The following is a 57,327-nucleotide window of genomic DNA, read 5'->3' as shown; positions in this document are numbered from 1 at the left end:
ACCTGAACTCGGCAAGTACGGTGTCTGGCGACTGCACTCGGCGTTCACCCCCGAACTCTCTCGTGCCATCGAGTCGTTCGGCTACGGGACGATCTGGCTCGGCGGCTCTCCGCCTGCAGATCTGACCACGACCGAAGAGATCCTCGATGCCACCGAGACGGTCGTCGTCGCCACCGGCATCGTCAACATCTGGTCCGACGCAGCCGCCGACGTGGCCGCGTCGTACCACCGGTTGGAGAAGAAGCATCCGGGACGGTTCCTCCTCGGAATCGGTGCCGGACACCCGGAAGCGACGCAGGAGTACACCAAGCCGTACGACGCTCTGGTGAGCTACCTCGACGGCCTCGACGAGGCCGGGGTACCGATCGAACGTCGTGTCCTCGCCGCGCTCGGCCCCAAGGTGCTCGCGCTGGCTGCGAGCCGTACCGCAGGCGCGCACCCCTACCTGACCACTCCCGAGCACACCCGTGAAGCACGAGAAGCATTGGGCGCGAACAAGATTCTGGCCCCCGAACACAAGGTGGTGCTCGAGACCGATCCGGAGAAGGCCCGCGCGATCGGCCGGCCCCCGGTCAACAACCCATACCTGCATCTGCGCAACTACACCAACAATCTGAATCGGCTCGGCTACTCGAACGAGGAAATCGGCGACGGCGGCAGCGACCGCCTGATCGACGCGCTCGTCGCGCACGGTGATGCGGACGCCATCGCAGCGCGGCTCGACGAGCACCTCGCGGCGGGCGCGTCGCACGTCACGCTGCACTCGCTGCCCGACGACGCCGACCCGCTCGTGACCTACCGGGAGATCGCCGCGGCGCTGCATCGCTGAAACCGGGTCCGCCCGCCTGTCGGGTACACCCCGTAACCTCGTGTTCCGGTTGCCGCCACGCAACCGGTACACGAGGTAGAGCGACGGCCAGGGGGACACCGCACAGATGACCAGCTACTCCGCTCCGGCGCTGGAAGCGCAGGCTCTGACGAAACAGTTCGGTACCGTGCGGGCGGTCTCGGAGCTGAGCTTCGTCGTGCCACGCGGAACCGTCACCGGCTTCCTCGGACCGAACGGCTCCGGCAAGTCCACGACACTGCGCATGCTGCTCGGCCTCGTCGCCCCTACCTCCGGCGTCGGCCTCGTCAACGGCGTTCCGTTCCGCTCGGCGACCCACCCGGCCCGTACCGTCGGTGCCGTTCTCGACTCGTTGAGCCTGCACCCCAAGCGCAGCGCCGAGCACCACCTGAAGATCTACACCTCGGCAATCGGGGTACCCGACAGCCGCGCCCTCGACGTCCTGAACCTTGTCGGCCTCGGCGACGCCGCACGTCGAGCAGCAGGCGGCTTCTCTCTGGGCATGCGCCAACGACTGACGTTGGCCACCGCCCTGCTCGGGGACCCCGAGATTCTCGTGCTCGACGAACCGGCGAACGGGCTCGATCCCGAAGGAATCGCCTGGCTACGCGACTTCCTGAAAGCATTCGCAGCCTCGGGTCGGACCGTTCTGGTGTCGAGTCACATTCTCCGAGAGATCGAGCAGACCGTCGACAACTTGGTCATCGTCAGCGCCGGCACGTTGATGTACCAGGGGTCGATTGCTCAGCTGCGGTCGACTCGCCCCAGCCGCGTGCTCGTCGCCGCGTCGGATCCGGCGAAACTCGCGCTGGCCTTGGCGTCGAACGGATTCACCGACACCCAATTACTGCCCGACGGCCGAATCGGCGTCGCCGGCACCGACGAGACCACGATCTCCCGCATCGCCTCCGACGCCGGCGTCACGGTGTTCGGCACCACCGCAGAACACGTCGACCTCGAGCAGGTGTTCCTGTCGATGACGGCCGGGCAGTACACCGCAGCCCCGCTGGGTCAGAACCAGTACGGGCCTCCGCCCGGGTTCCCGCAGGGCAATCAGCAGGGCTATGCGCCACCGCAGAACTACGGACCGCCGCCGGGGTACGCGCCGAATCCGGGGTATGGGCCGCCGCCGCCTGGGTACGGTCCGCCGCAGAACTGGAACGGGGGTTCGCGATGAACGCGCTGCTGACCTCGGAGATCCGGAAGGTCACCACACTGAAGTTCTGGTGGGCTCTGGCGATTGCACCGCTCGTCGTCGGGATCTTCGCATCCGTCATCACCTCGGTTATCTCGAACCAGCTCGGTGAGTTCGAGGAAGACCTCGATATCTCGGGTGGTGTCGCCTCCATCGGCCTCTACGTCGCCGCCGGAGCTGCAATCCTGTTCGCCGGCATCTTCGGTGCAGTCAACGCCGGTACCGAATTTCGACACAAGACCATCACCACCAGCTTCTTGACGGCGCGCGGCCGCGACGGAGTGATCGCCGCCAAACTCATCGTCACCGCACTGTTCGGACTCGGATACGGCCTGGTGGTACTGCTGGCCAGCCTAATCTGCCTGCTGATCTTCAACGACCGGACCGTGACCCTCGACGGCCCGTTCATCGGTGTGGTCGTGTCGTGTCTGCTGGCAATCGTGCTGTGGTCGATGATCGGGGCAGGGCTCGGTCTGCTCCTGAAATCTCCGACGTGGGCGGCCATCGTGCTCGTCGCCTGGCTGCCGTTCGGCGAAGGGGTGATCTCGCTGATCCTGTCGGGCGTGGGCCTGGGACCGGTCGCCACCGTGCTGCCGTCGAACCTGACCCTGCCGACGATGGCGGCCGCGCAATTGGACGGTGTCGGCACTCTGGCGTCGTGGCCGTGGGCACCGCTCGGACTCGCATTGTGGGCAGCGATCCTTGCCGGCGGTGGCTGGTTTCTGGCCCGCACCCGCGACATCGACTGAGGTCGGAACCGGTACTCCCGATCGTCGACGCATGCTGTCGGTACTCGGGTCTACCTTGGTGAACCGATGGCACACAGTAATTCGGTGACGAACCGCAGCGCGACAATGGATCGCGACGCGGCGAACGACGGCACCCTCGCCGAGCCCGTCGAGCCGAGTGACGGAGCCGCTCCGCGAGGCTGGATCCGTCGTTTGACAGCGCAGTGCCTGCTGCACCGTCGCACCGCGCTCGGTGCCCTGGGTGTGACCATGATCGCCGCGGTCATCGACATCTCGTTCCCGCTGCTCACCAGAGTGGCGATCGACGACGCGACCGCTGGCAGAGGCGACGTGATCCTCACGGTCGCGATCGCCATCGCACTGTTGGGTCTGGTGCGATTCGCCTGCCAGTTCGGCAGGCGCATGCTCGCCGGCCGGCTCTCGATCGACGTCCAGCACGATCTACGCCTGGATCTGCTCGCCTCGCTGCAGCGGCTGGACGGTCGCAAACAGGACGAGATCCGTACCGGCCAGGTGGTGTCGAGATCGATCACCGACCTACAACTGGTCCAGGGCCTACTGGCAATGGTGCCGCTCTCGGCCGGAGCGATCCTTCAGTTCGTCCTCGCTCTGCTCGTGATGGCGTATCTCTCGCCGCTGCTCACCGTCGTCGCGGTTCTGATCGTGCCCGCGGTGAGCATCGTCGTCTACCGAATGCGGCCGACCCTCTTCGCCGCCACCTGGTCTGCTCAACAGCGTGCGGCCGATCTGGCGCAGCACGTCGAGGAGACCGTCACCGGAGTTCGAGTGGTCAAGGGCTTCGGGCAAGAAGCTCGAGCGGTCGATCGCATCGAAGACCTCGGCCGGACGTTGTTCGCCGAACGCATGCGCTCGGCGAAGATCAACTCCAGGTTCGCGCCGACGATGGCCACCATCCCGCAACTCGGTCTCGTCGGAGTCATCGCCCTCGGTGGCTACCTCGCACTGCAGGGCCACATCACCATCGGCACTTTCCTCGCGTTCGCGACCTACGTCGCCACACTGTCCGCCGTCACCCGCACCGTCTCGTCCGTGGTCATCATGGCCCAGCTTTCCCGCGCGGCCGTCGAACGCGTCTACGAGGTCGTCGACTCCGAACCGACCGCTGCAGAACCGGCGCACCCCGTTCCCCTGCCGGACGGCCCCCTGGGGATTCGAATCTCCGACGTCACCTTCGGCTTCGAAACCGAGCGGGACGTCCTCACCGATCTGAACCTGACCATCGCCCCCGGGGAGACCGTCGCCGTCGTCGGACACGCCGGGTCGGGCAAGACCGCGCTCGCCCTACTGCTTCCTCGGTTCTACCGCCCGTCGCAGGGACGGATCTCGTTGACGTCGAGCGGGACGTCCATCGACATCGCCGACCTCGACAGCGCGGCGCTGCGCGAGGCCGTATCGCTGGTGTTCGACGAACCGTTCCTGTTCTCGGACACCATCGCCGCCAACATCGCACTCGGCAGACCCGACGCCGGTATCGACGAGATCGAGAACGCAGCACGCCTGGCGCAGGCCGCCCCCTTCATCGAGGCGCTCCCCGAGGGCTACGACAGCATGGTCGGCGAACGCGGGCTCACCCTCTCCGGAGGCCAACGTCAACGCATCGCTCTGGCGCGTGCCCTGCTCGTCGAACCGCGGATTCTCATTCTCGACGACGCCACCTCCGCCGTCGACGCCGAGACCGAGGCCGCGATATTCGACGCATTGCGCGGCGTCCGAACGCGCGCGACCCTCGTCCTCGCTCACCGCCGCTCGACCCTGACGCTGGCCGACCGCGTCGCCGTACTCGACAACGGCCGCATCATCGACACCGGAACCGTCGACGAACTCGACCGACGGTGTCCGTTGTTCCGCGCACTGCTGGCCGACGGTGACGACGAGACCCCCACCGAGACGGCCGGTGGCGCAAGCACACGTGCCGATTCGAATCCGGTGGTGAACCCCTCGTCCGAGACGCTGTGGCCCGAGACCGCACCGCACTCGTCGGCGGAGTCCGGCACCGCCGTACCGTCCACAGCCGGAGGAGGCGGTCACGGAACCGCGATGGCGGGGGCATTCGGCTCGCTCGCGCCCACGCCCGCCATTTCCGCGGCCGTTGCGGCTTTGCCTCCGGCAACCGAGGACCCGGGGGCGTCGGGAGCCGAGCTCCGTCGACCCGATCCGGGTTTCCGGTTGTCGAGGTTGCTCGGGCCGGTCCGGATGTTGCTCGCCGCGGTGGTCGTGCTGTTGGCACTCGACTCCATGGCCTCCATCGCCTTTCCGTCACTCGTGCGCTACGCAGTGGACAGCGGGGTCGCGCGCGGAGACTCGAACACCCTCTGGACAGCCACGTCCATCGGCGTCGCCTTGGCGGCCGCGAGCTGGTTCGTCGTCTGCTGGACGACGATCATCACCGCGAGGGCGGGCGAGCGGGTGCTGTTCGGACTTCGCGTTCGCAGCTACGCGCACATCCAGCGACTGGGCCTGGACTACTACGAACGGGAGCTGTCGGGTCGCATCATGACCCGGATGACCACCGACGTCGACGCGCTCTCGTCGTTCATCCAGACCGGCGCATCGACTGCAGTGGTGAGCATGCTGACCGTCGTCGGCATCGCGGCCGCGCTGCTCGTCACCGACGCTGCCCTCGGCCTGGTGGCTCTGGCCGTCGTCCCACCTCTCGCGGTGGCCACGGTGATCTTTCGCCGGATTTCCTCGGCGGCGTACTCGACCTCCCGCGAGCGGATCTCGATCGTCAACGCCGACTTCCAGGAGAACGTCACCGGTCTGCGCGCGGCCCAGGCCTACCGGCGTGAGGAGTACGCCGCGTCCCGGTTCGCCGAACGCTCCAACAGATACCGTGCGAGCCGAATGCGATCGCAGACGGCGATCTCGGTGTTCTTTCCGCTCATCACGTTGCTGTCCGACATCTCCCTGGCCGTCGTCGTGTTCGTCGGTGCCCATCAGATCGCAACGGGAACCACCACCGCCGGCACCCTGGTGGCCTTCGTGCTCTACCTCGGGCTGCTGTTCGGGCCGATTCAACAGCTCTCACAGGTGTTCGACGGTTACCAGCAGGCGCGCGTCGGCGTCGGGCGCATCGGCGATCTGCTGCGCACCACCAGCTCGATCGAAACCGCCACCACCGCGCACCCGACAACGCTTCCCGGCGGACGTCTACGCGCCGATATCGATCTCGTCGACGTCGGTTTTCGTTATGCGGGGGCTCACTCCGACGCGCTCAGTGAGGTATCTCTCACCATCCCCGCCGGCACCACCGTCGCGTTGGTCGGGCGCACCGGAGCGGGCAAATCCACGGTCGTGAAACTGCTGGCCAGGTTCTACGACCCGACCTCCGGATCGGTGCGCGTCGGCGGCAACGATCTGCGCGACTACCGACTGTCGGACTATCGGCAGCGGCTCGGCGTCGTACCGCAGGAAGCGCACCTGTTCACCGGAACCGTGGCGTCGAACATCGCGTACGGCAGACCCGACGCCAGCCGCCTCGACATCGAGAACGCGGCTCGCTCGGTGGGTGCGCTGAGCACCATCGCTGCACTTCGCGGCGGTATGAACCAGCCCGTCGGCGAGCGCGGCCAAGGACTCTCGGCAGGCCAACGGCAACTGATCGCTCTGGCGCGGGCCGAATTGGTCGACCCCGATCTACTTCTTCTCGACGAGGCCACCGCCACACTCGATCCGGCAACCGAACGCACCGTGCTCGCAGCCAGCGATGCCGTCGTCCGCACCCGCACGGCAGTGGTCGTCGCGCACCGGTTGGCGACCGCCGCGCGAGCAGATCTGATCGTCGTGGTGGACGGCGGACGTATCGTGGAAACCGGACGACATTCGGAACTTCGCGCCCAGGGTGGTTTCTACGCTCGGTTGTGGACTGCGGCCGAAACGAACCGGGGGAATAATTCGATAGTCCACGGAGTCATCGACAACGAGGCCGATGGTTACCGGTGAGTACATATCACAGCTACGTCCCGGACGCACGCGAGCTCGACCAAAGGTCTAGCCTGGACATGTACGCGCGCTGAACGGGAACGAAGACAGAAACGAGGCGAACTACTGCCGTGAGCAGCAGCTCTACTACCCAATTCGGACAAAATCAATGGCTGGTCGACGAGATGTACCAGCGATTCAAGCAAGACCCTTCCTCCGTCGACGCGAGCTGGCACGAGTTCCTCACCGGTTACGACCCCGATGCAGTGACCGACGAAGCCACCAGCAGCTCGAACGGTGCGTCCGGTAACGGCAACGGCGCAGCCTCGAACGGTAGTTCGGCCAAGTCCGCTCCCCCCGCAGCACCCGCGCCTCCCGCCAAGCCCGCCTCGGCTCCGCAGAAGGACACGGCTCCCAAGGACACTGCTCCCAAGGCCGCTGCCCCGAAAGCCGACGCTCCCAAAGCCGACGCTCCCAAGGCCGCCCCCTCGAAGCCTGCAGCCGCCAAGCCGGCCGAGAAGAAGGCCGCTCCGGCGAAGTCCGCCCCCGCTGCCGCGGAGTTCGGCGAGGAGTCGAGCAAGATCCTGCGCGGCGCAGCAGCAGCGGTCGCGAAGAACATGTCCGCCTCGTTGCAGATTCCGACCGCAACCAGTGTTCGTGCGATTCCGGCGAAGTTGATGGTGGACAACCGTCTCGTCATCAACAACCACCTCGCTCGCACGCGCGGCGGCAAGATCTCGTTCACGCACCTGCTCGGGTACGCCATCGTGCAGGCCGTCAAGGCGTTTCCCAACATGAACCGCCACTTCGCCGAGGTCGACGGCAAGCCGAACGCCGTCACTCCGGCCGCGATCAACCTCGGTCTGGCAATCGATCTGCCCGGCAAGGACGGCAACCGCTCGCTCGTCGTCGCTGCCATCAAGAACACGCAGGACTTCACCTTCACGCAGTTCTACAACGCATACGAGGACATCGTTCGTCGCGCGCGTGACGGCAAGCTCACCGGCGAGGACTTCCAGGGCGTCACCATCTCGCTGACCAACCCCGGCGGAATCGGAACCGTGCACTCGGTGCCGCGTCTGATGAACGGCCAGGGTGCCATCATCGGTGCCGGCGCTATGGAGTACCCGGCGGAATTCCAGGGTGCCAGCGACGAGCGTCTCGCCGAGTTCGGCGTCGGCAAGCTCATGACGCTGACCTCGACATACGACCACCGCATCATCCAGGGTGCCGAGTCGGGTGACTTCCTCAAGACGATCCACAACCTGCTGATCAGCGACGAGTTCTACGACGAGCTGTTCCATTCGCTCAAGATCCCGTACGAGCCCATCCGCTGGCGCAAGGATCTGCCCGAGGGCACGGTCGACAAGAACACCCGCGTGCTCGAGCTCATCGCGGCTTACCGCAACCGCGGTCACCTGATGGCCGACACGGACCCGTTGCAGTTCACCAAGGACAAGTTCCGGATGCATCCGGACCTCGACGTGATCAGCCACGACCTGACGCTGTGGGACCTCGACCGAGAATTCAAGGTCGGCGGATTCCACGGCAAGGACAAGATGAAGCTGCGCGACGTGCTCAGCGTCCTGCGCGACTCGTACTGCCGCCACGTCGGCGTCGAGTACACCCACATCCTCGAGACCGAGCAGGTCTCGTGGCTGCAGGAGCGCGTCGAGGCCAAGCACGTCAAACCGACTGTGGCGCAACAGAAGTACATCCTCAGCAAGCTCAACGCCGCCGAGGCCTTCGAGACGTTCCTGCAGACCAAGTACGTCGGCCAGAAGCGCTTCTCGCTCGAAGGTGCCGAGTCGGTCATCCCGATGATGGATTCAGTCATCGACCAGAGCGCCGAGTACGCCCTCGACGAGGTCGTCATCGGTATGCCGCACCGCGGTCGCCTGAACGTGCTGGCCAACATCGTCGGCAAGCCCTACTCGAAGATCTTCACCGAGTTCGAGGGCAACATGAACCCGGCCGCCGCACACGGCTCCGGTGACGTGAAGTACCACCTCGGTGCCGAGGGCACGTACATCCAGATGTTCGGCGACAACGACATCAAGGTCTCGCTCACTGCGAACCCGTCGCACCTCGAAGCCGTCGACCCTGTTCTGGAAGGCCTCGTCCGGGCCAAGCAGGACCTGCTGGACAAGGGCACCGGCCAGGGCGGCTACTCCGTTCTGCCGCTGATGCTCCACGGTGACGCGGCCTTCGCCGGCCAGGGTGTCGTCGCGGAAACGCTGAACCTGTCCGATCTGCGCGGCTACCGCACCGGCGGCACCGTCCACATCGTCGTCAACAACCAGGTCGGCTTCACCACGTCGCCCGAGTTCTCGCGTTCGTCCGAGTACTGCACCGATGTGGCCAAGATGATCGCTGCGCCGATCTTCCACGTCAACGGCGACGACCCCGAGGCCTGCGCCTGGGTCGCTCAGTTGGCGGTGGACTTCCGTCAAAAGTTCCACAAGGACGTCGTCATCGACATGATCTGCTACCGCCGTCGCGGTCACAACGAGGGCGACGACCCGTCGATGACCCAGCCGGCCATGTACGACGTGATCGACACCAAGCGCAGCGTCCGCAAGAGCTACACCGAATCGCTCATCGGCCGCGGCGACATCTCGCTCAAGGAAGCCGAGGACGCTCTCCGCGACTACCAGGGACAGCTCGAACGCGTCTTCAACGAGGTGCGCGAACTCGAGAAGTACACCCCGGAGCCCAGCGAGTCGGTCGAGCTCGACCAGCAGTTGCCGGCCAAGCTCACCACGGCCGTCGACAAGGCCGTTCTGCACCGCATCGGCGATGCGCACCTCGACGTTCCCGACGGCTTCAACGTGCACCCACGCGTCAAGCCGGTGCTCGAGAAGCGTCGCGAGATGGCGCACGAGGGCAAGGTCGACTGGGCCTTCGGCGAGCTGTTGGCCTTGGGATCGTTGGTGGACGAGGGACGCAACATCCGTTTCTCCGGCCAGGACACGCGCCGCGGCACGTTCACCCAGCGACACTCGGTGATCATCGACCGCAAGACCGGTGCCGAGTACACCCCGCTGCAGAACATCGGCAGCGACAACCCCGGCAAGTTCATGGTCTACGACTCCGCACTGAGCGAGTTCGCGGCCGTCGGCTTCGAGTACGGCTACTCCGTGGGCAACCCGGAGGCGCTGGTGATGTGGGAAGCGCAGTTCGGCGACTTCGTCAACGGCGCTCAGTCCATCATCGACGAGTTCATCTCCTCCGGTGAAGCCAAGTGGGGCCAGCTCTCCGACGTCGTGCTGCTGCTGCCGCACGGCCACGAGGGTCAGGGACCCGACCACACGTCCGGACGCATCGAACGCTTCCTGACGCTGTGCGCCGAGGGCTCGATGACCGTCGCGCTCCCCTCGACTCCTGCCAACTACTTCCACCTGCTGCGTCGGCATGCGCGTGACGGAATCCGTCGCCCGCTGATCGTCTTCACCCCGAAGTCGATGCTGCGCAACAAGGCTGCAGTGAGCAACATCGAGGACTTCACCGACGGCAAGTTCCACTCGGTGTTCGACGAGCCCACCTACGACACCGGCACCGGCGACCGCAGCAAGGTCAAGCGCGTGCTGATGGTCAGCGGCAAGCTCTACTACGAGCTCCTCGCTCGCAAGCAGAAGGACAACCGCGACGACGTCGCGATCGTCCGCGTCGAGCAGCTGTACCCCGTGCCGGTCCGCCGGATCCGGGAAGCACTCGAGAGCTACCCGAACGCAACGGAATTCCGTTGGGTTCAGGAAGAGCCTGCGAACCAGGGTGCATGGCCGTTCTTCGGACTCGCACTGCCCGAGCTCATGCCCGAGAAGCTGGTCGGCATCAAGCGCATCTCCCGTCGCGCCATGTCCGCCCCGTCCTCGGGATCGAGCAAGGTGCACGCCGTCGAGCAGCTCGAAATCATCGACGAGGCCTTCAACAAGGTCGGCGAAGACTAGTCACGTTCGGTAACAACAGCGGCCCACTTCTTCGGAGGTTGGGCCGCTGTTGTCCTTGCTGGGTCCCCGGGTTGGGCTCCCCCGGAGTGTGGATCAATGTGGGATTCAGTCGCTCAGAGTGCAACAGAGTCGCATTCATTCGACCGGGGCCACGGCGGCACATCGGATGAATGCAAGATTCAGTCGGTCAGACTGCAACAAAGGCGCATTGATCCCAACCAGGGCAGGCGGGCGCGGACGAGCGGACGAACTCAGGCGTCCGCGTCACCGCCCAGGAGTGCGGAGATCATGCCCGGAGCCAGTGCGACGGCAGGTAGGGCGTTGACATTGAGGTCGATGAGTTCGTCGCGGCTGATGTGTGGGTCCCGGAGCCAGGTGATGGTCGCTTCCTCCACGAAGGCGATCCAACCGCGCACGGCGAGGTCGATGGTGGGGGTCACGTCCATGTCGAGGCCGGCGAGTTGGACGAGGGTGCGCTCGGCCATCGTGGTGCGGGTCTGCTCGAACACCTCGCGCATCGAGGGGTCTCCGCTCGCGGTTCCGCGAAGCAGGGAGATGAAAGTGTCGCGTTTCTCGGTGACGTAGTCGACGTAGTTGGCGATGGAGTCGCGGAGGATTTCGAAGGGTTCGAGGTCGGGGTCGGGAGCGGTGCGCTCGATCATCGACCGGGAGGCCTCGCGAACTATTTCGAGGTGAAACTCCTGCTTGGACGAGAAGTAGTGGAACAGTAGTCCTCGCGAGACACCTGCTTGGTCTGCGATGTCCTCGACCGAGATCTGTTCCAGTGGCCGGTCGGCGAGCATCTCGGTACCGAGCTCGATCAGTTGAGCTCGGCGTTGCTCGGGACTGAGCCTGGTCCTCTTCGTCGTCGCGCCGGGGCTGTTCACGAACGCCATGCAACCACCCTACTGAATGTTAGTCAATAACTATTGACTCACACTCAATAAGCTTCTACGCTCCCCTACATGAGTCTTCCCGTAACAGACACTTCTGACCGTGCAACGGCGCCGCGTCACGTCGATACGCTGATCATCGGTAGCGGATTCGCCGGCCTCGGTGCCGCGATCAAGCTGACGAAGGCAGGCAAGAAGGACTTCGTCGTCATCGAACGCGGCCACGACGTCGGCGGCACCTGGCGCGACAACACCTACCCCGGTGCCGCCTGCGACGTGCCCTCGCACCTGTACTCGTACTCGTTCGCACTGAACCCGGACTGGACTCGCTCCTTCTCCACTCAGCCCGAGATCCAGAAGTACATCTCCGGGGTGGCGCGCAAGTACGGCGTCATGGACAAGCACGTGTTCGGTACCGATGTGACATCGGCTCGCTGGAACGCCGAGACCAACCGCTGGGACGTGAAGACCACCTCGGGCGACTACACCGCGAAGATCGTCGTGTCGGCCGTCGGCGCACTGTGTGAGCCGAATCTGCCCGACATCAAGGGCATCCAGGACTTCGAGGGCGACGTCTTCCACTCCGCTCAGTGGAATCACGATGTCTCGCTGGCAGGCAAGCGCGTTGCCGTCATCGGCACCGGCGCGTCGGCGATTCAGATCGTGCCGGCCATCGCCGGCAAGGTGAAGCACCTCGACGTCTACCAGCGCACCGCGCCGTGGATCCTCCCACGTGCCGATCGCCCGTACACCAAGCTCGAGCGCTTCGCCTTCAAGCACGTTCCCGGCTTTCAGCGCCTCTCTCGCGCCGGCATCTACGCGATGCGTGAGACCCAGGTCGTCGGACTCGCGAAGAACCAGGCGTTCATGAAGCCCCTGCAGTGGGCATCGCAGAACCACCTGCGCACCCAGATCAAGGACAAGGCGCTGCGCGCCAAGGTGACGCCGAACTTCCGCATCGGCTGCAAGCGCATGCTGATCTCGAACGCGTACTACCCCGCGCTCGCCCAGAGCAACGTCGATCTCGTCACCGACGGCATCGCGGAGGTCCGCGCGGGATCCATCGTGACCAAGGACGGCACCGAGCGGCCGATCGACGCACTCGTCGTCGCCACCGGCTTCCACGTCACCGACTCCCCCGCCTACCAGGGCATCACCGGCAAGGACGGCCGCACGTTGGCGCAGACCTTCGAAGAAGGTGGCCAGCAGGGCTACAAGGGCGCGGCTGTCGCGAACTTCCCCAACATGTTCTTCCTGGTGGGCCCCAACACCGGCCTCGGGCACACCTCGATGGTGTTCATGATCGAATCGCAGATCAACTACCTGGTCGACGCGTTGAACACCATCGACAGGCACGACATCGGCACCATCGAAGTACGCAAGGACGTGCAGGACGAGTACAACGTCACCCTGCAGGATCAGCTCTCCAAGAGTGTGTGGATGAACGGCGGGTGCGCCAGCTGGTACCTCGACAAGCACGGCAACAACACGACACTGTGGCCCGGCTTCACCTTCGAGTTCCGCAGAATCACCAAGCAGTTCGATCTCGACGCGTACCGTAGCGTCGCCTCTGCAGACCTCACTTCCGGAATTTCGGCGAACACCGCCGGCAACAGCACAGACAAGGCGGTCGCTCGATGAGCACATTCACAGGCAAGGTAGCCGTCGTCACCGGCGCAGGCTCGGGCATCGGCCGGGCTCTGGCCCTCGAGCTGGCCGGACGCGGAGCGAAGTTGGCACTGTCCGACGTCGACACCACAGGGCTGGACGAGACAGTGCGACGGGCCGAGGCATTGGGTGCCGAGGTCAAGTCCGATTTCTTGGATGTCTCCCAGCGTGAGACGGTTCTGGACTACGCCGAGGCCGTCGTCGCGCACTTCGGCAAGGTCAACCAGATCTACAACAACGCCGGTATCGCGTACCACGGTGATGTCGACAAGTCCTCGTTCAAGGACATCGAGCGCATCGTCGACGTCGACTTCTGGGGAGTCGTCAACGGCACCAAGGCATTTCTGCCGCACATCAAAGCCTCCGGCGACGGCCACATCATCAACATCTCCAGCCTCTTCGGCCTACTGGCAATGCCGTCGCAGTCCGCGTACAACGCTGCGAAGTTCGCCGTCCGCGGGTTCAGCGAGTCGCTACGGATGGAAATGCTGATCTCGAAGGCACCGGTGAAGGTCACCGTGGTGCACCCCGGCGGAATCAAGACCGCGATCGCCCGCAACGCCACCGTCGCCGAGAACTTCGACCAGGCCGACGTGGCGAAATTCTTCGACGCCAAACTGGCCAAGACCACCCCGCTCGACGCGGCCAAGACCATCCTCAAGGGCGTCGAGAAGGGCAGGGGGCGCGTGCTCATCGGTTCCGACGCCATTGCGCTGGACCTGCTGCAGCGCATCACCGGTTCGCGTTACCAGGGTCTGATCGCCGCAGTCTCCAAGCGTGCCATGCCACGCACGAAGAAGTAGGCGGGTGGCGTCGTGAAGGCCTTTTACGTACCCCTGCCGATCGTTGCGGCAGCACTCAAGCCGTTCTACCGCCTCGCGCTCAACCCGCGCCTGTCTTTCCCGGCGCAGCGGGCCCTTCTCGAGGCCGCGGCTCCGGCTCAGACGCTGCCGCACGGAACGGTCTCGCAGAAGATGACGCTCGCGGGCCGCACAGCCGAGCGCGTCACCGTCGGCGCGACCGAACGCAACACAGCGATTCTGTATCTGCACGGCGGCGCGTACACGATCGGATCGATCAACACGCACCGATCATTGGCTGCGCATCTGGCCCGGGAATCGGCCAGTGCGGTCTACGTGCTCGATTACCGGTTGGCCCCGGAGAACCCGTACCCGGCCGCACTCGACGACGCGGTGGCCGCGTTCCGTGAGCTGGTCCGATCCCACGGATTCACGGCCGACCGCATCGCCATCGCGGGTGATTCCGCGGGCGGTGGGCTGACGGTGGCCACTGCCCGCCGACTGGTGGACGACGGGACCAGCCCGGCCGCCCTGGGCCTGATCTCGCCGTGGGTCGATCCCGGTGCCCGCGACGCTGCCAAGGACCGCGACATGGTGGTCAACACCGGCTGGTCGTACAGCTCGGCCGACGCGTATCTGGGTGCGGGCGATCCGCTGGATCAGGGCTTCGCGCCACTCCTGGGAAACCTGGACGGGCTGCCGCCGATCGTCATGCACGTGGGCACCGACGAAGTCCTGTACGCACAGATCACCGCATTCGCGGACAAGCTGCGCCTGTCCGGCGTGGAGCTGGAGCACGTCGAATACAAGAAGCTCTGGCATGTTGCTCACCTGCAGGCGTCGATCCTGCGTGAAGCAGCCCAGGCCGTCCAGCACATGGGCGGGTATCTGGGCCGCAAGGTCAGGGCCTCGAAGAACGATGACTCACAGGTTGTGCTCACCGAGCCAGCGGCCAGCGACATCGCCTGACGCGGCACCACTGCGGACCTCTCCGATCATGTCGGCGAGGTCCGCAGTCGTCAGCTCCCCCGCCACCACCGAGAACGACCTCAGCGCGTTCTCACCGAGCACCCCGTTGCGGTACAGCGGAACGACGTTCTGTGCCGAATAAACGTGGTCGTCGTCGGCCAGAGTCGTCAGATCTTTCGCGAGCGGACCGAACGACGCGGTGCGGATCGCGAGAACGTCGACCTCCCCGGCGTTCACCCCGTCGACGGCGGCCTGCGCGTCGGCATACGGGGTGACATCGGTGACCGACGCGCCGGAGAACGTGGGGACCCGCTTCGATGTGAAGACAGGCACCACGTCCATCGGATCGAGCTCACCGTCCACGATTCCCACGGTCCTCTCCTCGCGACCCAGGAACTCCGTCACGGTCTCGTCGCCGGATTCACTGCCCGACTCCACCGCGATCGCGATCCGATCCTCGGCCGTCGCGTAATCCCCCACCGACAGTCCGGCGGGCAGTGAGCGGTTGAGTTCCGTGAACACGTCCTCGGCCTCGGTTGCCGCGGCCGAGGTGTCGAAGGTCCGCAGTAGGTCGCCGGTCAGGTCGGGAATCATCGTCACCTCACCGCGGTCGAGGGCCGCGAGGTACTCGGACCGATCACCCAGATTTTCCTCGACCGAGACGTCGGCCCCGGTCGATCGAAGGCCACCGGCATAGATGTGCGCGAGCAACCGGGAGACGTCCGAACTGCCGGCTCCGACGACGACTGGTCCAGGAGCGGGCGCGGTCGACTCGGCGGTACTGCAGCCGCCGAGGAGCCAGGCGATCGACATCACCACAGCGGTGGTCAGCACCGACGAACGCACTGTATTTCCTCCTGTTCACTGCCCATTGGGTTTACCGATCCCGACGGCGGGGCACTAGTGCGAACGAGACGGTAGTCGAACCAACCTTATGGGCACGCTGATTTCGACTACCATCCCGAGCAGCCCGAGTACTGGTTCTTCCGATGCCCCCGGGGGCCGATCGGCAGCCATGGGTAGGACTGTGCCCGAACCGATGGAAGGACACCATGACCACCTCCCGAATCACGCGTGCGTTCTCCGCTCCGAGGGCTGTGGCAGCCGTTGCCGCACTCGCTCTCTCGGTCACCGCCCTGACCGCCTGCGGCGGAAATTCGGATCCGCTGTCCAGCGGTGGCGGCGAAACCAACAGCGACACCAACTCGATCATCATCGGCTCCGCGAACTTCCCCGAATCCGAGACCGTGGCCAATGTCTACGCCGAGGCGCTGCGCGCCAACGGTTTCGAGGTGACCACCAAGCTGAACATCGGCAGCCGTGAGGCCTACATCCCCGCGGTGCGGGACGGGTCGATCGACATGATTCCCGACTACACCGGAAACCTGCTCCAGTACTTGGACGAGTCCGCGACCGCCACCTCCTCCGACGACGTGCTGGCGGCACTGCCCGCCGCACTCGGCGACGACCTGACGGTGACGGCCCAGGCACCCGGCGAGGACAAGGACGCCGTCGTCGTCACCCGCAAGACCGCCACCGAGCGCAACCTCACGACGGTCGGCGACCTCGCGCCGTTCTCCTCGGACGTCACCTTCGCCGGTACTCCGGAATTCCAGGAGCGCGTCGGCGGCCTGCCCGGTCTGCGCGACAAGTACGGCCTGGACATCTCGGCCGGCAACTACATCCCGATCTCGGACGGAGGCGGCCCCGCCACCGTCGAGGCTCTGGTCTCCGGACAGGTCGTTGCCGCGGACATCTTCACCACCTCGCCTGCGATCGCGCAGAACGACCTGGTGGTGCTCGAGGACCCGGAGAACAACTTCGCGGCCCAGAACGTCATTCCGGTGCTGCGTACGGCCAAGCAGTCCGACAAGCTCACCCAGGTTCTCGACGCCGTCTCGGCGCAGATCACCACCGACGAGCTGATCGCGCTGAACACCTCGGTGTCCGGTGACGAGAAGGTCGAGCCCGCGGCAGCAGCAGCAGCCTGGGTCAAGGAGAAGGGCCTGGACCAGCCGGTCAGCTGATGATCACCTTCGAGCACGTCAACAAGACCTATCCGGACGGCACCACGGCAGTCGACTCCCTGGACCTGGTGATCGAGCCACACTCGTTCACCGTGTTCGTGGGGCCGTCCGGCTGCGGCAAAACCACGTCGATGCGCATGATCAACCGCATGATCACCCCTACCTCGGGCGTGATCACGGTGGACGGTCGCAACATCGCCGACAACGATGCCGTGAAACTGCGCCGAGGCATCGGCTACGTCATCCAGAGCGCCGGGTTGCTTCCCCATCGCACTGTCGTCGACAACGTCGCCACCGTGCCCGTGCTCAACGGCGAATCTCGTCGCGCAGCACGCAAAGCTGCACTCGACGTGCTCGAGCGTGTCGGCCTGGACCCGGCGTTCGCCTCGCGTTACCCGGCGCAGTTGTCGGGTGGGCAGCAACAGCGAGTGGGCGTGGCGCGAGCGCTGGCCGCCGACCCGCCCATCCTGCTGATGGACGAGCCCTTCAGCGCGGTGGACCCCGTGGTTCGTGAAGAACTGCAGACGGAGATGCTGCGACTGCAGGCCGATCTGAAGAAGACGATCGTCTTCGTCACCCACGACATCGACGAAGCCGTCCGGCTCGGTGATCACATCGCGGTCTTCGGACCACAGGGCCGACTGCAGCAGTACGACAAGCCCGAGACGGTACTGGCGGCACCTGCCACCCCGTTCGTGGCCGGTTTCGTCGGCCGTGACCGCGGCTACCGAGGCCTGTCGTTTCGGTCTGCGCAATCGGTGACGATGCACCCGATCGAGACGGCCACGCAGGACGAGGTCAGCAGTCTCCGACTCGACCAGGGTCAGTGGGTACTGGTGGTCGACTCGCAGCGGCGTCCGCTCGGCTGGATCGATACGACCGGCGTCGAGAAAGTGCGCGACGGCAAGAGTATCGACGAGAGCACGGCTGCGGGTGGGTCGCTGTTCCTCGAGGGTGGTGACCTGCGGCAGGCACTCGATTCCGCGATCTCCTCGCCGTCGGGCATCGGCGTTGCGGTCGACTCTTCCGGCGCGGCAGTCGGCAGTGTCGACGGTGCCGAGATACTCGAAAACCTTGCTGCACAACGCAAGTCCGAGGACTCGGAACGCAACCGGCACCACTTCCGCACGGCCGGGGACGCAGACCGGTGACCTGGCTGTTCGACAATTTCGATGTCGTTCTCGGCTACACGAAGACGCACCTGTACCTCTCGCTGGTACCGCTGTTCGTCGGACTGTTGATCGCCATTCCGCTGGGCACCGTCATTCGCAACACCCGTTGGGTTCGTCGAATAACGTTGACGGTGGCCAGCATTGCGTTCACCCTTCCGTCGTTGGCACTGTTCGTCACCATCCCCGCAGTGGTCGGTCTTCCCGTTCTCGACCCACTGAACGTCGTGATCGCTCTGGCGGTCTACTCGACCGCACTGCTGGTGCGCGCCGTACCCGAGGCACTCGACTCGGTACCGTTCGCCGTCGTCGATTCCGCCCAGGCCATGGGATATTCGACTCTGCGCCGGGCAGTGACCGTCGAACTGCCACTGGCACTTCCGGTGCTCATCGCCAACATCCGGGTCGTCGCGGTCACGAACATCTCATTGGTCTCGGTGGGCTCGGTGATCGGTATCGGCGGTCTCGGTCAGCTGTTCACGCAGGGCTATCAGCGTGACTACCCCGATCAGATATTCGCGGGCATCATCTCGATCGTGTTCCTGGCGTTGGTGTTCGACGCCGCCCTGTTCCTCCTGGGCCGTCGACTGACCCCGTGGACGCGCCTCGGCACGGGCCCGTCGAAGAAGAAGGCACGCGCATGAATCTGTTCTCCGAGGCGTTCTCGTACATCATTGACAGCGGAAATTGGTCCGGCCCAACGGGAATCGGCGCTCGGCTGATCGAGCACATGTGGTACAGCCTGCTGGCGGTACTGGTCTCCGCCGTGATCGCCGTACCCATCGGCCTGCTGATCGGTCATCTACGACGCGGCGAAGCCGTGATCGTGGGCCTGGTCAACGCACTGCGTTCGCTGCCCACCCTCGGCATCCTGGTGTTCCTCGTTCTGGTGATCGGGTTGGGGCTGGTGCCGCCGATCATCGCACTGGTGTTGCTCGGCATTCCGCCGCTACTGGCCGGCACGTACTCCGGTATCGCCAACGTCGACGCGAACGTGGTGGACGCCGCCCGCGCCATGGGCATGACGGAAACCCAGGTGTTGTTTCGGGTCGAGATCCCGAATGCGCTCCCCCTGATTCTCGGTGGGCTCCGCAACACCACCCTGCAGATCATCGCCACCGCGACCATCGCGGCCTACGTCAACCTCGGCGGACTCGGCCGCTACATCTTCGACGGCCTGGCGTTGTACGACTACGGACGGGTTCTGGTCGGAGCGATCCTGGTGGCCGTGCTGACCCTGGTCATCGACGGTCTACTCGCCCTTGCAGTGTGGACATCGGTCCCGGGAACCGGCCGGCTGCGGCGGATGCCGACCGGACTGGCGAAGGTCTGATTCGGCGAAGGTCTGACCCGCGCGCACAGAAACCCTTCGAACGAAAGACACCGGCGAACCACCGGCCCGGGTAGGGCAGGGTTCGCCGGTGTTTTTTCGTTTTCCTACGCGACGCCCTCGGCTCGCGCTGCTGCCGCAACTGCGTCCGCAACGGCCGGGGCGACACGAGGATCGAGTGGGCTGGGCACGATCTTGTCCGCAGCCAACTCGTCGCCGAGAACCGAGAGGATTGCCTCGGCAGCGGCGAGCTTCATGCCTTCGGTGATCCGGCGAGCGCCCGCGTCGAGCGCGCCCTTGAACACACCGGGGAAGGCGAGAACATTGTTGATCTGGTTCGGGAAGTCGCTGCGTCCGGTCGCGACGATGGCGGCGTACTTTCTCGCCACCTCCGGGTGGATCTCCGGATCGGGGTTCGACAGCGCGAACACGATGGCCTGCGGGGCCATCGAGGCGATGTAGCCCTCGTCGACCTTGCCCGCGGACAGACCGAGGAACACGTCGGCCCCGGCCAGAGCATCGCCCGGTCCCCCACTGATGCCCCGCGGGTTGGTGCGGGCGGCCAGATCGGCCTTGACGGCGCCGAGGTCGCCGCGACCCGCCGAGATGATGCCCTTGGAATCGAGCACCACGACATCGGAGATTCCGGCTGCGAGCAGGATGTTGGCGCACGCCACACCCGCAGCGCCCGCACCGGACACGACCACTCGAAGCCCGGCCAAGTCTCTGCCCTGCACTCGGGTGGCACCGGTCAGCGCGGCCAGGACGACGATGGCAGTGCCGTGCTGATCGTCGTGCATCACCGGGCAGTCGAGCGCCTCGACGACGCGTCGTTCGATCTCGAAGCAGCGCGGAGCCGAGATGTCCTCGAGGTTCACCGCACCGAAACTGTGCCGCAACCGCACGATCGTTTCGACGATCTCGTCGACGTCGTTGGTATCGAGGACGATCGGGATGGAGTCCAGACCGGCGAACTTCTTGAACAGTGCCGCTTTGCCTTCCATCACCGGCAGCGACGCCCGAGGGCCGATGTCGCCCAGGCCGAGCACCGCGGAACCGTCGGAGATGACCGCGACGAGCCGATCGGTCCAGGTGTAACGCTTGGCGAGCGACGGGTCGGCGGCAATTGCGCGGCTGACCTGAGCCACCCCGGGGGTGTAGGCGATGGACAGATCACGCTGGGTTTCGAGCGGGGCCGCCAACTCCACCGACAGCTTTCCGCCGAGATGCCCGGCGAAGATCTCCTCGTCGGTGATCCCGGCCTGTACTGCCGGTGCTGAATCCGATGCTGTGGTGTCTTCGACTGCCGTCACGGTGAAAGCTCCTCGCACTGTCGGCCTCGACCAGCAAGGCGACGCATGTCAACGAAGTGAGTGGTTCTGGGAATGGACAACGCTCGGAGTGCGCCAGTGCTGGCTGCAGACTGCCGAAAGCGTGTCTCGCACGTGCGGTGGGTGTGCCGACACGATCAGCGACGGGCTGTAGCCCGATCGGTGGCCCCAGTGTGCCACACCGCTGCTACAACTGACCACAGAGTCAGATGCAGACCCCGGACCGTGCTGCCGCCCCGGTCCTCACTGCCACCCCGGTCACTACTGCCACCATTGCGTCCACAGCACCAGGGCCGTGACGCCGAAGACGACGAGCGCACCGACGAACGCGGTGAACCCGCGCCGATGATCTGCGATGCGCTGGGCGACGACGGCCACCACGGCGGCGGCGATGTGCGCACCGACCGACAGTCCGCCCGGTCCCGGGAAACCGCGGGACTGCCCGAGATATTGCGTGACGGCGACACCGATCGCCAGGACTACCAGCCCGGCGGTGACGACTCCGCTGAGCCCGCGTAGGAATCGGAGCCCCGCTCCGGCGCCGTTCATCCGCCGGCCACGAATCCGCGGACCGAGTCCGCGATCAATTGCACCGCGATGGCGGCGAGCAACAAACCGGCGATGCGTGCCAGCAGCGAGATGCCACCTTCACCGAGGAGGCGGATCAGGACCGTGGAGAATCGCAGAATCAGGAAGAACAGCACGTGAATAGTGATGATGCCCAACGCAATCGCCAGCAGCGAGCTCGCATCACCGTCGGCCTGGCTGACGTAGACGATCACCGCGGCGATGGCACCGGGGCCTGCCATCAGCGGAGTCCCGAGCGGCACCAGGGCCACGTTGACGTCCTCGGCCGCGGAATCTCCGCCCGCACCTTTGCCGGTGAGCAGCGACAGCGCGATGAGCAACAGCAGTAATCCGCCCGCGCCCTGAAGAGCCGGGATGCCGATGTGCAGGTAGCTCAGAATTGCCTGGCCGCCGATGGCGAACACCGAGATGACGGTCAGCGAGACGGCGGGTGCCTGCCACGCGGCCTTGTTTCGAGCTTCCTTGCTCTTGCGGCCGACCAGGGACAGAAACACCGGAATCGCGCCGGGCGGGTCCATGATGACGAACAGGGTGATCAGCACGGTCAGGTACAGCGTCACGTCGAATGTCATGAGCGAGCCGCCGCAACGATTCGATCGTATTGCTCTGGGGCCGTGGAGTATTCGCCCAGTTTCACGGTCTTGTTGGTCCCGTGGTAATCGGAGGATCCGGTCACGATCAGATCCAGTTCTGCGGCGAGAACGGCCATCACCACCGTGTCCTGCGGCGAGTGATCCATGTGATGCACCTCCACTCCGCCCAGCCCCAACGGCGTCAGTTCTCGAATCTGGTCCAGGTCGAGGATCCGGCCACGCGCGCGAGCCCGAGCATGGGCGAGCACGCTGACCCCGCCGGCCGCCGCGATCATCTGCACCGCGGCCTCGAGCGGAGTGTCCACCTTCTCCACGTAGTACTTGCCGCTGGTCGCCAACGGACCGGCGAACGCCGCGTTCATATCCGGGACGTACCCGGCATCGATCAGCGCGCGGCCGAGATGGGGACGTCCGGCTGCGGCCCCGGCCGAGGCCAACACTGCGTCGGGATCGATCGGCAGACCGTCGGCCGCCATCTTCTCGGCGATGGCTCGCAACCTCGTCACCCGTTCGCCGCGCAGCCGCGCACGCTCGGCCGCGAACGCTTCGTTCTCGGGGTCGAAGAGGTACGCGAGCAGGTGTACAGGAACCGGTTCGCCGTCCTCGCCGCGTCCGGTGCACGAGAGTTCCATACCTCGTACGAGCGTGAGACCGGGAGGAACGGCGGCGGCCGCTTCGTCCCAGCCCGAGGTGGTGTCGTGGTCGGTCAGCGCCACCACCGACAGTCCCGCCGCCGACGCGGCACGAACCAGCTCGGCCGGGCTGTCGGTACCGTCGGACGCCGTCGAGTGGGTATGGAGATCGATGAGCACCTCGACAGTGTTCCAGGCTCGCCGTCTCGTCGTTTTGCTGGCGTACGATTGCCCGCCATGCCGTCCCTTCCACCTCGCCCGTCGCTACCGTCGCTGCATCGACGAGGACCCAAGGCCGCACCCGACGCGGGGCCGAGAATTCCGGTGCCCACGGCCCGCGCGATCGTCGACTGCGCGGTGTACGTGCACGGCTCACGATTGCCCGGAAGATTCACCCACACCTCGGCCATCGCAGAGGTTCGTGCGCGCGGCGAGGGGTTCGTGTGGGTAGGCCTGCACGCGCCCGACGACCATCAGATGAACGCGATCGCGCAGTGCTACGGGTTGCACGAGTTGATGGTCGAGGACACCGTCCACGCACACCAGAGACCGAAACTCGAACGCTACGACGACGTCGCATTCTTGGTGCTGCGCACGGTGAAGTACGTCGAGCACGAGTCGGTCACGACCGCCAACGAGATTGTCGAGAGCGGGGAGATCATGGTGATGGTCGGCAGCGACTTCGTCATTACCGTTCGGCACGGTGAACATTCGGGGTTGGCCGGGGTGCGGCAGCGCCTGGAAGCGAACCCGGAACAGCTCGCACTCGGCCCGTCCGCGGTGCTGCACGCGGTCGCCGATCACGTCGTCGACGAGTACCTGGCGGTGACCGAGTCCATCGAGCGGGACGTCGACGGCATGGAAGAGGAAGTGTTCTCCCCGCACCATCACGTGCCCATCGAGAACATCTATCTGCTCAAGCGCGAGGTCGTCGAACTGCGCCGGTCGGTGACGCCGCTGTCGACGCCGTTGGCTCGCCTGGTCCAGGAGCCGAGCGTGCCCAAGGCGGTGCGACGGTATCTACGCGACGTACAGGACCACCACACCACCGTCGCCGAGCGCATCTCCGAGTACGACGAGGTCCTCAGTTCTCTGGTCGACGCCGCGTTGGCCCGGGTGACGATGCAGCAGAACCTGGACATGCGCAAGATCTCGGCCTGGGTGGCGATCGCCGCGGTGCCGACCATGGTCGCGGGCATCTACGGGATGAACTTCGACAACATGCCCGAGCTGCACTGGACCTACGGGTACCACCTGATCGCCGCGATCGTCGCCTGCGTGTGCATCGGATTGTGGAGGACGTTCCACAAGAACGACTGGCTGTAGCAGCCGCGTTCGACAGTTGGACATCGTCCAACGTCAGCAGATGGTCACTGGTGATTGCCCCGACCCCCGGCGGGTGAGGCGCCCATCGGTTCTACCCGGATGAGACTGCAGTAGCCCTGCACTGTTCTCCGGAAGGGATCGATGAAAATCCGCTCGCTGGTATCGGCTGTGGCCGTCGCCGTGATCTGCTCGTCCGCCGCTGGAACCGCGTCGGCTCAGCCCGTTCTCACCGATCCCGCCGGCCCACCGCTGACCGTCGCGCAGGCCGATCTCGACAAGGCACTCACCTGCACCGCGGATCTGCACGACGCCACCCGCGATCCGGTTCTGCTCACCCCGGCGTTCGCCACCGACCAGCAGTCGTTCGGCTGGAACTACCTGCAGTCCTTGCCTGCCGTCGGAATCCCGGTGTGCAGCCTGTCGTTTCCCGACGAGGGCTACGGAGACCTGCAGATCTCGGCGCAGTACGTGGTGCACGCAGTTCGGACGATGGCCGCCGACAGTGGCCGCAAGGTGGTCATGATGGGCCACCAGCACGGCCCCTTGGACGAACTCTGGGCGCTGACGTTCTGGCCGGACCTGCCTGCGCTGGTATCGGATGTCATCTCTCTCGCCACCCCGTACAACGGCACCGATTCGGCCCGCAACGGCTGCGACGACTCGCAAGAGTGCCCACCGGCGAACTGGCAGATCGCCACCGGATCGAACTTCCTCACCGCACTGGCCGCCCGCCCTCTGCCGGTGGGCCCCAGCTACACCTCGATCTTCACGCGATTCGACGAACTGATCTATCCGCAGCCTCGTGCGAGCACCCTGCGCGGTGCCGCCAACATCGCCGTGCAGGACGTCTGTCCGCTGCGGCCGGTGGAACACTTCGGCATCCTCGGCGACAACGTCGCGTACAACATCGTCCTCGACGCACTCGACCACGACGGACCTGCAGTCCGCGGGCGCATTTCGCGGAATCTGTGCTTCACCGTCACGATGCCCAATCTGCGCCCCACGCGAGGATCGGGAGCTGCGGGGTCGAACTATTTCGCGGACACACAACGCCACTTCGAGGAAGATTCGGTTGCTGCAGAACCGGAATTGGCGTCCTACGCGCGCTGACAGACCGTCAGAGACTGGCGGCGGAACGATTCGGGTCGCGGACGTCGATGCCGGCCTCGGCCCAGGCCTCACGCAGCGCGTCGGCTCCGCGTAACCGGACCCAGGCGGCCTCGGTCCCGGTCAAAGGAACTGCGGCGAAGAAGTGCACCGGGTCGTAGGGCTCGGGCAGCGGCAGATCCGCGATGTCGCTCGGCCCGAGCAGTACGGCCGTGAACGGCGCGTTCGTCCACAGCGGCTCACCGAGATCGAGGAGAGCATCCTCCACCAGTACGACGCCCTCCACCGCCGGCGAGGCGGCAAGCACGGCCAGGCTCTTGTGGACGCCCGACGCCACCCCGGCCCCACCGCGAAGGGTGAGTACCAGTTCGGCGCGAGGGCCACGGGACGGGTCGGCGACCATGTCATTGGGGTCGGCCATCGGATGACGCGAGCAGCCGAGGCTGACGTACCGCACCACCTCGGAGTCCGCCGCGAATCGCAGCACGTCCAACGACTCCAGACCGAGGAACGTCACGGACGCGGACGACGGGTTGTCGTCGCCGATCTCGGTCACCAGATGTGCGCGTACTGCGGTAATGACACTCTCGCTCACCTATCCCATCCAACACCACCGGTGCCCGGGAAGTCCGTTCGGAGGTGCCACCGCACCGGAGGTGGGTACCGTCGTACCCGTGGTCTCCGTTCTCGCAGTGTCCGACGAAACGATCGAATCCCTGTGGAGTCCGCAGGTGAAGTCGCTCGGAGTCGATCTGATTCTCGGCGCGGGCGACCTTCCGTTCGACTACCTCGAATACCTCACCGATACCTTGAACGCGCCGTGCGTGTTCGTGCCCGGCAACCACGACGCGGACCTCACCGGCTACTCCGCCGGACGTGCGGGGTGGATGCGTGCAGGGCTCCCCACCACCTGGCCCGGGCCCGTCGGTGCCGTCAACGCCGACCGCCGCATCGTGTCCGCGGCCGGCCTTCGGATCGCCGGTCTCGGCGGTTCCATCCGCTACAACGGTGGGCCAAATCAGTGGACCCAGCGGCAACAGCGTCGGCGCTCACGCACGCTGACTCGAACGTTCGCGTGGCATCGCACTGTGCGCAGAGACTCTCGGCCCCTGGACATTCTGCTGACCCACAGTCCCCCGCTCGGCGTCGGCGACGAGACCGACCCCGCCCACATCGGTTTCGACTGCCTCGACGAGGTGACCCGCCAATTGTCCCCACAGTTGTTGTTGCACGGCCACATTCATCCGCACGGCACCACCCCCGAAGATCTCACCCTGCACGGCGCAGCAGTGATCAACACCGTCGGATACACCCTGCTCGAGGTCGAACCGGGCGGGCAGAGAACGGAATTCGAGACACCGAGGATCGTGAGGCGCAGGCATGGCACGTGACACCGGCTTTCCGGCCGCCGACGCGGAGAACGACTTCACCCGCCAACGCCGACGCGCCGACGTCGCACGGCTGGTCGGATGGCTCCGGCGTCAGCCCGACGACGTCAACACCATCCTGCCGTTCGACGAGGTGGTCGCCGCCCTCGGCAAGGTGGGCGAACGCCATCTGGGTCTGCAGGTCATTCGCGTCGAGACCATCGTCGGAAGTGTCGATCGCACTCGCGATTTCGATCGTTTCTTCCGTCCGACGTCGGCGCGAATCCGCGAACGTTGGCAACGACTGGCGGCCGCTCAACGACGCGGCGAAGCAATGCCGCCGATCCAGGTCTATCGCATCGGCGGCATGCACTTCGTCGTCGACGGCCATCATCGCGTGTCGATCGCGTTCGCCATGCATCGAACATCCATCGATGCCGTCGTCACCGAAATCATCACGCGCATCTCGCCCGAGGGCATCACTCGGCGCGGTGACCTGTTGATCAAGGATCATCGCCGCATCTTCTTGAGCCGGGTGCCCCTGGCGGGACGCGCGCGCGAGGCGGTACAGGTCACCGATCCGTTCGATTACGCACAATTGAGCGAGTCCGTGGAGGCGTGGGGATTCCGATTGATGCAGGAGGTCGGCGAATTCGTCGACCGCGGTACCGTCGCCCGGCGCTGGTTCGGTGAGGAGTATCTGCCGGTGGTCCGGATGGTGCGGGCGGCCGAGATTCTCGAGGACTGCACCGATGCCGAGGCCTATCTGTGGATGAGCCGGGAGCGCTACCGCCTGGTGCGCGAGCACGTGTGGAACGACGAGATCGTCAGCGAACTACGGCAGAAGGCGCTCGGAAAACCCAACCGGGGGCAGTAATTTCTCGAACCGACGTACCTGGGCCGGCATCGGGTGGACGCGTGGTCGATAATTACTTAGGTGCGTTCAACATTTTAGTTCGTTCGGTATTTTTCGATTGCTCTACGTAACGAGGTAGCTCTTCCATGTCCACCCGCCGCACTTTGCTGCCCGGACTCTGTTTCATCGTCATGACTCTCGCCGTTCTACAGACGATGGTCGTACCGATCGTCGGCACCATCGGCATGCAGTTGGGTGTCAGCGCTACCGCGGCCGGCTGGGTCTTGACGGCCAACCTGCTCGCCGCAGTCATCGCCACCCCCGTCATCGGGAGGCTCGCCGACCTGCACGGCAAACGTCCGGTGCTGATCGGTGTTCTCACCGTTGTCCTCGCCGGATCTCTACTGGCAGCCCTGACTCACTCGCTGCTGTGGTTGATCGTCGGCCGGGTCCTGCAGGGCGTGTCCTATGCACTGTTTCCCATCGCGCTCGCCGTCCTTCGGGACGAGATGCCTCCTCGTACGCTCGTCGGTTCGATGGCCATCCTGTCCGGCACCCTGGGCGTCGGCGGAGGGTTCGGGCTGGTACTGACCGGACTGCTCACCGCCCACGGCGCCGACTACCACCGGGTGTTCTGGCTCACCGTCGCCATCGTGGTCGTCGCACTGGCCATCGCTTGGTTCGGCGTGCCCTCGCGGCCACGAAGCGGAAGCGGGTCCGTCGACTGGTGGGGTGCGGCGCTCCTCGCGGGCACTCTCCTACTCCTTTTTCTCGCCCTCACCCAGGGCCGTACGTGGGGCTGGGGTTCGGTGGCCACCATCGGGTGCGCGGTGGCAGGCGCGCTGCTGGGCGCTCTGTGGTGGATCTTCGAGAAGCGCACCGAGGCACCACTGGTCGCGCCGCGCATGCTCACCCACGGTCCACTGTTGGCCACCAACATCGCCACGCTGTTCGTCGGCATCGGGATGTTCGTGAACTTTCTCGCCTGCTCGTATTTCGTGCAGACCCCGCGTGCCGTCGCCGGCTACGGCTTCTCTGCAAGTGTGCTCGAGGCCAGCGTCGTCTACTTGCTTCCCGGCGCGGCGGTGGGCGTGGTCGCCGCGGTGATCAGTGGCCGCCTCATCGGATCGTTCGGGCCGCGACGAGTACTCGTCGCCGGTGCGGTGATCGGCCTCGTCGGATTCGTGTTCGTCGCTGTTGCCCACGACCACACCTGGCAACTGATCACCGCAGGCATCGTCATCAACACGTTCGTCAGCCTCGCGTTCGCGGCCCTGCCGAACCTGTTGATGGCCGAGGTCAGTGCGGCGGACACGGGCGTGGCCAACAGCGTCAACTCGATCGTGCGGACCGTCGGTACGTCGATTGCGAGTGCGACGCTGTCCACAGTGCTGGCGATGTTCACCATCACGGGCACCACCGTCGCGCGTGAGTTCGTCTTCACCGCCGCCTTCCTCTTCGGCGCAGCGGCCTGCCTTGTCGTCGCGCTGGCGGCCCTGGCCATCAAAAGCACCCCCGCCACTCGGGAATCGGTGACAGTGGCCGAGTCCGAACCGAATACCACGTCGAACTCGCCGGTGTGAGCTCCGCATGTGAGCGGAACTTCGTAGCCCACTACGAAGTTCCGCTCACATGCGCGTAGCGCTCTACAGCGTCAGATTGGCACCCGAGGCCTGGTCGAAGACCGAGATCTTCGCCGGGTCGAACCACAGCTCCACCTGACCACCCTCGGCAGCCTTGGATTCGGCGGCCAGACGCGCAACCACCTGTGCGCCACCGAGATCGGCGATCCCAGCATCGGCGGCCAGCTCCTGCAGTTCGCTGGACTCGACCTTGGCACCCTTGAGCGTGAAGTAGACGTACTTGTCGCTACCCATCGACTCGAGCACATCGACGGTGGCGGTGAAGGTGGCACCGCTCATCTTCTGGTAACCGTCGATCAGCGCCGCGTCCTCGAAGTGCTCGGGACGGATGCCCACGACCACCTCGCGGCCCGGGTTCTTGGCCTTGATCGCATCCATTCGCTCGAGCGGAATCTCGATGTCGCCGAGAGCGGTGGACACCCCGTTCGAGGTGAGCTGCCCGGGAACGAAATTCATCGAGGGCGATCCGATGAAGCCGCCGACGAACAGGTTTCGCGGCTTGTCGTAGAGCTCCTGCGGCGACCCGATCTGCTGCACCAATCCGCCGCGCAGCACCACGACGCGATCGCCGAGAGTCATGGCCTCGGTCTGATCGTGCGTGACGTAGACCGTGGTGGTGCCCAGTCGCTTCTGCAGCCGCGAGATCTCGGCGCGCGTCTGCACACGCAGCTTCGCGTCGAGGTTGGACAGCGGCTCGTCCATCAGGAAGGCCTTGGGCGTGCGAACGATAGCGCGGCCCATGGCAACTCGCTGTCGCTGACCACCGGAGAGGTTCGCCGGCTTGCGGTCGAGGTGCTGACTGAGGTCGAGGATGTTGGCTGCCTCTTCGACCTTGCTGTTGATCTCGTTCTTCGAGAGCTTCGCCAGCGTCAAGGGGAACGCGATGTTCTCCCGCACCGTCATGTGCGGATACAGCGCATAGGACTGGAACACCATAGCGATGTCGCGATCTTTGGGAGCCCGCTCGTTGACGCGCTCCCCCGCGATCCGCAGCTCACCCGAGGAAATGTCCTCGAGCCCGGCAATCATGTTGAGGGTGGTGGACTTTCCGCAACCGGACGGCCCGACCAGGATGATGAACTCGCCGTCGGCGATGGTGATGTCGACGTCGCTGACCGCGGCTGCGCCGTCGGGGTAGAGCTTGGTGACTTTGTCGAGAACGATTTCGGCCATGACGGTTATCCCTTCACTGCGCCGGACGTCAAGCCCGCCACGATACGTCGTTGGAAGAAGAGCACGAAAATGATGATCGGGATGGTGATGACGACTGCCGCCGCCGCGATGGATCCCGTGGGCTCCTCGAACTGAGAGCTACCGGTGAACTGCGAGATGGCCGCCGGGACGGTGACCGAACGTTCCGTTGCCGTCAACGAGATGGCGAGCAACAGGTCGTTCCAGGCGAAGATGAACACCAGAATGGCGGCGGTGACGATGCCGGGTGCGGCCAGCGGGGCGATGACCTTGCGGAACGCCTGTGCGGGCGTCGCGCCGTCCATCTTCGCGGCCTTCTCGAGCTCCCACGGAATCTCGCGGAAGAACGCCGAGAGGGTGTAGATCGCCAGCGGCAGAGCGAATGTGATGTACGGAATGATCAGTCCCGGCCAGGTATCGAACAGTCCCAGTGATCGGGAGATGTCGAACAGCGGTGTCACCAGCGAGATCTGGGGGAACATCGCGATCAGCAGAGCCGCACCGACGAGAGCCTTCTTTCCCGGGAAGTCCAGGCGGGCGACGGCGTACGCGGCCATGGTGCCGATCACCACGGCGATCACGGTGGTGATCAATCCGATTCCGATCGAGTTCACCAGCGCCGAGGTGAACTGATTGGTCGAAAAGATGCCCTTGTAGTTCTCCAACGTGAATGCGCGCGGGATGAAGTTGCCGTCTGCGATGGTGGCCGTCGACTTGAACGACAGGCTCATGATCCACAGCAGCGGAACCAATGCGTAGAGCAGGACGAGGACGTTGACTACCGTCCAACCGACCTTCTTGCGAGGCGTAACAGTGGTCATTACTTGCGGCCTCCGTCGTCGGATCCCGGTGCCGAGGCACCGAACAACTTGATGAACACGAACGCGATGATCGCGACGCAGAAGAAGATCAGAATGCTGATCGCCGACCCGAGCCCGAGGTTGAACGCCCCGAACAGGTTGTCGTACCCGAGAATCGAGACCGACCCGGTTTCGTTGCTACCTCGGGTGAGCACGTAGATGTTGTCGAAGATGCGGAACGCGTCGAGGGTGCGGAAGAGCACCGCGACGAGGATGGCCGGCTTCATCAACGGGATCGTGATGCGCATCAATCTGGTCCAGCCACCTGCACCGTCGACCTCGGCCGCCTTGAGCAGATCATCGGGCACCAGAGCCAGACCGGCCAGCAACAGCAGCGCCATGAACGGAGTCGTCTTCCAGACTTCGGCCAACACGACGATCGCCAGTGACGGGAACTGTTCGGTGAGCGGCGCGCTACCGTCGGGCAACAGATTCGCGAGATAACCCGTGCCGGGAGTCCACGCGTAGTACCAGCTGTACGCGGCGGCGACGGTCACGATGCCGTAGGGGATGAGCACCACGGTGCGCACCAGTCCACGGCCGAAGATGGTGCGGTGCATCACCAGAGCCACTGCGAGTCCGAGGACGAACTCGATGATCACCGAGATGATCGTGATGCCTGCGGTGACGCCGAATGCCGTCCACCAGTAACCGTCGGACAGCACCGTGATGTAGTTGGAGACGCCGACGAATTCGCGGTCCTCGGGGAACGCGAGGTTGTACTTCTGCAGGCTCAGCCAGAACGCGTAGATGATCGGATAGCCGGTGACCGCGAGCATCAATATCGCCGCGGGTGCGACGAGCAGTAATCCGAGCCGGCGTTCGGCCTTCTTTCCGTCGGAGATGTTCTTCAGGGCCGCCTGCTTGTCCACAGGCTGCGACTGGGGTTGGGACTCGGTGGGAGCACTCATGGAATCAACCCTTCGGAATTGACGGCCTTGGTGACCAGATCTGCGAGCTTGTCCACGTCGGCTACCGGATCGATGTTCTGCGGCGGATTGAGCGCATCGGTCAGCAGTATCGAAATACTCTGGTACGCAGGCGAAACGGGCCGCACCGCTGCCGATTCGATGGAACCGAGCACGCCTTCCCAAGCGGGATAGACGGACTGGAACTCAGGATCGGAGTACAGCGACTTCAGCACCGGCGGCACACCGCCGTTGACCGCATTGTTGCGCTGATTCTGCTCGTTGGTGAGGCACTCGACGGCCTCCCATGCGAGATCCTCGTGCTGAGTGGTCTTCGCGACGCCGATGTTGAACCCACCGATCGTGACCTTGGCGGGCTCCCCCGCGTTCACCTCCGGGTACGGAGCGCTGCGGAATACCTCGGCAATGCGTGCATCCTGCTGATCTGCCGGAACGTTCGCAAGATCGAGGAACGAGACGGCACCGGCGATGGCGTTCTCTTTCAGACCGGGCAGCACGAAGGGGTAGTTGACCTGGAAGGTCATCCGACCCGATTCCATGCCGAGGCGAGCCGTCGCCTCGTCGCTCTGCGAGACCGACGGATCGTGGCCGTCTGCAGTGGCGACCCGCTTGATGATCTCGAGTGCCTTCTCGGTGGCGGCGCGATGTTCGGGAGTGTCGTTGAGAGTCACGGTCGTTCCGTCCTCGCCGACGACCGATCCACCCGCACTCTCGAGCAACGAGTTGAACCACACCATGAAGCCCTCGTACTGCTTGGCCTGCACACCGATCTGCGCCGGTTTACCCGCGGCCGCGTTGGCCTCGGCCACATCGATCAGCTGATCCCACGTCTGCGGCGGCGTGCCGCCGGGCACCTCGTCGGGCCGGTACCAGAGCAACTGGGTGTTGGAGTTGAGCGGAACCGCGTACAGCTGGTCCTGCCATTCCGCCGTAGCGAGCGGACCTTCGAGGGTGGAACCGTCACGCAGCTTCGAGCTCAAGTTCTCCGGCACCGGCAATGCCCATCCGGCTTCGGCGAATTCGGCTGTCCACACCACGTCGAGGGTCATCAGGTCCAGCGTCTTGTCGTTACCGGCCAGACGCCGCGCGAGCTGCAGACGCTGATCGTTCGCGCTCTTGGGCAGCGTTCTCTGCTCCACCCGGTACCGACCGTTCGAGGCATCCGAACACACCTGTGCCGCAGCGGCGTACTGCTCCGCGCCGTCTGCGGCAGTGTAGAAACTCAGTACCGGAACCGAACTGTCGGACGAACCACACGCTGCCAGCAACGGGCTCGTGACCAGAGCCGCTGCTGCCAACACCCCTATTCTCGTCGCTCTTTGACGCCTACGACCACGCTGTCTCGGCACTTTCCGCCTCCGTACGTTCAGTTACTCGCGCAGCACACTGTGTGGGACTGCCGTGCACGAAAGAAACGTAACCGAACTCACTGGCATCGAGGGCGATTTGGGGCTATTCCGTTACCTGCCGGTTGCCTCGTCGTACAGCAGGTGTGATCAGATCGACAGTTTGGCGAGCAGGTCGCGTGCTTTCTCTGCCGTCCGGGGCTCACAGAGGACGTCGTATCGACCCGCGACCAACTGCATGCTGGACGCGAAATCTCGCTGTCCCTTGGTGGCCGCGTACGGGATGGACGCCGAGATCAAGCCGAAGATGATGCCGCCGCCGACTCCGATGAGCAGAGCTCCGAGGATGTTCTCGCTGAAGATGCCGAGCACCAGGCCGAGGAACACTCCCAGCCAAGCTCCCGAAACAATGCCTCCGCCAATGACTTTGGGCCAGGTGAGACGGCCGAGAACGCGTTCGACCTGCATCAGGTCGACGCCGACGATGGTGACGTCCTGCACCGAGAACTCTTCGTCGGAGAGATAGTCGACGGCGCGCTGCGCCTCGGCATAGGTGGGGTACGAACCGATGGGCCAGCCGGAAGGCGGCGTCGGCAGTCCCTGCCCTGGGCGACCGGACTGCGAGAGGGGATTGGTCATGTCTCCATTGTGCCCCGAATCGGACTTTTCCGGTCGCTTCCGCAGGCTCCGCTCCGGCACCGTCACACCCATTGTTGTCTGCGCGCGAACACGGGCTGGATCAGGAGGTGGGCGGCTCGAACGTCGTCGTGCGCGTCAGACCGGCGGCGCGACCCTTCGCCGAGACCACCAGCGCCATCTTGCGGCTCGCCTCGTCGATCATCTCGTCGCCGAGCATCACCGCACCACGAGCCCCGCCCGCCGCGGAGGTGTGGAACTCGTAGGCATCGAGAATCATCTCGGCCTTGTCGTAGTCGGATTGGCGCGGCGCGAAAATCTCGTTGGCGGCCTCGATCTGCGTCGGATGCAGTACCCACTTGCCGTCGAATCCGAGGCCGGCCGTGCGGCCTGCGGCCCGGCGGAAGGCGTCGAGATCGCGAATCTGCAGGTACGGGCCGTCGATCGCCTGCAGTCCGTGGGTCCGTGCGGCCAGCAGGATCGTCATCAGAATGTGGTGATAGGCGTCGCCGGTGTCGTATCCCACCGGCTGTTCGCCGACGACGAGGGTGCGCATGTTGACGCTGGCCATCAGATCCGCGGGCCCGAACACCAACGTCTGCACCCGGGGACTCGCGGTCGCGATCTCGTCGATGTTGCGCAGGCTGCGCGCGCTCTCGATCTGCGGCTCGATTCCGATCGCCCCGACGTCGAGGCCGTGCTCCTTCTCGAGCTGGGTGAGCAGCAGGTCCAGCGCCTGCACGTGCGCGGCGCACTCGACCTTCGGCAAAAGAACGGCATCGAGATTGCGGCCGGCACCCGAGACGACGTCGATGACATCGCCGTACGTCCACTGCGTCGTCCAGTCGTTGACCCGGACCACCTTGATCTGATCGCCCCAGCCATCGGAATTCAAGGCGTCGACGATCCGCGCCCGAGCCTCGACCTTCGCGATGGGGGCGACGGCATCTTCGAGATCGAGGAAGATCGCGTCTGCCGGCAGGCCCTTGGCCTTGGCGATCATCTTGTCCGAACTACCCGGAACGGCCAGTACCGATCGCCGTAGGCCCGACGCATTCACGCAGCACAACCCCTGTCTGATTCATGTTCTGTATTGCCCAGCCTCTAACCTTGCCATCATGGCAGCACTGAGCAAGGTATTCGCGGCCAGGCTCGCAGGCCTGGTCGTCCTGGGCCCCGACGGCGAATCGATCGGCCGGGTTCGCGACGTGGTCATCTCGATGCGTGTCGGCAGAGCGCAACCGAGAGTTCTCGGCCTGGTGGTCGAGTTGGCAACGCGCCGAAGAATTTTCGTGCCGATGCTGCGCGTGACCAGTATCGAGCCGAACTCCGTCCAACTCACCACCGGTAACGTCAGTCTGCGACGATTCACCCAGCGCGCCAACGAAATTCTGGTGTTCGCGCAGATCCTCGACTCCAAGGTGCGCGTCGACGACCCCGAGCTCGACGAGCTGCACGACGCCGATTCGATCGTCGTCGACCTCGGTCTCGAGCTCACTCGCACGCGCGACTGGGTGGTGGCCCGAGTGGCAGTGCGCAAGCAACGTCAGCGGCTCGCGCGCCGTGGTGCGATCCACGTCGTGGACTGGCAGCACGTGCAGGGGCTCACCCAGAACGAGCTGTCGATGCCCGATCAGGGTGTGGCGCAGCTGCTCATGCAGTTCGAGGATCTTCGTGCGGCCGATGTGGCGAACGCGATGCGTGAGCTGCCCGTCAAGCGCCGCATGGAGGTGGCGCGAGCCCTCGACGACGAGCGGCTCGCGGACGTCGTCCAGGAATTGCCCGACGACGATCAGGTGGAGTTGATGCACTATCTCGGCGTCGATCGTGGTGCCGACGTGCTCGAGGCCATGGACCCCGACGACGCCGCCGACCTCCTGGGCGAGCTGCCCGAGACCGAGGCGGAATCGCTTCTGCGCCTGATGGATCCGGAGGACTCCGCGCCGGTCCGCCGGTTGCTCGAGCACTCCCCCGACACCGCCGGCGGTCTGATGACCCCCGAGCCCGTCATCCTCACCGCGTCGACGACGGTGGCCGAGGCGCTCGCGCGGGTGCGCAACCCGGACCTGACGCCTGCGTTGGCCTCGCTGGTGTTCGTGGTTCGGCCCCCGACCGCGACGCCGACCGGGCCGTACCTCGGCTGCGTTCATCTGCAGCAGCTCCTGCGAGAACCCCCGGCGAGTCTGGTCGGCGGAGTGGTGGACAGCGCCCTGCCGCGGTTGTCTCCCGATGACAGCCTCACCGCCGTGACGCGATACTTCGCGACGTACAACCTCGTCTGCGGCCCGGTGGTCGACGACGAGGACCATCTGGTGGGGGCCGTGACCGTGGACGACGTCCTCGATCACCTGCTGCCCGAGGACTGGCGAGATCAGGAAGTGGCAGGACAGTGAAGGAAACAGCACGCCAGAGAATGGACACTCCGCGCGGATCGCGGCTGTTCAACGTCAATCTCGACTTCGATCTCGGCAAGTCGGGCGAGAAGGCCGCCAGATTCCTCGGCACCGGGCGCTATCTGGCCATTCAGACCGGCATCGTCATCGTCTGGATCTTTCTCAATGTCGTGGCGGTCAATCTGCAGTGGGATCCGTACCCCTTCATTCTGCTCAACCTCGCGTTCTCGACTCAGGCCGCGTACGCCGCTCCGCTGATCCTGCTGGCCCAAAATCGGCAGGACGACCGCGACCGCGTCTCGCTCGAGGAAGATCGCTCCCGCGCCCAGCAGACCAAGGCCGATACCGAATTCCTGGCCCGAGAGCTCGCCGCTCTGCGCATCGCCGTCGGTGAGGTAGCCACCCGCGACTACTTGCGCCGCGAACTCGACGAGATCAAGGCGCTGCTCGAACAGGCGACGGGTCAGCCGATCAGCACGCCGAAGAAGGCACGCAAGAAGGCGGCCGCGCGGGTGCAGGACGACGCGGGTGTGCCGGACGCATCCGACACCGATCCGTTGCCCTGACCACACGGTATCTGCGCTGATAACAGCCCGATAACGGAACAGTCTCGAATCAGGTACCCTCGATCCCGGTCATCAGGTCGGGCCCCGGATTCTTCCGGGGAAATGAGGAGGTACAGCTCGCGTGGGTCGTCACAGAAAAGCATCGAATTCCAAAGTTCGACGGAACTCGGTGATTGCTCTGGCCGGCCTCGTCCCTGCGGGGCTCGTTACGGCCGCGACCAGCGCGGGAGCGACCGAATACATCCCGTTCGTCAGCACGAAGACGGCCCCGGCCGCGCAGGAATCGACCTCCGTGGTCGAGACTCCCCAGCCGATCGCAGCGCAGGAACAGGCGCAGCCGGTGGCACAGGCCGAGCTTCCGGTGCCGGCTCCGGTGCCTGCACCCGCACCGGTCCCCGAGATCCCGCCCACACCCGAGCTCCCCACCAACCTCGCCGTCAGCCCCATCGCCATCCCGGTCGTCAACGTCTCCGCGTACAAGAACGCCGAACGAATTCTGGCCCAGCAGCAGCCCGGCTGCGGCATCAGCTGGACCGTCATCGCCGGCATCGGCCGCGTCGAATCCACGCACGCCAACAACGGCAAGGTCGACGACTCGGGCGAGCTGCACGAGCCCATCCTCGGACCCCGCCTCAACGGCACCCTCGCCGGCAATCAGGTCATCCGTGACACCGACGGCGGCGCGCTCGACGGCGACGCCGAATACGACCGCGCAGTGGGCCCGATGCAGTTCCTGCCCTCGACGTGGAACCTCTACCACGCAGACGGCAACGGCGACGGCGTCTCCGACCCACAGAACCTGTACGACGCGGCCCTGGCCACCGGCATGTACCTGTGCGACGACGGCACCAACGCACGCGACCTCGCCTCGACCACCCGGGCGATCCTGCGCTACAACAACTCGATGGCCTACGTGGCGAACGTGCTCGCATGGTCGGCCGGATACGCCACCGGCATCGTCCCCACGTCGGACCAGTTGCCGCGCATTCACTGAATCGGACGCAGCACTGGATTGCGCTGCCCTGCTGTCCATCGGGAGTATGCGCACCGCCTAGCATGAGGCAATGGCCGTATTGACCGAATCCGACGTTCGTACCGCGCTGACGAAGGTCATCGACCCGGAGATCCGCAAACCCATCACCGACCTCGGGATGGTCAAGAGCATCGACATCGCGGCCGACGGCGCAGTCGACGTCGGCATCTACCTCACCACCTCCGGATGCCCGATGAAGACCGAGATCAGCGATCGCGTGAAGAACGCAGTCGCCGACGTCGCAGGCGTCGGCACCGTGACAGTCGAACTCGACGTCATGAACGACGAGCAGCGCACCGAACTGCGCAAGTCTCTGCGCGGCGATTCCGCAGAGCCCGTCATTCCCTTCGCGCAACCCGGATCGTTGACGCGCGTGTACGCGGTGGCGTCGGGCAAGGGCGGGGTGGGCAAGTCGAGCGTGACGGTCAACCTGGCAGCGTCCCTCGCCGCCCGCGGCCTGTCGGTGGGCGTGCTCGACGCCGACATCTACGGCCATTCGGTGCCTCGCATGCTCGGCAACGACGCGAAACCCACTCAGGTGGAGAAGATGATCATGCCGCCGCAGGCGCACGGCGTGAAGTTCATTTCGATCGCGCAGTTCACCGAGGGCAACACCCCGGTGGTCTGGCGTGGACCGATGCTGCACCGGGCGTTGCAACAGTTCCTCGCAGACGTGTTCTGGGGCGATCTGGACGTACTGCTCCTCGACCTTCCGCCCGGCACCGGCGACGTGGCCATCTCTGTCGCACAACTGATTCCGAATGCAGAGATCCTCGTGGTCACCACCCCGCAGCAAGCCGCTGCCGAGGTCGCCGAACGCGCCGGAGCGATCTCACTGCAGACGCGTCAACGCGTCGCCGGAGTCGTGGAGAACATGTCCTGGCTCGAACTGCCCGACGGCACTCGCATGGACATCTTCGGATCCGGTGGTGGGCAAAACGTCTCGGATCGCCTCTCCAAGGCCGTGGGCGCGAAGGTGCCTCTGCTCGGCCAGATCCCACTGGACACCGCTGTCCGCGAGGGCGGAGATGAGGGCAACCCGATCGTGCTGGGCCACCCGAATTCACCTGCGGCACAAGCACTCGAGGCGGTGGCCGGCAAGCTGGCGGTGCGCGAGCGCGGGCTCGTGGGAATGTCGCTGGGAATCGACACGGCCCGGAAGATGTAAGGCAGGCTCTTATACCCGACAAACGACGCGGGAAACAGGATTGGAGCCTTATGATTTGCCTTCAATCCTACTGTCGATAGAGAGTGGCCTTCATGAAGAAGCCGCATCGGACCAGGCCGGTCGTCGTTCCGGTCCTGATCACATTGCTGATGACCCTGCTGGGATCGGTACTCGGTCCCGCGCTGGCATCGGCACAGCCTGCTCCACCCGCCCAGAACTACTCGATCGCGACCGACACAACGTTCGCACCCTTCGAATTCCAAGACGAGACAGGCAAACTTGTCGGAATCGACATGGACCTGCTCGCGGCCATCGCCGTCGATCAAGGCTTCGACTACACCGTCGAACAGGTCGGGTTCGATACCGCGCTCCAGGGCGTCACCAGCGGCCAGTTCAATGGAATGATCGCCGGCATGTCGATCACCGACGAGCGCAAGGCCACCTTCGACTTCTCCGATCCGTACTTCGATTCCGGTGTCCAGATGGCGATTCTGGATTCCAACGACGAGATCAAGGGCTACGAGGACCTGCGCGGCAAGTCGGTGGCAGTCAAGAACGGCACCGAAGGTGCCACCTTCGCCACCTCGATCGCCGATCAGTACGGCTTCACCATCCGCAGCTTCGACGACTCCGCGACCATGTTCGAGGAAGTGCGCACCGGCAACTCCGCAGCCGCCTTCGAGGACTACCCGGTGCTCGCCTACGGCATCACCCAGGGCAACGGTTTCAAGACGGTCACCGAGAAAGAAGCCGGTGCCAGTTACGGATTCGCCGTCGCCAAGGGCACCAACGCCCAGTTGCTCGACCAGTTCAACACCGGCCTCGAGAACCTGCGAGCCAACGGCCAGTACGACGAAATTCTCGACACCTACCTCAACGCCGACGCGTCCACCGCTGACACCTCGATACCCGGACTGATCGCCAGCAGCTGGCAATTGCTGCTCAAGGGTCTGTGGCTGACGATCGTGCTGACCGTCATCTCGATCGCCATCGCACTGGTACTCGGCGGCATCTTCGGCCTGTTCCGCGTCTCGACCAATATCGTCCTCCGCGGAATCGGCACCACGTACGTCGACATATTCCGTGGCACACCACTTCTGGTGCAGGCATTCTTCATCTACTTCGGCGTACCCGCCGCGCTGAACTTCCAGATGTCGGCGTTCACCGCGGGCATCATCACGCTCTCGCTCAATGCCGGTGCGTACATGGCCGAGATCGTGCGCGGCGGCATCCTCGCCGTGGACAAGGGCCAGATGGAGGCGTCGCGCAGTCTCGGCATCAGCTACCTCAAGTCGATGCGAAAAGTGGTGATGCCACAGGCAATTCGCACGATGATCCCGTCGTACATCAACCAGTTCGTCATCACGCTCAAGGACACCTCGCTGCTCTCGGTCATCGGCCTCGCCGAGCTGACGCAGACGGGTCGACTGATCATCGCCCGCAACTTCGAGTCGTTCAACATGTGGCTCATCGTCGGCGTCCTGTACTTCATCATCATCATGGCTCTCACCAAGCTGTCGAACCGGCTCGAGAAGAGGATCAACAAATGAGCACCGAACTGACCAAGGACCTGCCGGTCGACAACGGTCCGGCAACGAAGATCTCGATCAAGGGCCTGCAGAAGGCGTTCGGCGACAACACGGTTCTCAAGGGCATCGACGCCGAGATCGCCAACGGTGAAGTGGTGTGCGTGATCGGCCCGTCGGGCTCGGGCAAGAGCACGTTCCTGCGCTGCCTGAACAAGCTCGAGGACATCACCGCGGGATCGGTCGTCGTCGACGGCACCGACCTCACGGACAAGAACGTCGATCTGGACAAGGTGCGCCAGAACATCGGCATGGTGTTCCAGCACTTCAACCTCTTCCCACACATGACCGCCCTCGAGAACGTCATGCTCGCGCCCGTCGAGACCAAGAAGATGTCCAAGTCGCAGGCCCGGGACGCGGCTGGGAAATTGCTCGAACAAGTCGGCCTGTCCGAGCGCGCCGACTACAAGCCGGCGAACCTCTCGGGCGGCCAGAAACAGCGCGTCGCCATCGCACGAGCACTGGCCATGAGCCCGTCGATCATGCTGTTCGACGAGGCCACCAGCGCACTGGACCCCGAAATGGTCGGCGAGGTACTGCAGGTGCTGCGCGACCTCGCCAAAGGCGGCATGACAATGGTCGTCGTCACCCACGAGATGGGCTTCGCACGTGAGGTCGCCGATCGAGTGATCTTCATGGCCGAGGGCCTCATCGTCGAGGAGGGAACACCCGACGAGTTGTTCGGAAATCCGCAGAACCCACGCACCCAGGACTTCTTGAACAAGGTGCTCTAGCCCCGTTGCCCTAGCCCCATCCGCCGCGCCAACTCCCCCCAGCCCCAATCCGCCTCTGCTCGTCCCCGCCCCCACCCCCCGCCCCGGATCAATGCGACTTCGTTGCACTCAGAGCGACTGAAACCCACATTCATCCGGGGGCCGGAGGGTGGTACCAGCAGTCGGGGTGGCCTGAAGGCCGGCTGACGGATGTACCTACGTGGCGTCGGCGTCGATGGGCGGAGTATCGCCGGCCGCGAGTTTCGGCGCGTCTTTGCTCATCGATACCGCGCCCCCGGACGAACTGCCCGCGGACGTGCCGTTTTGCGGCGTCGGACCACCGAGGTTCTTCGGCTTGGTGTCGAAGGGTTTGCCCTTGAAGGTGTCGTCCAGCGGATTCTTGAAGATCGAATCGTCGCCGTCGAGCAGGTGTTTGGTGATGACTGCTCGGGGTGTCATGCCGCGGAGCTGATTGAGATCGGCGAGGGGCTTGCGCAGGTCCTCGAAGTCGGTACCCAGCTCGTCCTTGAGTTGCTGGCTGGCGCCGTTGGCGTAGTCCTTGACCTGGCGGATGGATTTGGACACCCAGCTGATGGCACCGGGGAGCCGATCGGGACCGAGGATGACCAGGGCTGCTACGAGGAGTATGACAAGCTCTCCCCAACCGATGTTGCCGAACACGCCTGCCAGCCTACGTCGTCAGTCCGAAACCGGCGTGACGGAGACATCCACCAGCCGTCCGGAACGGACGAGTTGCACGGGTACGGCCTGGCCGATCGTGGTCTCCTGCACCGCGACCACCAGCTCGTCCGCATCGCCGACGGTACGGTCGCCGACTTTGGTGATGACGTCGCCCTCGACGATTCCGGCTTGCTGGGCGGGACCGCCGGTGCGCACGTTGGCAACTTCGGCACCGGCCGACGTGTCGTTGATGACCGAGCGCGCATTGATACCGAAGTCCGGGTGCCGCATGACGCCGTCGCGAATCAGGGCCTGAGCCACCTCGGTGACCTCGTCCACCGGAATCGCGAAGCCCAGGCCCACCGATCCACCGCTCTCGCTGCGGATGGCCGAGTTGATGCCGATGACGCGGCCCTCGAAGTCGATCAGCGGGCCGCCGGAGTTGCCGGGGTTGATGGCTGCGTCGGTCTGCACGGCGTCGATGACGGCGTCGGTGTCGGTGCCCTCACCCGACAGGGCGACGGGACGATCCAGGGCGCTGACGATGCCGGAGGTGACCGTCTTGTTCAATCCCAAGGGCGATCCGACGGCGATGACGTCCTGGCCGACGCGAACGTCGCCGGAAGTACCGAGCTGGGCTTCGGTGAGGTTGCCGACGTCGGTCTTGAGGACGGCGAGATCGGTCTTGGTGTCGCGGCCGACGATGCGGCCGGGCACCTTGGTGCCGTCGGAGAAGGTGACTTCGAGGGTCGAGTTCTCCGGATCTGACGCGGCAAGGGAGATCACGTGGTTGTTGGTCACGATGTAGCCGTCACCGCTGATCACGACGCCCGAGCCGGTGCCCCCGGTTTCCCCGAGCGTCACCTGGATCGAAACGACGGACGGCAGGACCGCGTCGGCGACCTTGCTGATCTGACCGCGCGGAATGTCGTCACCGCTGGACTGGGTCAGAGTCACCTTCTGGCTGGTCAAGGCCCCGGTGACTTCGGCGGTCAGGCGACCGAACAGGCCACCGACCAAGCCGATGACGAGTGCGAGGACACCGAGGACGACGAGAGCCCGGACCGATACCGACCGTCCGAACAGCACGTCGCGCACACCGAGCTTGGTTCCGGGAGGGAGCACCGGAGGCGGTGGGGTATCGACTGCCGCGCTGCCGAGGGACACTCGCGACGTCGGATCGCGCCACGGATCGGCCGGCTCCGACTCATCGGTATCGCCCTCGTTCGCTGCGTCGGGATCGCGCTGAAGCGATTCCTCAGCGTCGTCGGGACGCCCGAACGCTTCGGCGAGAATCGGATCGGGCGGTCGCACGGATACACGAGACGGCAACTGGTCGCCGGGCCGGCGCGGCGAGAACGATCCGTCGACGTCGTCCGGACGTCCGAACACCGAAGCCGACACCGAATCGACCGAGGGCCGATACACCGGGCGGGGTGGCAACCGCGGACCCTCCGGACCGTTCTCCGCGGCCTCGAAATCCGACGGGTCGGTGCCTGCGGTCTCGGTGCTGGTCGAATTCGATGTCACGCGTCCGGTTACCCCTCGCATACGTCGGTGTGAGAGTTCAGTATCACTCGAGCGGTCGGCTCGGCTCGATGCAGGTGAGAAGTCGTCGTGAAGATGGCTGTGCGGTCAGCGGCGACGACGCCGAACGGCGGCAACGGAGGACATGAAGCTTCGCTTGGTGTGGGCGGGCCGATCGTCACCTGCGCACGACGGGATCTGGCTGAGCAGACCGAGCAGCGAGTGCGGCATGGACATCTCGCCAGCACCGCGCAGCGCTTTGCGGGCCTGCTGCTGAGCCTCGACTTCGGCCGCGCATTCCGGGCATTCGGCGAGGTGGTGCGCCGCGCGCAGGTAGGCGGGCATCCGCAATTCGCCGTCAACATAGGCCGCAACGGCCTCACTGGCCAGATGTTCGGTGGAGCTGAACTGCCGGGGCTTGCGCGCCTGCGTCATCCAACCCTCCTCGTAGCTAGTGGACACTTGCGTGACCGGAGTCGACCTTCCCGTGCACTCGAAGGTACTCGCGTAGCGCCTGGCGTCCACGGTGAATGCGACTGCGAACCGTTCCGAGCTTGACGCCCAGTGTCGCACCGATCTCTTCGTACGACAGTCCTTCGATGTCGCAGAGCACGATTGCCGCTCGGAACTCCGGTGCCAACGAGTCGAGTGCCGACTGCAGATCGGGGTCGAGCCGGGCATCGTGGTAGATCTGCTCGGGGTTGGGCCGGTCGGAGGGGACGCGGTCGTAGTCCTCGGGCAGCGCCTCCATACGGATGCGGCTACGGCGACGAACCATGTCCAGGAACAGGTTGGTGGTGATGCGATGCAGCCAGCCCTCGAAAGTGCCGGGCTGGTAATTGGACAGGGAGCGGAACACCCGGATGAAGGTGTCCTGAGTCAGATCCTCGGCATCCTGAGCGTTGCCGGACAGGCGATAGGCCAGTCGGTAGACGCGGTCGCCGTGTTCGCGAACCAACTCGTCCCAGGACGGCATGGTGGAGTCCTCACCGGTTGCGTCGAACACCGCAGTTCCACTGAGGTCCTCGGGTGCGGGCACGGACTCGGGTAGGCGCGCAGTGTCGCGATCGCCGTTGATCTTGTAAATAGCTGGATCCTCCTGCTCAGGACTGCGTACGTCCTTCTGATTCAACCGACGACTACCCTCGGATGTTCCAGCTCACACTTCGCAATCGAGACGGACCTTCGATTCCTCCATAGCCTGACCGACCCGCGTGTGGGTCCGGTATGAATCACCTGAGGCGCACCTGAGAATGTGCGCGTGAGATCGAAGTGCGGGCACGCTAACCTCGGGGCGTGCCGACCAACGCCGAGAAGATGCTCGCTTACGCCGAAGACTCCGCGCAGGAGGACGAGGTCCTCATCGCAGCCAGGGAGCGCGCCGTCGACCTCGGTGCTGCCCCGGTCCCGCCGTCGGTCGGAGCGATACTGTCCATTTTCACGCAGATGCTCGGTGCCAAGACGGTCGTCGAAATCGGAACGGGCGCAGGAATCAGCGGCTTGTGGTTGCTCGACGGGATGCGTGCGGACGGCGTTCTCACCACCATCGACACCGAACCGGAACACCAGCGCGCGGCGCGAGAAGCGTTCCGCGCCGGAGGAATTGCGCCCTCACGCACCCGGTTGATCAACGGCTGGGCACTGGATGTGCTCCCCCGATTGGCCGACGACACCTACGATCTGGTGTTTATCGACGCCAGTCCTGCGGACCATCCGCACTTCGTCGCCGAGAGCGTCAGGCTGCTCCGCCCCGGCGGAGTTCTGGTGCTGCACAATGCGTTGCTGGGTGGACGAGTGGCCGATCCGACGCAGCGCGACGCCACCGCGGTGGCGGTTCGATCCGCCGCACGCGCGATCGCCGAGGACGAGCGACTCACGACGGTGTTGCTGCCCCTGGGCGACGGGTTGATCTGCGCCTCTCGGACATGAGCGAGTGGTGCGGTCGAGTGCCGTAGAGGGCACCCGACCGAACCACTGCCGCAGGCTCTAGATCCAGACGCCCTTGCCGACCGAGACGACTCCCCCGGCACTGACGTTGAAGCGTTCGCGATCACGTTCGTGATCGACGCCGATGATCTCGCCGTCACCGACGACGACGTTCTTGTCCAGGATCGCGTGCCGCACGACGGCACCCTTGCCGATCCGAACGCCCGGCATCAGGACACTGCCCTCGACCGTCGCGCCACTGTCGATCATCACGTTGGAGCTGAGCACCGAGTTCCGCACGGTGGCGGCCGACAGAATGCACCCGGCACCGACGACCGACTCCTGAGCCAAGCCACCCTGAACGAACTTCGCCGGCGGCAGGTTCTCGGCCGATCCGCGGATGGGCCAGCGGCGGTTGTAGAGGTTGAAGATGGGGTGCACGGACACCAGGTCCATGTGGGCGTCGTAGAAGGCGTCGATGGTTCCCACGTCTCGCCAGTAGCCACGGTCGCGTTCGGTGGCACCGGGCACCACGTTGTCGTTGAAGTCGTAGACCGACGCGACGCCCGCTTCGACGAGCGCGGGAATGATGTCGCCGCCCATGTCGTGGTCGGAATCGGAGTTCTCGGAGTCGGCCTTGATGGCGTCGACGAGCACCTTGGTGGTGAAGACGTAGTTGCCCATCGACGCGTAGGTGACGTTGGGATCGTCGGGGGTTCCGGGCGGCTGCGCCGGCTTCTCGAGGAACTGAGTGATCTTGCCGTTCTCGTCCGAGTCGATGCAGCCGAAGGCGAATGCCTCGCTGCGCGGAACCCGGATGCCGGCTACGGTGACGCCGGCACCGGAGTCGATGTGCTGCTGCACCATCTGCTCGGGGTCCATTCGGTACACGTGGTCGGCACCGAAGACCACGATGTACTCGGGGTCCTCGTCGTACACCAGGTTCAGCGACTGGAAGATGGCGTCGGCGCTACCGGTGTACCACCGAGGCCCGAGTCGCTGCTGCGCAGGCACCGGGGTGATGTACTCCCCGGCGAACCCGGACAGCCGCCACGTCTGCGAGATGTGGCGGTCCAGTGAATGGGACTTGTACTGGGTGAGCACGCAGAGCCGGAGGTAACCGGCGTTGACGAGATTGCTCAGCACGAAGTCGATGAGTCGATAGGCGCCCCCGAAGGGAACAGCCGGCTTGGCTCGGTCCGCGGTCATCGGGTAAAGACGTTTACCCTCACCGCCGGCAAGCACGATCCCTAGTACGTGCGGTTGTGTCCTCACCCACTCAACCTATCCGCACCGAGAGAACCTTGCGAGCAGTACACGCACAACTGCTGGGGAATGTAGGTTCGTTCACGTGCGCGTAGCAATGATGACCAAGGAATACCCCCCGGAGATCTACGGTGGCGCAGGAGTACACGTCACCGAGTTGACTGCGCAGCTGAAGTCGCTGTGCGACGTGGACATCCACTGTATGGGCGCACCGCGCGACACCGCCCAGGTGCACGACCCCGACCCAGCGCTCGCCGGTGCCAACGCCGCACTGACCACGTTGTCGGCGGAGCTGCGGATGGCGAACGCGGCCGCGGGCGCAGACGTGGTGCATTCGCACACCTGGTACACCGGACTCGCAGGCCACCTCGCGGCCGAACTGTACGATGTACCCCACATCCTCACCGCCCACTCGCTCGAACCGCGCCGGCCGTGGAAGGCCGAACAGCTCGGCGGTGGGTACCGCATCTCGTCCTGGTCCGAACGCAACGCCGTGGAGTACGCCGACGCCGTCATCGCCGTCAGCGAGGGCATGGCCAAAGATGTGCTCGACGCCTATCCGCGCCTCGACGAGAGCCGAGTTCATGTGGTGCGCAATGGAATCGACACCGAGCGCTGGTTCGCCGATCACGGCACCTCGACCCTGGACGAGATCGGCGTGGATCGAAGCAAGCCCATCGTCGCCTTCGTCGGGCGCATCACCCGGCAGAAGGGCGTCGGTCACCTGATCGCAGCCGCCCACCACTTCGATCCGTCCATCCAGCTCGTCCTGTGCGCAGGCGCGCCCGACACTCCGGAGATAGCCGCGGAAACCGAGCGCGCGGTGGAACTACTGGCTCAGCAGCGCGGCGGGGTGTTCTGGGTCAAGGACATGCTTCCCACCGACAAGATTCGCGAAATACTCACTGCAGCATCGGTATTCGTGTGCCCCTCGGTCTACGAGCCGCTCGGCATCGTCAACCTCGAAGCGATGGCCTGCGAAACCGCCGTCGTGGCATCGGATGTCGGCGGCATCCCCGAGGTGGTCGACGACGGCCGCACAGGCCGCCTGGTGCACTACAACTCCTACGAACCCGACGTCTTCGAGCGAAACTTGGCCGACACCGTCAACGCCGTCGCCCTCGACCCCACACTCGCGACGGCAATGGGCAAGGCGGGACGCGAACGCGCCGTCGCCGAGTTCTCGTGGGCCTCGATCGCGCAGCAGACCATCGCCGTCTACGAAGCAGCGTTGGCCCGGCGGCGATAGGTCGACACGATCACCGACGCGGTGACCGTGGTGCCGTCCGGCAGTTGCGCCAACGCAGCGGACCGGGACTCGGGGTCACCGTGCCGGGCCGACGGCCCCATCCCGATCAAGGTCTCGATGTCGTTGTGCGAGAGCGTCATCGAATATTCGATCGACGCTTCCGCCACCGGCTCGAAGTGGCCGGACAACGATTCACCGAGCCTGCGAGTCTTGTTCTCCTCGACGCCGATGAGGCCGAGCGGGCCCCGCAGCTGGCGTTGATGGCGCGCAGTCGGTGTCACCACCACCAGCACGCCGCCCGGAACGAGGACTCGGCCGAACTCACCGGCGTTGCGCGGCGCGAACACGCACGTCACTGCAGACACGCTCTCCGTTCGTACGGGTAGACCACTCCAGATGTCCGCGACCACGGACCCGAGACGAGTGTGCGAACGGGCAGCGCGACGTGCAGCGAACTTCGAGACGTCGACGCCGATGCCCCGCGCGTCGGGACACGCGTCGAGCACCGCCGCGAGATAGTGCCCGGTCCCCACCCCGACATCGAGCACCACCTCGCTGTCCGACGGGACAGCAGCCGACACCGCCGCCGCGATCGGGTCGAAGTGCCCCTTCCCCAGGAACTCGTCGCGAGCGGCGATCATCTCCGCCGAGTCACCGGTGAACTTGCCGCCGTCCCCGGTCGACAGAGCGACATAGCCCTGACGAGCCACGTCGAACGAATGCCCTCGATCGCACAACAGCGTTCTCTCGGTGTCGCCGAAATCCAGTCCGGACTCGACATCGCGCGCCCGGCATTGCGGACACAGCAGCAGATCGACCACATCGGTCAACATCGCGTGCCCCTCTCCCACCGGAACGAACGCCACTCGTCGCCGCAACCTTCGTCGACACAACACAAAGCCCCGCTTGCCGGTACGGCGAGCGGGGCTGAGCGAGAGATCGACGTGACTATCAGCCGGTGACACCCTTCAGTTCGTCTCCGAGTGCCGCGGCCTCGTCGGGGGTCAACTCGACGACCAACCGGCCGCCTCCCTCGAGCGGGACACGCATGACGATTCCTCGTCCCTCTTTGGTTGCTTCGAGGGGACCGTCCCCGGTCCGGGGCTTCATCGCCGCCATCCTCTGCTCCCTCCAGATCTGCGCCCACCAACACGGCGCCTCGGCCTAAAAGATGTATTTCGTCGCGGGGCGACGGGTGTTGGGTCCTATTCTTCCCTATCGACCTCGATAGGGGGAATCGGAGTCGGTATTCGTGACCTGCACACAACACCCGGACAGGTGATCGTCGACCATTCCGGTGGCCTGCATCAAGGCGTAGGCAGTCGTGGGGCCGACGAATCGCAGCCCCCGACGCTTGAGCTCCTTGGCCAGAGCCTTCGACTCGACAGTCGAGGCAGGCACGTCCACGTGCTCGGTCAACCGCGCCGACCGTGGTTCGGGCGCATAGGACCACAGCAGGGTGTCGAGGTCGGTGTCGTCCCAGTCGACGATGACCCGAGCATTGTTCACCGCTGCGTCGATCTTGAGGCGGTTACGCACGATCGACGCATCGTTCATCAACCGTTCGACATCGGCGGTGCCGAATCGGGCCACCCGTTCCGGGTCGAACCCGGCGAACGCACGGCGGAAACTCTCGCGTTTACGAAGGATCGTGATCCACGCCAGACCGGACTGGAACGCCTCGAGGCACAGCCGCTCGTACAGTTCGTCGCGCCCGTGCAGAGGCTGCCCCCACTCGGTGTCGTGGTAGTTCCGATACAGCTCGTCGTCGGTGGCACCCCACGGGCAGCGGAGCTTGCCGTCCGGTCCGGCGACTGCAGTCACTGCTCGTCCGGCTCGGCGACACCCGGCTCGGGGTCGAGAGAAGAACTGGACACCGGGGAACTGGACAACGGGGAACTGGACACCGAAGACCTGGACAACGGGGACCTGGACGCCGACTGCGCGTCGGCCTCCGCCGCGGACAACCGCGACCGGAGAATGTCGATTTCGCCGCCGAGCCGTTCGAGTGCCCAATCGACCTCGCTCGGCTTGTACCCCCGCACGGTTTGCTGGAATTTCAGCGACCGCACATCGGTACCGGTGACGCCCTCCGCGGGCAGCACGGTCGCGGTGGTTCCCTCGGGCAAGGGGCCCAGTTCCTCACCGCGACCGAACACTGTGGACGCCACGAAGAACAGTGCAGCAGCGACGACGGCAATGACGACGACGTAGATCAGCAGCGTCAACATCCCACAATCTTGTCACGCCCGACCGACACGACTAGGTCAGCGAGTTCATCGCCGGTCGATCCACCAGCGATACCTCGGTCGAGAACGGCTGGAAGGAATCACCGTCGACCCGGAACTGCATCAGCCCGGCACCGGAATCGGTCATGCCGCAACGGTTCAGCATCGTTCCGACGATCTGTCGGCTCATCGCCCCGAGTTCCACCAGCGGCCGGTTCCGATGTTTGCGCACGCCGAGATTGACCTGACCGATCGCCTGCAGACCGAGCCTGTCGTACGTGTCGAGCAGCAGCCCGATCTCCACTCCGTAACCGGGCGCGAACGGCACCGCGGACAGCAGTTCGCGAGTACCCGCGTATTCCCCGCCGAGCGGCTGAATGACGCCCGTCAATTCCGGTCGCAGTGCCGCGAGCAACGGCCTGGCGACGAGCTCGGTGACGCGTCCACCGCCGTTGGCATCCTCGGTCCCGCTGACCCGCAGCGGACGGCGGTAGTAGCCCTTGACGAGATGGATACCGTCGCCCATCAGCAGCGGGCCGAGCAGCTTCGGAACGAACGCCGGATCGGGATTGATCAGATCGGAGTCGACGAAGGCGATCAGATCACCGGTCGATGCCGCCACGGATCGCCACAGCACTTCACCCTTGCCCGGCACCGGGTCCAGTCCGGGCACTGCTTCTTCCCGGCTGATGACACGGGCACCGGCCGCTCTCGCGCGGACGGCCGTTTCGTCGGTCGAACCGGAGTCCAACACGATCAGTTCATCGACGAGTCCCCCGAGCAGGGGATGAATCGTGTCGATGACGGCGGCAACGGTTTGTTCCTCGTTCAGCGCCGGCAGGACCACCGACACCGTCCGGCCCGCTTTCGCGGCTTCCAGCTCGGCGATGGTCCAGTCCGGGGTGTCCCAGCTGTTGGTTTCGGACCACATTCGGGTCACCTCTGTTCGGTCGGCCAGCGTCATGCGAGCCCCCTGACCGTCCGCGCCGGGGTTCGGAGCCCCTGAATCGCTGCCACCATGTCCACGACTCTTCTGGTCGACGCAACCTCGTGCACCCGGAACATTCGGGCTCCGCCTGCTGCGGCCAATGCTGTCGCTGCCAATGTCCCCTCCAACCGGTCGACGAGCTCTACCCCTAGAGTCTCGCCTACGAAGTCCTTGTTGCTCAGCGCCATGAGCACAGGCCACCCGGTGTTTACAAGATCGTCCACGCGCCGCAACAACTCGAGCCCGTGATAGGTGTTTTTCCCGAAATCGTGCGTCGGATCGATCAAAATCGAATCCTTCTTCACCCCCTCGGCGACAGCGTTCTCGGCGGCCGCGGTGACTTCAGCGATCACGTCCGCCACCACATCGGTGTACCGAACCCGGTACGGACGCGTCCGCGGCACAGCGCCGCCGGTGTGCGAGCAGACGATGCCGACACCCTCGGCGGCCGCGACGCGCACCAACTCGGGGTCTGCCCCGGCCCAGGTGTCGTTGATCAGATCCGCGCCCACTCCGCAGGCCAATCGGGCGACCTCGCTGCGCCAGGTGTCGACACTGATCAGTAGGTCCGGATACGCATCGCGGATCGCTTCGACGAACGGCACGACCCGTCGGATCTCCTCGTCGGCGTCGACCAGATCACCCGGACCGGCCTTCACGCCGCCGATGTCGACCATATCGGCACCCTCGGCGACCGCCCTGTGCACCGTTGCCATCGCGGCGTCGTCGGAAAAGTTCGCACCCCCGTCGTAGAACGAATCGGGGGTGCGATTGACGATCGCCATCACCAAGGCGCGATCGTCGGCGACCTGCTTGCCGCAGAGGGTACTCATGAAATCAATAGTGACACGGGCACACCTTTCGAGTGCTCAGCCCTTGGGTGCCTTACCTGCGGCGACCTCGTCGACGTACCCGTCGTACGCCTTCTCGTAGCCACCGGACTTACCGCGCAGCACGTACAGATCACTGGCGCTGTCCTCCTCGTAGCCGAGCTTGCGCAGTGCAACCTTCTGACTCTTGAACGTCGACGTCTGCTCCAGGCTGTCGACGACGCGGACGAACAGCGGCACCGCGTAGCTCGGCAACTTGTCGTAGAGGTGCTCGGCCACCGATTTGCCGTCGAACGTCTCGCCGTCGCGCAGCGTGATCGCCGCCATGCCGGCCTTGCCATCGGTTCCGTCGATGTCGACGCCGTACACGACGGCACCGTCGACCGCCGAGTGTCCACCGAGAGCGCCCTCGACCTGGGTGGTGGCCACATTCTCGCCCTTCCACCGGAACGTGTCACCGAGGCGATCGACGAACGCGACGTGCATCCAGCCCTGCTTGCGGACCAGGTCACCGGTGTCGAACCAGGCGTCGCCGTCCTTGAAACCGTCGCGCACCATCTTCTTCTCGGTGGCCTTGTCGTCGGAGTAGCCGTCGAACGGTGCCCGGTCGGTGATCTTGGACAGCAGCAGTCCGATCTCCCCGTTGCCGACCTTGCGGAGCTTGCCGTCCTGCCCGCGCTTGGCCTTGCCGGATTCCTCGTCGTACTGCACGACGGCGTACGGAAGCGGGCAGATGCCTGCGGTCTTCTTCATGTTCAGCGCATTGATGAAGGCGATGTTGCACTCGCTGGCACCGTAGAACTCGGCGACGCGGGAGATGCCGAACCGCTCGGTGAATTCTTCCCAGATCTCCGGACGCAGGCCGTTGCCGACGATCAGCTTGACGGTGTTGTCGCGGTCGGAGTCCTTCTTCGGCTGGGTGAGCAGGTAGCGGCACAGCTCACCGATGTAGGTAAAGGCTGTGGCCTTGTTGACGCGAATGTCTTCCCAGAAGTTGCTCACCGAGAACTGCGCGCCGATGGCCATCGTGGCTCCACCTGCGAGCACCGAGGACAGCGTCACCGTCAGCGCATTGTTGTGATAGAGCGGGAGGCAGCAGTAGATGACGTCGTTGCTGCGCAACCGAACACCCATGTTGCCCAGACCGGACATCGACTTGAGCCAGCGGAAATGGCTCATCAAGCTGGCCTTGGGCATGCCCGTGGTGCCCGAGGTGAAGATGTAGAACGCCTTTTCCTTGGCCTGGATCTCTGCGGTGACCTTGGGGTTGGCGGTGGACGCCGACTCCGCCAACTCGGCGAGCTTCTTCAGTGGCAGCACCGCTCCCACCTTGGGCTCACCGTCGAGCGAATCGAGGGCTTCCTGTGCGTTCTCGTCCAGTACCAGGACCTTCGCGTCGAGAATCCCGAGGCTATGCTCGAGGACGTCGCCGCGCTGGTTGTAGTTCAGCATGCCTGCGGTGGCACCGAGCTTGACGGCAGCGAGCGCGGCGAACAGCGCCTCCGGACGGTTCTTGCTCAGCACGCCGACGACGTCACCGCGCTCGACACCGTGGTCGGCGAACACTGCGGCGTACTGGTTGACGAGCTCGTTGGCGTCCTTGTACGAGGTCGACTCACCCTCGAATCGAACGAACGGGCGGCTGCTGTTCTTGGCGGCGGCCTCCTGGAAGATCAAGCCGATCGACACCTTGTGATCGGGCTTGCGGGTGAACCCCGCCAGCCCCTTGAGCAGGCTCGGCACCTCCGTCACCATTTTCGGCAGCGCGACCGCGAGGTCGGTCACTCCAATTTTCTGACGGGCATCGACAGCCATGAAATCCCCTTCGAAGACAGTGTGAGATTTGTTACCCTACTTGAGAGTAACAAGTTTCAGCAGCTCGCTCCTCGACCAAGGTTCGTGACCTGTCACAACGTTGCACACGCGTCCAGTGCCGCACCGACCGTCGTGGTCCTGACCAGCGCGTCCAGGGCTCGCTGTTGCACGAACCCCGTCGACCGGAGACCGTCGATCCACTGCATCATCCCGTCGAAGTGTCCGAATGGATCGAGCATCACCATCGGCTTGCTGTGCATGCCCAAGTAGCCGGCAGTCCAGGTTTCGAACAGCTCCTCGAGGGTTCCGATCCCGCCGGGCAACGTGATAAACGCGTCGGCGCGATCCTCCATGATCTTCTTGCGCTCACGCATCGTGTCGGTGACGATCAGCTCGTCGGCATCGACGTCGGCGACCTCACGGTGCACCAGAGCCTTCGGGATGACGCCGACGGTGTTCCCGCCTGCCGCCCGCGTCGCCGCGGCCACCGCGCCCATCATCGAGACATTGCCGCCGCCCGAGACCAGTTGCCAGCCGCGTCGGCCGATCTCGGTGCCGACCTCCGCGGCCAACTCGATGAACGAGGCGTCGACGGGACCCGACGCGCAATAGACGCAGACGCTGAGCGTGCCTTCGGCCGAAACCCGTTCGCTCACTGCTGGGCCTCGCGCACGATGCGGACGGCTTCGTCGACGCTGTCGGTGCAATGGATGAGGTCGAGGTCCTTCTCGGACACCTTGCCTTCTTTCACGAGAGTCGTCTTGATCCAATCGAGCAGTCCCGACCAGAAATCCTTGCCCAGCAACACGATCGGGAACTTCGTGACCTTCGCGGTCTGCACCAGAGTCAGGGCCTCGAACAGTTCGTCGAGGGTACCGAAACCGCCGGGCAGGCATACGAACGCCTGGGAGTACTTGACGAACATGGTCTTGCGAACGAAGAAGTACCGGAAATTGATGCCCAGATCGACCCACTCGTTGAGCCCCTGTTCGAACGGCAACTCGATACCCAGCCCGATCGAGTAGCCGCCGGCCTCGCTCGCACCTCGGTTGGCACCTTCCATCACGCCCGGACCGCCGCCGGTGATGACGGCGAAGCCCTCCTTCGCCAGGGCTGCTCCGAGCTGCCGGGCTCGTGTGTACTCGGGATGGTCGACGGGGGTGCGGGCGGAGCCGAACACCGTCACCGCTTTCGGTACCTCGGCAAGCGCGCCGAATCCCTCGACGAATTCGCTCTGGATGCGCAGCACTCGCCAGGTATCGGAGTGAATCCAGTTTCCTGACCCTCGTTCGTCGAGCAGGCGCTGATCCGAAGTGGACGTTTCGGTGTTGCGACCACGACGGAGTACGACGGACCCCTTGTGCTTGGCCGATTTCTCGGTGCCGACTTCCTCGAAACTCCCTGGGACCTGGTCGCTGTTCATGCCGTTCAGGCTATCCGGCAGAGAGGTAGCTCCGGAGAACCTGTGTGACATGGGTGATCTGCTCGACGGGAACCCGCTCGTCCCGTTTGTGGGCCAGGTTGGGATCGCCGGGACCGTAGTTGACCGCCGGGATGCCGAGGGCCGAGAACCTCGATACGTCGGTCCAGCCGTATTTCGCCCGGAACTGCCCGCCCGCGGCCTCGATCAGCGCAGCAGCGGCCGGCTTGTTCAAACCGGGCAGCGCACCGGGCGAGGAATCGGTGACCTCGAACCCGAGTTCCAGGCCCTCGACGACCTCACGAACATGCTCGACGGCCTCGTCGACACCGCGATCCGGGGCGAACCTGAAATTGACGTCGAGTTCGGCGGCGTCGGGTACGACGTTTCCCGCAACCCCACCGGAGATCCGAACTGCTTGCAGCCCTTCGCGATACACACAGCCGTCGATATCGACGGTGCGGGCCCGATAGGCGGCGAGCCGATTGAGTACCGCACCGAATTTGTGAATTGCGTTGTCTCCCAACCAGGAGCGGGCGCTGTGCGCCCGCGTTCCCGACGCAGTCAACCGAACCCGCAGCGTCCCTTGGCAACCCGCCTCGATGAAGCCGCCGGACGGTTCACCCAGAATCGCCACGTCGGCGTGCAACCATTCGGGCAGCTCACGCTCGATACGACCGAGACCGTTTCGCGAGGCCGCAATCTCCTCGCAGTCGTAGAACACCAGAGTCAGATCGTGCGCGGGGTTGTCGATGGTCGCCGCGAGATGAAGAAAGACGGCGTCGCCCGACTTCATGTCGACGGTTCCGCACCCGTGCAGGATGTCGCCCTCGGCGCTATCGTGTTCTCGCCTCGACGGCACGTTGTCTGCGATGGGAACGGTGTCGAGATGGCCCGCGAGCATCACCCGCGAGCCCAGTCCGCGGTTGGTTCTGGCCAGCACGGCGTTGCCGCTGCGGATGATCTCGAAGCCGGTGGTCTGCTCGCGCAGCGCCTGCTCAACCTCGTCGGCGATGCGCGATTCGTCCTCGCTGACGCTGGGGATATCCACCAGTGCAGCGGTCAGATCTATCGGGTCGGCATGCAGTTCGAGCGTCACGCCGACAACCCTAGGCTTTGGGTCCCGGAATCTCGCGGACCACGCCGTCGAAGCCTGCGCCGAACAATCGTCCGCTGGAAAAGCCCTGCTGAGAGCGCCCATAGACGACAACACTCGTCAGTCGAGTACCGGTACCGATCACGCACGTGGCCCCCGGCGCATCGATGCGGACGACGGATCCGCCGGCATTGAGCGGTACCACGGGACGTCCGGCGGAATCGAGGGTAAGGCCGTCCGGGGCCGCGAAGGAGTTCAGTCCCGACAGGTCGAGCAGACTCTCCGGTGCCGACGGGTTGGCGGTCGGAATTCGGCTGACCCCCGGGTTGCTGAAGGTACGCGAGACATAGAGGTACTGGCCGGCCGCATCGAGGACTGCACCGTTCGCGCTCGGGAAGCGCGCCCACGCTGGGTCGACGGATCCATTGGGACTGATTCTTCCGATGAGTGACCCGAAGTCGTTTGTGGCGTACACGGTTCCGTCGGCAGCTACGGCGAGTCCGTTGGCGGCACTCAGACCTTTGGCGAACGGTGTGACGGCCAACGTGTCGACGTCGAGCCGCACGATTCCTGCCGCCTTGACGACGTCTCCGACGAGGACGCGAGGGTCCGCGCCGTAGCCGACGAGGAGGGTGCCGTCGGGCATCCAGGCCAGGGCTCCGCCGCCGCCGCTCGGCACCTTTGCGATGGGGTACGCGGGCCGGCCCGGGGCATCGATGCGGTACACCCGGCCGGACACGATGTCGGTGACGTAGGCGCGGCCCGAGGCGTCGACGGCCAACCCTTCCAGCGCTGCCCCGGGGATCTTCGCGACCACGGCCGACGGTCCGCCTGCTCCGGCGCAGGTGGGATCGGCAGCGGCTGTGCCGGAACCGACGACGACACCGCTCACGGCCAT

54 protein-coding genes (2 of these 54 cut by a window edge) are annotated in these 57,327 nt (G+C 65.0%); 25 read left to right on the top strand and 29 right to left on the bottom strand.

The window, feature by feature from the left end; genetic code table 11:
* From ACFI9K_RS14965 to ACFI9K_RS14945, 5 genes are all read left to right on the top strand, one after another.
* Window positions 1-829: the 3' portion of an LLM class F420-dependent oxidoreductase gene (locus ACFI9K_RS14965; protein WP_462664217.1), read on the top strand. The gene continues 11 nt to the left of window position 1, outside the view; 829 of the gene's 840 nt are visible here — the last part of the coding sequence; the start codon falls outside the window, past its left edge; the stop codon is at window positions 827-829.
* A gap of 106 nt (window positions 830-935) precedes the next feature.
* Window positions 936-2,024, top strand: a complete 1,089-nt coding sequence (locus ACFI9K_RS14960; RefSeq protein ID WP_462664216.1) for an ABC transporter ATP-binding protein — start codon at window positions 936-938, stop codon at window positions 2,022-2,024.
* A complete protein-coding gene (locus ACFI9K_RS14955; protein WP_462664215.1) occupies window positions 2,021-2,791 on the top strand; it encodes an ABC transporter permease in 771 nt (256 codons plus the stop codon). Before ACFI9K_RS14960 ends, ACFI9K_RS14955 begins: the two co-directional genes overlap by 4 nt.
* Window positions 2,792-2,896: 105 nt before the next feature.
* Window positions 2,897-6,754, top strand: a complete 3,858-nt coding sequence (locus ACFI9K_RS14950; RefSeq protein ID WP_462664283.1) for an ABC transporter ATP-binding protein — start codon at window positions 2,897-2,899, stop codon at window positions 6,752-6,754.
* A 110-nt stretch (window positions 6,755-6,864) separates the two neighbouring features.
* Window positions 6,865-10,683: a multifunctional oxoglutarate decarboxylase/oxoglutarate dehydrogenase thiamine pyrophosphate-binding subunit/dihydrolipoyllysine-residue succinyltransferase subunit gene (locus ACFI9K_RS14945; RefSeq protein WP_462664214.1), complete on the top strand. Its 3,819-nt coding sequence runs from the start codon at window positions 6,865-6,867 to the stop codon at window positions 10,681-10,683.
* A 251-nt stretch (window positions 10,684-10,934) separates the two neighbouring features.
* Here the strand turns inward: ACFI9K_RS14945 and ACFI9K_RS14940 are convergent, their stop codons facing one another.
* Window positions 10,935-11,579 carry a TetR/AcrR family transcriptional regulator gene (locus ACFI9K_RS14940; protein ID WP_222093604.1) on the bottom strand — a complete coding sequence of 215 codons (645 nt, stop codon included), beginning with the start codon at window positions 11,577-11,579 and terminating at the stop codon, window positions 10,935-10,937.
* 69 nt (window positions 11,580-11,648) lie between these two features.
* Here ACFI9K_RS14940 and ACFI9K_RS14935 point away from each other — a divergent pair, with 69 nt between their 5' ends.
* Genes ACFI9K_RS14935 through ACFI9K_RS14925 form a run of 3 tightly spaced genes read left to right on the top strand, consistent with a single transcriptional unit; the run spans window position 11,649 to window position 15,013 of the window.
* Window positions 11,649-13,217, top strand: coding sequence for a flavin-containing monooxygenase (locus ACFI9K_RS14935; RefSeq protein ID WP_462664213.1), 1,569 nt, complete (start codon window positions 11,649-11,651; stop codon window positions 13,215-13,217).
* A complete protein-coding gene (locus tag ACFI9K_RS14930) occupies window positions 13,214-14,047 on the top strand; it encodes an SDR family NAD(P)-dependent oxidoreductase (protein WP_462664212.1) in 834 nt (277 codons plus the stop codon). Before ACFI9K_RS14935 ends, ACFI9K_RS14930 begins: the two co-directional genes overlap by 4 nt.
* Window positions 14,048-14,059: 12 nt before the next feature.
* Complete coding sequence (locus ACFI9K_RS14925) at window positions 14,060-15,013, top strand: alpha/beta hydrolase (RefSeq protein WP_462664211.1); 954 nt, start codon at window positions 14,060-14,062, stop codon at window positions 15,011-15,013.
* On the opposite strand, the gene ACFI9K_RS14920 is transcribed toward ACFI9K_RS14925, so the two are convergent.
* Window positions 14,969-15,859: a glycine betaine ABC transporter substrate-binding protein gene (locus tag ACFI9K_RS14920; protein ID WP_462664210.1), complete on the bottom strand. Its 891-nt coding sequence runs from the start codon at window positions 15,857-15,859 to the stop codon at window positions 14,969-14,971. The genes ACFI9K_RS14925 and ACFI9K_RS14920 overlap by 45 nt on opposite strands.
* Before the next feature lie 206 nt (window positions 15,860-16,065).
* Between ACFI9K_RS14920 and ACFI9K_RS14915 the strand changes: the two genes are divergently transcribed.
* From ACFI9K_RS14915 to ACFI9K_RS14900, 4 genes are read left to right on the top strand one after another with little or no spacing between them, the layout of a single operon-like run.
* Complete coding sequence (locus tag ACFI9K_RS14915) at window positions 16,066-17,040, top strand: ABC transporter substrate-binding protein (protein WP_462664209.1); 975 nt, start codon at window positions 16,066-16,068, stop codon at window positions 17,038-17,040.
* Complete coding sequence (locus ACFI9K_RS14910; protein ID WP_462664208.1) at window positions 17,040-18,191, top strand: ABC transporter ATP-binding protein; 1,152 nt, start codon at window positions 17,040-17,042, stop codon at window positions 18,189-18,191. The genes ACFI9K_RS14915 and ACFI9K_RS14910 overlap by 1 nt, the downstream gene beginning before the upstream one ends.
* A complete protein-coding gene (locus tag ACFI9K_RS14905; protein WP_462664207.1) occupies window positions 18,188-18,853 on the top strand; it encodes an ABC transporter permease in 666 nt (221 codons plus the stop codon). Before ACFI9K_RS14910 ends, ACFI9K_RS14905 begins: the two co-directional genes overlap by 4 nt.
* Complete coding sequence (locus tag ACFI9K_RS14900; RefSeq protein ID WP_462664206.1) at window positions 18,850-19,542, top strand: ABC transporter permease; 693 nt, start codon at window positions 18,850-18,852, stop codon at window positions 19,540-19,542. The genes ACFI9K_RS14905 and ACFI9K_RS14900 overlap by 4 nt, the downstream gene beginning before the upstream one ends.
* A 104-nt stretch (window positions 19,543-19,646) precedes the next feature.
* Here ACFI9K_RS14900 and ACFI9K_RS14895 read toward each other — a convergent pair whose 3' ends face one another.
* From ACFI9K_RS14895 to ACFI9K_RS14880, 4 genes are all read right to left on the bottom strand, one after another.
* Window positions 19,647-20,852 carry an NAD(P)-dependent malic enzyme gene (locus ACFI9K_RS14895; RefSeq protein WP_462664205.1) on the bottom strand — a complete coding sequence of 402 codons (1,206 nt, stop codon included), beginning with the start codon at window positions 20,850-20,852 and terminating at the stop codon, window positions 19,647-19,649.
* Between the two features lie 279 nt (window positions 20,853-21,131).
* Window positions 21,132-21,419, bottom strand: coding sequence for a hypothetical protein (locus tag ACFI9K_RS14890; RefSeq protein ID WP_462664204.1), 288 nt, complete (start codon window positions 21,417-21,419; stop codon window positions 21,132-21,134).
* Window positions 21,416-22,030 (bottom strand): MarC family protein, encoded by a 615-nt coding sequence (locus tag ACFI9K_RS14885; protein ID WP_462664203.1) that lies wholly within the window; start codon window positions 22,028-22,030, stop codon window positions 21,416-21,418. The genes ACFI9K_RS14890 and ACFI9K_RS14885 overlap by 4 nt, the downstream gene beginning before the upstream one ends.
* Complete coding sequence (locus tag ACFI9K_RS14880; RefSeq protein WP_462664202.1) at window positions 22,027-22,863, bottom strand: PHP domain-containing protein; 837 nt, start codon at window positions 22,861-22,863, stop codon at window positions 22,027-22,029. The genes ACFI9K_RS14885 and ACFI9K_RS14880 overlap by 4 nt, the downstream gene beginning before the upstream one ends.
* 57 nt (window positions 22,864-22,920) lie before the next feature.
* Here ACFI9K_RS14880 and ACFI9K_RS14875 point away from each other — a divergent pair, with 57 nt between their 5' ends.
* On the top strand, window positions 22,921-24,009 hold the full coding sequence (locus ACFI9K_RS14875) for a magnesium and cobalt transport protein CorA (protein ID WP_462664201.1): 1,089 nt from the start codon (window positions 22,921-22,923) through the stop codon (window positions 24,007-24,009).
* A 141-nt stretch (window positions 24,010-24,150) separates the two neighbouring features.
* Window positions 24,151-25,119 carry an esterase/lipase family protein gene (locus ACFI9K_RS14870; protein WP_462664200.1) on the top strand — a complete coding sequence of 323 codons (969 nt, stop codon included), beginning with the start codon at window positions 24,151-24,153 and terminating at the stop codon, window positions 25,117-25,119.
* A 7-nt stretch (window positions 25,120-25,126) separates the two neighbouring features.
* Here the strand turns inward: ACFI9K_RS14870 and ACFI9K_RS14865 are convergent, their stop codons facing one another.
* Window positions 25,127-25,711: a suppressor of fused domain protein gene (locus ACFI9K_RS14865; RefSeq protein WP_462664199.1), complete on the bottom strand. Its 585-nt coding sequence runs from the start codon at window positions 25,709-25,711 to the stop codon at window positions 25,127-25,129.
* Window positions 25,712-25,790: 79 nt separating this feature from the next.
* Between ACFI9K_RS14865 and ACFI9K_RS14860 the strand changes: the two genes are divergently transcribed.
* From ACFI9K_RS14860 to ACFI9K_RS14850, 3 genes are all read left to right on the top strand, one after another.
* Window positions 25,791-26,507: a metallophosphoesterase gene (locus ACFI9K_RS14860; RefSeq protein WP_222093618.1), complete on the top strand. Its 717-nt coding sequence runs from the start codon at window positions 25,791-25,793 to the stop codon at window positions 26,505-26,507.
* Complete coding sequence (locus tag ACFI9K_RS14855; protein ID WP_462664198.1) at window positions 26,497-27,360, top strand: chromosome partitioning protein ParB; 864 nt, start codon at window positions 26,497-26,499, stop codon at window positions 27,358-27,360. Before ACFI9K_RS14860 ends, ACFI9K_RS14855 begins: the two co-directional genes overlap by 11 nt.
* 125 nt (window positions 27,361-27,485) lie before the next feature.
* Window positions 27,486-28,922, top strand: coding sequence for an MFS transporter (locus ACFI9K_RS14850; RefSeq protein WP_462664197.1), 1,437 nt, complete (start codon window positions 27,486-27,488; stop codon window positions 28,920-28,922).
* A 63-nt stretch (window positions 28,923-28,985) separates the two neighbouring features.
* Here ACFI9K_RS14850 and ACFI9K_RS14845 read toward each other — a convergent pair whose 3' ends face one another.
* The 6 genes from ACFI9K_RS14845 to ACFI9K_RS14820 form a co-directional block, all read right to left on the bottom strand.
* Window positions 28,986-30,155 (bottom strand): ABC transporter ATP-binding protein, encoded by a 1,170-nt coding sequence (locus ACFI9K_RS14845; RefSeq protein WP_462664196.1) that lies wholly within the window; start codon window positions 30,153-30,155, stop codon window positions 28,986-28,988.
* A 5-nt stretch (window positions 30,156-30,160) separates the two neighbouring features.
* Window positions 30,161-30,994 carry a carbohydrate ABC transporter permease gene (locus ACFI9K_RS14840; protein WP_462664195.1) on the bottom strand — a complete coding sequence of 278 codons (834 nt, stop codon included), beginning with the start codon at window positions 30,992-30,994 and terminating at the stop codon, window positions 30,161-30,163.
* Window positions 30,994-31,944 carry a carbohydrate ABC transporter permease gene (locus ACFI9K_RS14835; RefSeq protein ID WP_462664194.1) on the bottom strand — a complete coding sequence of 317 codons (951 nt, stop codon included), beginning with the start codon at window positions 31,942-31,944 and terminating at the stop codon, window positions 30,994-30,996. The genes ACFI9K_RS14840 and ACFI9K_RS14835 overlap by 1 nt, the downstream gene beginning before the upstream one ends.
* Entirely contained in the window at window positions 31,941-33,263 is a 1,323-nt protein-coding gene (locus ACFI9K_RS14830; RefSeq protein WP_462664193.1) for an extracellular solute-binding protein, read from the bottom strand. The genes ACFI9K_RS14835 and ACFI9K_RS14830 overlap by 4 nt, the downstream gene beginning before the upstream one ends.
* A 195-nt stretch (window positions 33,264-33,458) precedes the next feature.
* The gene (locus tag ACFI9K_RS14825) at window positions 33,459-33,947 is read right to left on the bottom strand and encodes a YflT domain-containing protein (RefSeq protein ID WP_032394104.1); all 489 of its coding nucleotides are present in this window, start codon (window positions 33,945-33,947) and stop codon (window positions 33,459-33,461) included.
* A gap of 100 nt (window positions 33,948-34,047) precedes the next feature.
* Entirely contained in the window at window positions 34,048-35,004 is a 957-nt protein-coding gene (locus ACFI9K_RS14820) for an HpcH/HpaI aldolase/citrate lyase family protein (RefSeq protein WP_462664192.1), read from the bottom strand.
* Window positions 35,005-35,062: 58 nt separating this feature from the next.
* Between ACFI9K_RS14820 and ACFI9K_RS14815 the strand changes: the two genes are divergently transcribed.
* The 6 genes from ACFI9K_RS14815 to ACFI9K_RS14790 all read left to right on the top strand — a co-directional run bounded on the left by ACFI9K_RS14815 (window position 35,063) and on the right by ACFI9K_RS14790 (window position 41,424).
* A complete protein-coding gene (locus ACFI9K_RS14815; RefSeq protein ID WP_462664191.1) occupies window positions 35,063-36,337 on the top strand; it encodes a magnesium transporter MgtE N-terminal domain-containing protein in 1,275 nt (424 codons plus the stop codon).
* Between the two features lie 20 nt (window positions 36,338-36,357).
* The gene (locus tag ACFI9K_RS14810) at window positions 36,358-36,903 is read left to right on the top strand and encodes a DUF1003 domain-containing protein (protein WP_462664282.1); all 546 of its coding nucleotides are present in this window, start codon (window positions 36,358-36,360) and stop codon (window positions 36,901-36,903) included.
* 121 nt (window positions 36,904-37,024) lie between these two features.
* A complete protein-coding gene (locus ACFI9K_RS14805; protein WP_462664190.1) occupies window positions 37,025-37,897 on the top strand; it encodes a lytic transglycosylase domain-containing protein in 873 nt (290 codons plus the stop codon).
* A 70-nt stretch (window positions 37,898-37,967) separates the two neighbouring features.
* Window positions 37,968-39,104 (top strand): Mrp/NBP35 family ATP-binding protein, encoded by a 1,137-nt coding sequence (locus ACFI9K_RS14800; RefSeq protein WP_462664189.1) that lies wholly within the window; start codon window positions 37,968-37,970, stop codon window positions 39,102-39,104.
* A 92-nt stretch (window positions 39,105-39,196) separates the two neighbouring features.
* Complete coding sequence (locus ACFI9K_RS14795) at window positions 39,197-40,654, top strand: amino acid ABC transporter substrate-binding protein/permease (protein ID WP_462664188.1); 1,458 nt, start codon at window positions 39,197-39,199, stop codon at window positions 40,652-40,654.
* Window positions 40,651-41,424 carry an amino acid ABC transporter ATP-binding protein gene (locus ACFI9K_RS14790; RefSeq protein ID WP_462664187.1) on the top strand — a complete coding sequence of 258 codons (774 nt, stop codon included), beginning with the start codon at window positions 40,651-40,653 and terminating at the stop codon, window positions 41,422-41,424. The genes ACFI9K_RS14795 and ACFI9K_RS14790 overlap by 4 nt, the downstream gene beginning before the upstream one ends.
* Window positions 41,425-41,619: 195 nt before the next feature.
* Here the strand turns inward: ACFI9K_RS14790 and tatB are convergent, their stop codons facing one another.
* The 4 genes from tatB to sigE form a co-directional block, all read right to left on the bottom strand.
* On the bottom strand, window positions 41,620-42,084 hold the full coding sequence (tatB, locus tag ACFI9K_RS14785; protein WP_462664186.1) for a Sec-independent protein translocase protein TatB: 465 nt from the start codon (window positions 42,082-42,084) through the stop codon (window positions 41,620-41,622).
* Between the two features lie 18 nt (window positions 42,085-42,102).
* Entirely contained in the window at window positions 42,103-43,635 is a 1,533-nt protein-coding gene (locus ACFI9K_RS14780) for a S1C family serine protease (protein WP_462664185.1), read from the bottom strand.
* A gap of 84 nt (window positions 43,636-43,719) precedes the next feature.
* Entirely contained in the window at window positions 43,720-44,046 is a 327-nt protein-coding gene (locus tag ACFI9K_RS14775) for a zf-HC2 domain-containing protein (protein ID WP_462664281.1), read from the bottom strand.
* A 16-nt stretch (window positions 44,047-44,062) separates the two neighbouring features.
* The gene (sigE, locus tag ACFI9K_RS14770; RefSeq protein ID WP_052058682.1) at window positions 44,063-44,689 is read right to left on the bottom strand and encodes an RNA polymerase sigma factor SigE; all 627 of its coding nucleotides are present in this window, start codon (window positions 44,687-44,689) and stop codon (window positions 44,063-44,065) included.
* 239 nt (window positions 44,690-44,928) lie between these two features.
* Here sigE and ACFI9K_RS14765 point away from each other — a divergent pair, with 239 nt between their 5' ends.
* Window positions 44,929-45,540, top strand: a complete 612-nt coding sequence (locus ACFI9K_RS14765) for an O-methyltransferase (protein ID WP_222094088.1) — start codon at window positions 44,929-44,931, stop codon at window positions 45,538-45,540.
* A gap of 57 nt (window positions 45,541-45,597) precedes the next feature.
* Here ACFI9K_RS14765 and glgC read toward each other — a convergent pair whose 3' ends face one another.
* Window positions 45,598-46,812 carry a glucose-1-phosphate adenylyltransferase gene (gene glgC, locus ACFI9K_RS14760; protein WP_462664184.1) on the bottom strand — a complete coding sequence of 405 codons (1,215 nt, stop codon included), beginning with the start codon at window positions 46,810-46,812 and terminating at the stop codon, window positions 45,598-45,600.
* Window positions 46,813-46,888: 76 nt separating this feature from the next.
* On the opposite strand from glgC, the gene glgA reads away from it, so the two are divergent.
* Entirely contained in the window at window positions 46,889-48,052 is a 1,164-nt protein-coding gene (glgA, locus tag ACFI9K_RS14755) for a glycogen synthase (protein ID WP_462664183.1), read from the top strand.
* Here the strand turns inward: glgA and ACFI9K_RS14750 are convergent.
* From ACFI9K_RS14750 to ACFI9K_RS14700, 11 genes are all read right to left on the bottom strand, one after another.
* Window positions 48,022-48,885, bottom strand: coding sequence for a methyltransferase domain-containing protein (locus tag ACFI9K_RS14750; RefSeq protein WP_462664280.1), 864 nt, complete (start codon window positions 48,883-48,885; stop codon window positions 48,022-48,024). The genes glgA and ACFI9K_RS14750 overlap by 31 nt on opposite strands.
* Window positions 48,886-49,003: 118 nt before the next feature.
* Complete coding sequence (locus ACFI9K_RS14745; protein WP_008714277.1) at window positions 49,004-49,171, bottom strand: DUF3117 domain-containing protein; 168 nt, start codon at window positions 49,169-49,171, stop codon at window positions 49,004-49,006.
* Window positions 49,172-49,267: 96 nt separating this feature from the next.
* A complete protein-coding gene (locus ACFI9K_RS14740) occupies window positions 49,268-49,876 on the bottom strand; it encodes a DNA-3-methyladenine glycosylase I (RefSeq protein ID WP_462664182.1) in 609 nt (202 codons plus the stop codon).
* Window positions 49,873-50,283 (bottom strand): DivIVA domain-containing protein, encoded by a 411-nt coding sequence (locus ACFI9K_RS14735; RefSeq protein ID WP_462664181.1) that lies wholly within the window; start codon window positions 50,281-50,283, stop codon window positions 49,873-49,875. Before ACFI9K_RS14735 ends, ACFI9K_RS14740 begins: the two co-directional genes overlap by 4 nt.
* 31 nt (window positions 50,284-50,314) lie before the next feature.
* Entirely contained in the window at window positions 50,315-51,244 is a 930-nt protein-coding gene (locus tag ACFI9K_RS14730; RefSeq protein ID WP_462664180.1) for a glucosyl-3-phosphoglycerate synthase, read from the bottom strand.
* Entirely contained in the window at window positions 51,241-52,101 is an 861-nt protein-coding gene (gene folP / locus ACFI9K_RS14725; protein ID WP_462664179.1) for a dihydropteroate synthase, read from the bottom strand. Before folP ends, ACFI9K_RS14730 begins: the two co-directional genes overlap by 4 nt.
* Window positions 52,102-52,137: 36 nt before the next feature.
* Window positions 52,138-53,913 carry a long-chain-acyl-CoA synthetase gene (locus tag ACFI9K_RS14720; protein ID WP_462664178.1) on the bottom strand — a complete coding sequence of 592 codons (1,776 nt, stop codon included), beginning with the start codon at window positions 53,911-53,913 and terminating at the stop codon, window positions 52,138-52,140.
* A 92-nt stretch (window positions 53,914-54,005) separates the two neighbouring features.
* Complete coding sequence (locus ACFI9K_RS14715) at window positions 54,006-54,569, bottom strand: LOG family protein (protein ID WP_462664177.1); 564 nt, start codon at window positions 54,567-54,569, stop codon at window positions 54,006-54,008.
* Complete coding sequence (locus ACFI9K_RS14710; protein ID WP_462664176.1) at window positions 54,566-55,336, bottom strand: LOG family protein; 771 nt, start codon at window positions 55,334-55,336, stop codon at window positions 54,566-54,568. The genes ACFI9K_RS14715 and ACFI9K_RS14710 overlap by 4 nt, the downstream gene beginning before the upstream one ends.
* 10 nt (window positions 55,337-55,346) lie before the next feature.
* Window positions 55,347-56,432, bottom strand: a complete 1,086-nt coding sequence (gene dapE / locus ACFI9K_RS14705; RefSeq protein ID WP_462664175.1) for a succinyl-diaminopimelate desuccinylase — start codon at window positions 56,430-56,432, stop codon at window positions 55,347-55,349.
* Between the two features lie 10 nt (window positions 56,433-56,442).
* A protein-coding gene (locus tag ACFI9K_RS14700; RefSeq protein WP_462664174.1) for an SMP-30/gluconolactonase/LRE family protein crosses the window boundary here: on the bottom strand, window positions 56,443-57,327 show its 3' portion. Its footprint extends 60 nt past the window's final position; 885 of the gene's 945 nt are visible here — the last part of the coding sequence; its start codon lies off the right edge, out of view; its stop codon occupies window positions 56,443-56,445.

It is taken from the genome of Rhodococcus sp. PSi06 (assembly GCF_054960675.1).
The sequence above is the reverse complement of the archived record's forward strand: the minus strand, read 5'-3'. Positions and strand labels throughout refer to the sequence as shown.

What these genes read in the sequence shown, in the direction of transcription:
- ACFI9K_RS14890 (WP_462664204.1), bottom strand. Translation starts at nt 21,419, where the DNA reads ATGAACGGCGCCGGAGCGGGGCTCCGATTCCTACGCGGGCTCAGCGGA.
- ACFI9K_RS14835 (WP_462664194.1), bottom strand. Translation starts at nt 31,944, where the DNA reads ATGAGTGCTCCCACCGAGTCCCAACCCCAGTCGCAGCCTGTGGACAAG.
- ACFI9K_RS14935 (WP_462664213.1), top strand. Translation starts at nt 11,649, where the DNA reads ATGAGTCTTCCCGTAACAGACACTTCTGACCGTGCAACGGCGCCGCGT.
- ACFI9K_RS14780 (WP_462664185.1), bottom strand. Translation starts at nt 43,635, where the DNA reads ATGCGAGGGGTAACCGGACGCGTGACATCGAATTCGACCAGCACCGAG.
- ACFI9K_RS14840 (WP_462664195.1), bottom strand. Translation starts at nt 30,994, where the DNA reads ATGACCACTGTTACGCCTCGCAAGAAGGTCGGTTGGACGGTAGTCAAC.
- ACFI9K_RS14845 (WP_462664196.1), bottom strand. Translation starts at nt 30,155, where the DNA reads ATGGCCGAAATCGTTCTCGACAAAGTCACCAAGCTCTACCCCGACGGC.
- ACFI9K_RS14730 (WP_462664180.1), bottom strand. Translation starts at nt 51,244, where the DNA reads ATGACGCTGGCCGACCGAACAGAGGTGACCCGAATGTGGTCCGAAACC.
- ACFI9K_RS14810 (WP_462664282.1), top strand. Translation starts at nt 36,358, where the DNA reads ATGGACACTCCGCGCGGATCGCGGCTGTTCAACGTCAATCTCGACTTC.
- ACFI9K_RS14720 (WP_462664178.1), bottom strand. Translation starts at nt 53,913, where the DNA reads ATGGCTGTCGATGCCCGTCAGAAAATTGGAGTGACCGACCTCGCGGTC.
- ACFI9K_RS14940 (WP_222093604.1), bottom strand. Translation starts at nt 11,579, where the DNA reads ATGGCGTTCGTGAACAGCCCCGGCGCGACGACGAAGAGGACCAGGCTC.
- ACFI9K_RS14885 (WP_462664203.1), bottom strand. Translation starts at nt 22,030, where the DNA reads ATGACATTCGACGTGACGCTGTACCTGACCGTGCTGATCACCCTGTTC.
- ACFI9K_RS14915 (WP_462664209.1), top strand. Translation starts at nt 16,066, where the DNA reads ATGACCACCTCCCGAATCACGCGTGCGTTCTCCGCTCCGAGGGCTGTG.
- ACFI9K_RS14950 (WP_462664283.1), top strand. Translation starts at nt 2,897, where the DNA reads ATGGATCGCGACGCGGCGAACGACGGCACCCTCGCCGAGCCCGTCGAG.
- ACFI9K_RS14745 (WP_008714277.1), bottom strand. Translation starts at nt 49,171, where the DNA reads ATGGCGGCGATGAAGCCCCGGACCGGGGACGGTCCCCTCGAAGCAACC.
- folP (WP_462664179.1), bottom strand. Translation starts at nt 52,101, where the DNA reads ATGAGTACCCTCTGCGGCAAGCAGGTCGCCGACGATCGCGCCTTGGTG.
- ACFI9K_RS14795 (WP_462664188.1), top strand. Translation starts at nt 39,197, where the DNA reads ATGAAGAAGCCGCATCGGACCAGGCCGGTCGTCGTTCCGGTCCTGATC.
- ACFI9K_RS14900 (WP_462664206.1), top strand. Translation starts at nt 18,850, where the DNA reads ATGAATCTGTTCTCCGAGGCGTTCTCGTACATCATTGACAGCGGAAAT.
- ACFI9K_RS14800 (WP_462664189.1), top strand. Translation starts at nt 37,968, where the DNA reads ATGGCCGTATTGACCGAATCCGACGTTCGTACCGCGCTGACGAAGGTC.
- ACFI9K_RS14735 (WP_462664181.1), bottom strand. Translation starts at nt 50,283, where the DNA reads ATGTTGACGCTGCTGATCTACGTCGTCGTCATTGCCGTCGTCGCTGCT.
- ACFI9K_RS14875 (WP_462664201.1), top strand. Translation starts at nt 22,921, where the DNA reads ATGCCGTCCCTTCCACCTCGCCCGTCGCTACCGTCGCTGCATCGACGA.
- ACFI9K_RS14855 (WP_462664198.1), top strand. Translation starts at nt 26,497, where the DNA reads ATGGCACGTGACACCGGCTTTCCGGCCGCCGACGCGGAGAACGACTTC.
- ACFI9K_RS14775 (WP_462664281.1), bottom strand. Translation starts at nt 44,046, where the DNA reads ATGACGCAGGCGCGCAAGCCCCGGCAGTTCAGCTCCACCGAACATCTG.
- ACFI9K_RS14825 (WP_032394104.1), bottom strand. Translation starts at nt 33,947, where the DNA reads ATGACCAATCCCCTCTCGCAGTCCGGTCGCCCAGGGCAGGGACTGCCG.
- ACFI9K_RS14910 (WP_462664208.1), top strand. Translation starts at nt 17,040, where the DNA reads ATGATCACCTTCGAGCACGTCAACAAGACCTATCCGGACGGCACCACG.
- ACFI9K_RS14930 (WP_462664212.1), top strand. Translation starts at nt 13,214, where the DNA reads ATGAGCACATTCACAGGCAAGGTAGCCGTCGTCACCGGCGCAGGCTCG.
- ACFI9K_RS14870 (WP_462664200.1), top strand. Translation starts at nt 24,151, where the DNA reads ATGAAAATCCGCTCGCTGGTATCGGCTGTGGCCGTCGCCGTGATCTGC.
- ACFI9K_RS14710 (WP_462664176.1), bottom strand. Translation starts at nt 55,336, where the DNA reads ATGAACAGCGACCAGGTCCCAGGGAGTTTCGAGGAAGTCGGCACCGAG.
- ACFI9K_RS14790 (WP_462664187.1), top strand. Translation starts at nt 40,651, where the DNA reads ATGAGCACCGAACTGACCAAGGACCTGCCGGTCGACAACGGTCCGGCA.
- ACFI9K_RS14750 (WP_462664280.1), bottom strand. Translation starts at nt 48,885, where the DNA reads ATGTTGACCGATGTGGTCGATCTGCTGCTGTGTCCGCAATGCCGGGCG.
- ACFI9K_RS14815 (WP_462664191.1), top strand. Translation starts at nt 35,063, where the DNA reads ATGGCAGCACTGAGCAAGGTATTCGCGGCCAGGCTCGCAGGCCTGGTC.
- ACFI9K_RS14765 (WP_222094088.1), top strand. Translation starts at nt 44,929, where the DNA reads ATGCTCGCTTACGCCGAAGACTCCGCGCAGGAGGACGAGGTCCTCATC.
- ACFI9K_RS14955 (WP_462664215.1), top strand. Translation starts at nt 2,021, where the DNA reads ATGAACGCGCTGCTGACCTCGGAGATCCGGAAGGTCACCACACTGAAG.
- ACFI9K_RS14960 (WP_462664216.1), top strand. Translation starts at nt 936, where the DNA reads ATGACCAGCTACTCCGCTCCGGCGCTGGAAGCGCAGGCTCTGACGAAA.
- ACFI9K_RS14850 (WP_462664197.1), top strand. Translation starts at nt 27,486, where the DNA reads ATGTCCACCCGCCGCACTTTGCTGCCCGGACTCTGTTTCATCGTCATG.